56 protein-coding genes, 1 riboswitch and 2 other annotated features (2 of these 59 cut by a window edge) are annotated in these 57,671 nt (G+C 46.9%); of the genes, 2 read left to right on the top strand and 54 right to left on the bottom strand.

Annotated elements, in window-relative coordinates; genetic code table 11:
- The 13 genes from QWY22_RS07575 to zapA form a co-directional block, all read right to left on the bottom strand.
- A protein-coding gene (locus QWY22_RS07575; RefSeq protein ID WP_300983813.1) for an aspartate kinase crosses the window boundary here: on the bottom strand, positions 1 to 304 show its 5' end (the start). It extends 911 nt beyond the left edge of the window; the window shows 304 of its 1,215 coding nt (coding positions 1–304); the start codon lies at positions 302 to 304; its stop codon lies beyond the left edge, outside the window.
- 125 nt (positions 305 to 429) lie between these two features.
- Positions 430 to 605: riboswitch (Lysine riboswitch) on the bottom strand.
- A gap of 37 nt (positions 606 to 642) precedes the next feature.
- Positions 643 to 2,439: an excinuclease ABC subunit UvrC gene (gene uvrC, locus QWY22_RS07570; RefSeq protein WP_300983812.1), complete on the bottom strand. Its 1,797-nt coding sequence runs from the start codon at positions 2,437 to 2,439 to the stop codon at positions 643 to 645.
- A 46-nt stretch (positions 2,440 to 2,485) separates the two neighbouring features.
- The gene (gene trxA / locus QWY22_RS07565; RefSeq protein WP_036806063.1) at positions 2,486 to 2,800 is read right to left on the bottom strand and encodes a thioredoxin; all 315 of its coding nucleotides are present in this window, start codon (positions 2,798 to 2,800) and stop codon (positions 2,486 to 2,488) included.
- A gap of 385 nt (positions 2,801 to 3,185) precedes the next feature.
- The gene (locus QWY22_RS07560) at positions 3,186 to 4,151 is read right to left on the bottom strand and encodes an electron transfer flavoprotein subunit alpha/FixB family protein (RefSeq protein WP_300983811.1); all 966 of its coding nucleotides are present in this window, start codon (positions 4,149 to 4,151) and stop codon (positions 3,186 to 3,188) included.
- Positions 4,152 to 4,619: 468 nt separating this feature from the next.
- A complete protein-coding gene (locus QWY22_RS07555; RefSeq protein ID WP_300983810.1) occupies positions 4,620 to 5,393 on the bottom strand; it encodes an electron transfer flavoprotein subunit beta/FixA family protein in 774 nt (257 codons plus the stop codon).
- Between the two features lie 20 nt (positions 5,394 to 5,413).
- Positions 5,414 to 6,187 (bottom strand): enoyl-CoA hydratase, encoded by a 774-nt coding sequence (locus QWY22_RS07550; protein WP_300983809.1) that lies wholly within the window; start codon positions 6,185 to 6,187, stop codon positions 5,414 to 5,416.
- Positions 6,188 to 6,204: 17 nt separating this feature from the next.
- Positions 6,205 to 6,789, bottom strand: a complete 585-nt coding sequence (gene fadR / locus QWY22_RS07545) for a fatty acid metabolism transcriptional regulator FadR (RefSeq protein WP_036806272.1) — start codon at positions 6,787 to 6,789, stop codon at positions 6,205 to 6,207.
- 220 nt (positions 6,790 to 7,009) lie between these two features.
- On the bottom strand, positions 7,010 to 8,701 hold the full coding sequence (locus QWY22_RS07540) for an AMP-binding protein (protein ID WP_300983808.1): 1,692 nt from the start codon (positions 8,699 to 8,701) through the stop codon (positions 7,010 to 7,012).
- A gap of 288 nt (positions 8,702 to 8,989) precedes the next feature.
- Positions 8,990 to 9,400 carry a DUF350 domain-containing protein gene (locus QWY22_RS07535; RefSeq protein WP_036806044.1) on the bottom strand — a complete coding sequence of 137 codons (411 nt, stop codon included), beginning with the start codon at positions 9,398 to 9,400 and terminating at the stop codon, positions 8,990 to 8,992.
- Positions 9,401 to 9,423: 23 nt separating this feature from the next.
- A complete protein-coding gene (locus QWY22_RS07530; protein WP_300983807.1) occupies positions 9,424 to 11,784 on the bottom strand; it encodes an endonuclease MutS2 in 2,361 nt (786 codons plus the stop codon).
- Between the two features lie 12 nt (positions 11,785 to 11,796).
- Positions 11,797 to 13,500 (bottom strand): DNA polymerase/3'-5' exonuclease PolX, encoded by a 1,704-nt coding sequence (gene polX, locus QWY22_RS07525; RefSeq protein WP_300983806.1) that lies wholly within the window; start codon positions 13,498 to 13,500, stop codon positions 11,797 to 11,799.
- A gap of 62 nt (positions 13,501 to 13,562) precedes the next feature.
- A complete protein-coding gene (locus tag QWY22_RS07520) occupies positions 13,563 to 14,099 on the bottom strand; it encodes a CvpA family protein (protein ID WP_300983805.1) in 537 nt (178 codons plus the stop codon).
- 5 nt (positions 14,100 to 14,104) lie between these two features.
- On the bottom strand, positions 14,105 to 14,365 hold the full coding sequence (gene zapA / locus QWY22_RS07515) for a cell division protein ZapA (RefSeq protein WP_300983804.1): 261 nt from the start codon (positions 14,363 to 14,365) through the stop codon (positions 14,105 to 14,107).
- A gap of 83 nt (positions 14,366 to 14,448) precedes the next feature.
- On the opposite strand from zapA, the gene rnhC reads away from it, so the two are divergent.
- Positions 14,449 to 15,381 (top strand): ribonuclease HIII, encoded by a 933-nt coding sequence (gene rnhC, locus QWY22_RS07510; protein ID WP_300983803.1) that lies wholly within the window; start codon positions 14,449 to 14,451, stop codon positions 15,379 to 15,381.
- A 139-nt stretch (positions 15,382 to 15,520) separates the two neighbouring features.
- Here the strand turns inward: rnhC and QWY22_RS07505 are convergent, their stop codons facing one another.
- The 11 genes from QWY22_RS07505 to QWY22_RS07455 form a co-directional block, all read right to left on the bottom strand.
- Positions 15,521 to 16,582: a hypothetical protein gene (locus tag QWY22_RS07505; RefSeq protein WP_300983802.1), complete on the bottom strand. Its 1,062-nt coding sequence runs from the start codon at positions 16,580 to 16,582 to the stop codon at positions 15,521 to 15,523.
- Between the two features lie 11 nt (positions 16,583 to 16,593).
- Complete coding sequence (locus QWY22_RS07500; RefSeq protein ID WP_300983801.1) at positions 16,594 to 17,001, bottom strand: PilW family protein; 408 nt, start codon at positions 16,999 to 17,001, stop codon at positions 16,594 to 16,596.
- On the bottom strand, positions 17,001 to 17,414 hold the full coding sequence (locus QWY22_RS07495) for a prepilin-type N-terminal cleavage/methylation domain-containing protein (protein ID WP_300983800.1): 414 nt from the start codon (positions 17,412 to 17,414) through the stop codon (positions 17,001 to 17,003). Before QWY22_RS07495 ends, QWY22_RS07500 begins: the two co-directional genes overlap by 1 nt.
- A gap of 225 nt (positions 17,415 to 17,639) precedes the next feature.
- Positions 17,640 to 20,039: a phenylalanine--tRNA ligase subunit beta gene (gene pheT / locus QWY22_RS07490; RefSeq protein ID WP_300983799.1), complete on the bottom strand. Its 2,400-nt coding sequence runs from the start codon at positions 20,037 to 20,039 to the stop codon at positions 17,640 to 17,642.
- Positions 20,040 to 20,053: 14 nt separating this feature from the next.
- A complete protein-coding gene (gene pheS, locus QWY22_RS07485; RefSeq protein WP_036801671.1) occupies positions 20,054 to 21,091 on the bottom strand; it encodes a phenylalanine--tRNA ligase subunit alpha in 1,038 nt (345 codons plus the stop codon).
- 39 nt (positions 21,092 to 21,130) lie between these two features.
- Positions 21,131 to 21,361 (bottom strand) — a binding site (T-box leader).
- Between the two features lie 45 nt (positions 21,362 to 21,406).
- Positions 21,407 to 22,174 carry a TrmH family RNA methyltransferase gene (locus QWY22_RS07480; protein WP_036801673.1) on the bottom strand — a complete coding sequence of 256 codons (768 nt, stop codon included), beginning with the start codon at positions 22,172 to 22,174 and terminating at the stop codon, positions 21,407 to 21,409.
- Positions 22,175 to 22,495: 321 nt separating this feature from the next.
- Complete coding sequence (locus QWY22_RS07475) at positions 22,496 to 22,945, bottom strand: small multi-drug export protein (RefSeq protein WP_300983798.1); 450 nt, start codon at positions 22,943 to 22,945, stop codon at positions 22,496 to 22,498.
- Positions 22,942 to 23,442, bottom strand: coding sequence for a hypothetical protein (locus QWY22_RS07470; protein WP_300983797.1), 501 nt, complete (start codon positions 23,440 to 23,442; stop codon positions 22,942 to 22,944). The genes QWY22_RS07475 and QWY22_RS07470 overlap by 4 nt, the downstream gene beginning before the upstream one ends.
- Complete coding sequence (locus QWY22_RS07465; protein WP_300983796.1) at positions 23,432 to 23,647, bottom strand: helix-turn-helix transcriptional regulator; 216 nt, start codon at positions 23,645 to 23,647, stop codon at positions 23,432 to 23,434. The genes QWY22_RS07470 and QWY22_RS07465 overlap by 11 nt, the downstream gene beginning before the upstream one ends.
- 360 nt (positions 23,648 to 24,007) lie before the next feature.
- The gene (locus QWY22_RS07460; protein WP_300983795.1) at positions 24,008 to 25,096 is read right to left on the bottom strand and encodes a M42 family metallopeptidase; all 1,089 of its coding nucleotides are present in this window, start codon (positions 25,094 to 25,096) and stop codon (positions 24,008 to 24,010) included.
- Positions 25,097 to 25,167: 71 nt separating this feature from the next.
- Positions 25,168 to 25,653, bottom strand: coding sequence for a dUTP diphosphatase (locus QWY22_RS07455; protein WP_300983794.1), 486 nt, complete (start codon positions 25,651 to 25,653; stop codon positions 25,168 to 25,170).
- Positions 25,654 to 25,746: 93 nt separating this feature from the next.
- Here QWY22_RS07455 and QWY22_RS07450 point away from each other — a divergent pair, with 93 nt between their 5' ends.
- Positions 25,747 to 26,133 (top strand): sigma-w pathway protein ysdB, encoded by a 387-nt coding sequence (locus QWY22_RS07450; protein ID WP_300983793.1) that lies wholly within the window; start codon positions 25,747 to 25,749, stop codon positions 26,131 to 26,133.
- Between the two features lie 5 nt (positions 26,134 to 26,138).
- Here QWY22_RS07450 and QWY22_RS07445 read toward each other — a convergent pair whose 3' ends face one another.
- The 30 genes from QWY22_RS07445 to dnaE form a co-directional block, all read right to left on the bottom strand.
- The gene (locus QWY22_RS07445) at positions 26,139 to 26,417 is read right to left on the bottom strand and encodes a DUF1294 domain-containing protein (RefSeq protein ID WP_300983792.1); all 279 of its coding nucleotides are present in this window, start codon (positions 26,415 to 26,417) and stop codon (positions 26,139 to 26,141) included.
- 171 nt (positions 26,418 to 26,588) lie between these two features.
- Positions 26,589 to 26,948, bottom strand: a complete 360-nt coding sequence (rplT, locus tag QWY22_RS07440) for a 50S ribosomal protein L20 (protein ID WP_036804741.1) — start codon at positions 26,946 to 26,948, stop codon at positions 26,589 to 26,591.
- Between the two features lie 88 nt (positions 26,949 to 27,036).
- Positions 27,037 to 27,237: a 50S ribosomal protein L35 gene (gene rpmI, locus QWY22_RS07435; RefSeq protein ID WP_033541514.1), complete on the bottom strand. Its 201-nt coding sequence runs from the start codon at positions 27,235 to 27,237 to the stop codon at positions 27,037 to 27,039.
- 28 nt (positions 27,238 to 27,265) lie between these two features.
- Positions 27,266 to 27,772, bottom strand: coding sequence for a translation initiation factor IF-3 (gene infC / locus QWY22_RS07430; RefSeq protein WP_036804743.1), 507 nt, complete (start codon positions 27,770 to 27,772; stop codon positions 27,266 to 27,268).
- 87 nt (positions 27,773 to 27,859) lie between these two features.
- Positions 27,860 to 27,997, bottom strand: a sequence feature (ribosomal protein L20 leader region).
- Between the two features lie 58 nt (positions 27,998 to 28,055).
- On the bottom strand, positions 28,056 to 29,984 hold the full coding sequence (gene thrS / locus QWY22_RS07425) for a threonine--tRNA ligase (RefSeq protein WP_300983791.1): 1,929 nt from the start codon (positions 29,982 to 29,984) through the stop codon (positions 28,056 to 28,058).
- Between the two features lie 82 nt (positions 29,985 to 30,066).
- Positions 30,067 to 30,234 carry a hypothetical protein gene (locus tag QWY22_RS07420; protein WP_300983790.1) on the bottom strand — a complete coding sequence of 56 codons (168 nt, stop codon included), beginning with the start codon at positions 30,232 to 30,234 and terminating at the stop codon, positions 30,067 to 30,069.
- Between the two features lie 262 nt (positions 30,235 to 30,496).
- Positions 30,497 to 31,432 (bottom strand): primosomal protein DnaI, encoded by a 936-nt coding sequence (gene dnaI, locus QWY22_RS07415; RefSeq protein ID WP_300983788.1) that lies wholly within the window; start codon positions 31,430 to 31,432, stop codon positions 30,497 to 30,499.
- Positions 31,433 to 32,800 (bottom strand): replication initiation and membrane attachment family protein, encoded by a 1,368-nt coding sequence (locus QWY22_RS07410; protein ID WP_300983787.1) that lies wholly within the window; start codon positions 32,798 to 32,800, stop codon positions 31,433 to 31,435.
- Positions 32,801 to 32,811: 11 nt separating this feature from the next.
- Positions 32,812 to 33,288, bottom strand: a complete 477-nt coding sequence (gene nrdR / locus QWY22_RS07405) for a transcriptional regulator NrdR (RefSeq protein ID WP_036804754.1) — start codon at positions 33,286 to 33,288, stop codon at positions 32,812 to 32,814.
- A 115-nt stretch (positions 33,289 to 33,403) separates the two neighbouring features.
- Positions 33,404 to 33,787 (bottom strand): adenosylmethionine decarboxylase, encoded by a 384-nt coding sequence (gene speD / locus QWY22_RS07400; RefSeq protein ID WP_036804755.1) that lies wholly within the window; start codon positions 33,785 to 33,787, stop codon positions 33,404 to 33,406.
- Positions 33,788 to 34,100: 313 nt separating this feature from the next.
- Positions 34,101 to 35,114 carry a glyceraldehyde-3-phosphate dehydrogenase gene (locus QWY22_RS07395; RefSeq protein ID WP_036804758.1) on the bottom strand — a complete coding sequence of 338 codons (1,014 nt, stop codon included), beginning with the start codon at positions 35,112 to 35,114 and terminating at the stop codon, positions 34,101 to 34,103.
- Between the two features lie 103 nt (positions 35,115 to 35,217).
- Positions 35,218 to 35,820, bottom strand: a complete 603-nt coding sequence (coaE, locus tag QWY22_RS07390) for a dephospho-CoA kinase (RefSeq protein WP_300983786.1) — start codon at positions 35,818 to 35,820, stop codon at positions 35,218 to 35,220.
- 9 nt (positions 35,821 to 35,829) lie between these two features.
- Positions 35,830 to 36,699, bottom strand: a complete 870-nt coding sequence (gene mutM / locus QWY22_RS07385; RefSeq protein WP_300983785.1) for a bifunctional DNA-formamidopyrimidine glycosylase/DNA-(apurinic or apyrimidinic site) lyase — start codon at positions 36,697 to 36,699, stop codon at positions 35,830 to 35,832.
- Between the two features lie 15 nt (positions 36,700 to 36,714).
- Positions 36,715 to 39,336 (bottom strand): DNA polymerase I, encoded by a 2,622-nt coding sequence (polA, locus tag QWY22_RS07380; RefSeq protein ID WP_300984349.1) that lies wholly within the window; start codon positions 39,334 to 39,336, stop codon positions 36,715 to 36,717.
- A gap of 164 nt (positions 39,337 to 39,500) precedes the next feature.
- Positions 39,501 to 40,490 carry a protease modulator HflC gene (gene hflC / locus QWY22_RS07375; RefSeq protein ID WP_300983784.1) on the bottom strand — a complete coding sequence of 330 codons (990 nt, stop codon included), beginning with the start codon at positions 40,488 to 40,490 and terminating at the stop codon, positions 39,501 to 39,503.
- A complete protein-coding gene (hflK, locus tag QWY22_RS07370) occupies positions 40,490 to 41,476 on the bottom strand; it encodes an FtsH protease activity modulator HflK (protein ID WP_300983783.1) in 987 nt (328 codons plus the stop codon). The genes hflC and hflK overlap by 1 nt, the downstream gene beginning before the upstream one ends.
- A 614-nt stretch (positions 41,477 to 42,090) precedes the next feature.
- The gene (locus QWY22_RS07365; RefSeq protein ID WP_300983782.1) at positions 42,091 to 43,305 is read right to left on the bottom strand and encodes a carboxylate--amine ligase; all 1,215 of its coding nucleotides are present in this window, start codon (positions 43,303 to 43,305) and stop codon (positions 42,091 to 42,093) included.
- A gap of 14 nt (positions 43,306 to 43,319) precedes the next feature.
- Positions 43,320 to 44,717 carry a two-component system histidine kinase PnpS gene (gene pnpS, locus QWY22_RS07360; protein WP_300983781.1) on the bottom strand — a complete coding sequence of 466 codons (1,398 nt, stop codon included), beginning with the start codon at positions 44,715 to 44,717 and terminating at the stop codon, positions 43,320 to 43,322.
- A complete protein-coding gene (locus QWY22_RS07355) occupies positions 44,714 to 45,421 on the bottom strand; it encodes a response regulator transcription factor (protein WP_300983779.1) in 708 nt (235 codons plus the stop codon). The genes pnpS and QWY22_RS07355 overlap by 4 nt, the downstream gene beginning before the upstream one ends.
- 45 nt (positions 45,422 to 45,466) lie before the next feature.
- Complete coding sequence (locus QWY22_RS07350; RefSeq protein ID WP_300983777.1) at positions 45,467 to 45,943, bottom strand: MaoC/PaaZ C-terminal domain-containing protein; 477 nt, start codon at positions 45,941 to 45,943, stop codon at positions 45,467 to 45,469.
- Positions 45,944 to 46,076: 133 nt separating this feature from the next.
- Entirely contained in the window at positions 46,077 to 47,015 is a 939-nt protein-coding gene (mdh, locus tag QWY22_RS07345) for a malate dehydrogenase (RefSeq protein ID WP_300983776.1), read from the bottom strand.
- 64 nt (positions 47,016 to 47,079) lie between these two features.
- Positions 47,080 to 48,387 carry an NADP-dependent isocitrate dehydrogenase gene (icd, locus tag QWY22_RS07340; RefSeq protein ID WP_300983775.1) on the bottom strand — a complete coding sequence of 436 codons (1,308 nt, stop codon included), beginning with the start codon at positions 48,385 to 48,387 and terminating at the stop codon, positions 47,080 to 47,082.
- A 58-nt stretch (positions 48,388 to 48,445) separates the two neighbouring features.
- Positions 48,446 to 49,561, bottom strand: a complete 1,116-nt coding sequence (gene citZ, locus QWY22_RS07335) for a citrate synthase (RefSeq protein ID WP_300983774.1) — start codon at positions 49,559 to 49,561, stop codon at positions 48,446 to 48,448.
- A gap of 184 nt (positions 49,562 to 49,745) precedes the next feature.
- Positions 49,746 to 50,132 carry an FxsA family protein gene (locus QWY22_RS07330; protein ID WP_300983773.1) on the bottom strand — a complete coding sequence of 129 codons (387 nt, stop codon included), beginning with the start codon at positions 50,130 to 50,132 and terminating at the stop codon, positions 49,746 to 49,748.
- Positions 50,133 to 50,156: 24 nt separating this feature from the next.
- Positions 50,157 to 51,917 carry a pyruvate kinase gene (gene pyk / locus QWY22_RS07325; RefSeq protein WP_300983772.1) on the bottom strand — a complete coding sequence of 587 codons (1,761 nt, stop codon included), beginning with the start codon at positions 51,915 to 51,917 and terminating at the stop codon, positions 50,157 to 50,159.
- Positions 51,918 to 51,939: 22 nt separating this feature from the next.
- Complete coding sequence (gene pfkA / locus QWY22_RS07320; protein WP_300983771.1) at positions 51,940 to 52,899, bottom strand: 6-phosphofructokinase; 960 nt, start codon at positions 52,897 to 52,899, stop codon at positions 51,940 to 51,942.
- A gap of 139 nt (positions 52,900 to 53,038) precedes the next feature.
- Complete coding sequence (accA, locus tag QWY22_RS07315; RefSeq protein ID WP_300983769.1) at positions 53,039 to 54,010, bottom strand: acetyl-CoA carboxylase carboxyl transferase subunit alpha; 972 nt, start codon at positions 54,008 to 54,010, stop codon at positions 53,039 to 53,041.
- On the bottom strand, positions 54,003 to 54,875 hold the full coding sequence (accD, locus tag QWY22_RS07310; RefSeq protein ID WP_300983767.1) for an acetyl-CoA carboxylase, carboxyltransferase subunit beta: 873 nt from the start codon (positions 54,873 to 54,875) through the stop codon (positions 54,003 to 54,005). Before accD ends, accA begins: the two co-directional genes overlap by 8 nt.
- Entirely contained in the window at positions 54,859 to 55,512 is a 654-nt protein-coding gene (locus tag QWY22_RS07305; protein WP_300983766.1) for a FadR/GntR family transcriptional regulator, read from the bottom strand. The genes accD and QWY22_RS07305 overlap by 17 nt, the downstream gene beginning before the upstream one ends.
- 231 nt (positions 55,513 to 55,743) lie before the next feature.
- Positions 55,744 to 57,671 carry the 3' portion of a DNA polymerase III subunit alpha gene (gene dnaE / locus QWY22_RS07300; protein ID WP_300984348.1) on the bottom strand. The gene runs 1,129 nt beyond the window's last position, so the window shows 1,928 of its 3,057 coding nt (coding positions 1,130–3,057); its start codon lies off the right edge, out of view; the stop codon is at positions 55,744 to 55,746.

Here is a 57,671-nt window from a genome sequence, read left to right as displayed (position 1 = left end):
TGCCTGCTTGCCAGCCGGTAAACGACAGCGCTTCATGGCCCAACGATTTAAACGCCATCGCCAACAGTGAAATGGTCACTTGTTCGCCAGTAGCGAGCAGCATGTCCATTTCCCGTTTTGACGGCTCCGCTGATATCTCTCCTGCCAATGCTAGCAGTGTATCAGTCGTTTTGCCCATTGCGGACACAACAATCACGACCCGATGGCCTTTTTCTTTTTCCCGGATTGCCCGTTTGGCGACACCGATGATTTTTTCCGGTGTTGCCACAGAAGTCCCGCCAAATTTCATTACGACTGTTTTCATGTCCATTCACTCCCACATTTTTAAGATGTGGCTCTCAGCATGCCAAGTTTGGCAATAAAAAAAGGCAGCTCGCTGCGCCTGCAGCAAACTACCTCTTTTATCATGTACGAATACGAAAAACGTCCATGTGAGATAGCCCTCCAGAGATTGACTCTGACAGCCCGGCACTTCTTAAATGCCGAACCAGCACACGGGTTTGCAACCACTCCGCACACTTCGGCGACCGCCCCTTTTTCCAAACCTCACAGATTTTGCAAATCTCCGAATGGATACTATTGACGTTCGCGCCTCTATCATCACTTTTCCAAGTGATTCAATTATGTTTTTACGATAGCATGTTATTGCTCGCTTGGCAATGCCTGCTGGGCAAAATGCTGCTGGATGGATGTCGCAAGGCTTAGCGGCATGCCCGCTTCCTTCAACTCATCTACTGTCGCTTCTTTGATTTTCTTGACGGAACCGAAATGCTTCAGCAGCTGCTGTTTGCGTTTTGGCCCGACGCCTTCCAAGTTATCGAGGGCCGACTGGATCGAATTCTTCCCGCGCAGCTGGCGGTGGAACGTGATGACGAACCGGTGAACTTCGTCCTGGATGCGCTGCAATAGATAAAACGCTTCACTCGTACGCTTCAGCGGCACCACTTCAATCGGATCTCCGTAAAGCAGCTGGGACGTCTGGTGCTTGGCGTCTTTTGCCAGGCCGGCGATCGGAATCGACAAGCCCAGTTCGTCTTCCAAGATTTCACGTGCGGACTCCATTTGCCCTTTCCCGCCGTCAATGACAATCAAATCCGGCAAAGGCAGGCCGTCTTTCAACACACGCGAATAGCGGCGCCGAATCACTTCCCGCATAGCGGCATAATCATCCGGTTTTGACGCATTGCGGGTTTTGTATTTGCGGTAGTCTTTTTTCGATGGCTTGCCGTCGATAAATGTGATCATCGCGGATACGGCGTCGGCTCCCTGAATATGCGAGTTATCGAATGCTTCAATGCGGAGTGGAGTGGCGATATTCATCGCTTCGCCAAGCTCCAAGCAAGCTCCGACCGTCCGCTCTTCTTGGCGCTCCAACAGCCCGAACTTTTCCTTGATGGCAATGTCGGCATTTTTCTTCGCCAGTTCCACCAAGTCTTTTTTCTTGCCGCGCTGCGGCACCAGCACCCGGATATCAAGCCATTCGCGCACCAGGTCCGCATCGACGCCTTCCGGCACCAGCACTTCGTTCGGTTTCATATGGTGCGACTGCTCGTAGAATTGCCCGAGGTACGTCATGAATTCGTCCTGCGGGTCGCGGTACAGCGGAAACAGCGAAACGTCCCGTTCGATCAGTTTGCCTTGGCGCACGAAAAACACCTGCACGCACATCCAGCCTTTGTCGACTGCATAGGCAAATACATCGCGGTTGGTAAAATCGTTCATCGCCATTTTCTGTTTTTCCATAACCGTTTCAATATGCGAGATTTGGTCGCGGTATTCCTTCGCCCGCTCAAACTCCAGGTTTTCGGAAGCCTCAGACATTTTTTCGACGAGCTGCTCTTTCACTTCCCGGAATCCGCCGTTCAGGAATTTCGTAATGCCGTCGATCATTTCCTGGTATGTTTCCTTTTCCACCGGTTTGATGCACGGCGCCAGGCACTGCCCCATATGGTAATAAAGGCAGGCGCGGTCCGGCATCGTGTGGCATTTCCGGAGCGGATACAGCCGGTCGAGCAATTTCTTCGTTTCACTTGCCGCGTAGGCATTTGGATAAGGTCCGAAGTATTTGCCTTTATCGCGCTTAACTTGGCGCGTAATGATCAACTTCGGATGGCGCTCACCCGTAATTTTCAAGTACGGATAGGTTTTGTCGTCTTTCAGCATGATATTGTATTTCGGATCATGCTTTTTGATCAAATTCAATTCCAAAATCAATGCTTCTTTTTCGGAATTGGTGACGATATATTCAAAATCCACGATTTCCCCTACCAACCGCTGCGTTTTGGCGTCATGGCTTCCCGTAAAATACGACCGCACGCGGTTTTTCAGCACCTTTGCCTTGCCGACATAGATAATCGTATTTTGGCGGTCTTTCATTAGATAACAGCCGGGCTGGTCGGGAAGGATTGCTAATTTATGTTGAATCAGTTCGTTTGCCATAGTCTCACCCTATTAAAAAACCGGGCCACCAGGACCCGGTTTAGAATTATGCGTGTTGATTAACCAATTCTGCCAAAGCTTCTTTTGGTCTGAATCCAACCACTTTGTCAACTGTTTCTCCGTCTTTCATCAATAGAAGAGTCGGAATTGACATGATGCCGTATTTGCCGGCAGTTTCTTGGTTTTCGTCGACGTCTACTTTTACGATTTTTACTTTATCGCTCATTTCAGCGTCTAATTCTTCCAATACTGGAGCAATCATTTTACAAGGTCCGCACCATGTAGCCCAAAAATCTACTAATACTAAACCTTCTGAGATTTCTTGTGAAAAGTTCTGATCTGTTCCGTGTACAATTGCCATGAATAATTCCTCCTTAGTAGTGTAACCAAACTATGCTCTGATTATAGCATGCCGAAATTCGCCTAGCTATTTATTTGCCTAATGCTTCTTTACCCGGAAAATACGGGGAATAAACGGAAAACTAAGCCGTTTCATTCGCTTCAGCCAGACGCTTTCCGCGGGCACGGCTTCAGCCGCTTCCTTCGCTTCGCTCAGTCCAGTTTCTTCAGCTCGTGCTATCCCGCAGGAGTCGCTGCCTTTCGCTCATTTCACTATTTACTGCATTAAAGTTCGGCTTCTATATAACAAGAGCGAAGGCACTATATAATCTTTAAAAGAAATAGAGGTTATCTAAAAAGTCGGTAAAATGACTTTCTAGACAACCCCTTTCTTTTAAATTTCTATATTACATAACCTTTTTAAATTCTTCAGTCAACATTGGAATAACTTCAAACAAGTCGCCCACGATGCCGTAATCTGCGACTTTGAAAATATTCGCTTCTGGATCTTTGTTGATTGCCACGATGACTTTCGAGTTGGACATGCCAGCCAAATGCTGGATGGCTCCTGAAATGCCGGCTGCAATGTAAAGGTCCGGTGTTACCACTTTTCCTGTTTGGCCGATTTGCAGCGAGTAGTCCACGTAATCCGCGTCACAAGCTCCACGCGAAGCGCCTACAGCGCCGCCAAGCAAGTTCGCCAATTCCTGAAGCGGTGCAAAACCGTCTGCACTCTTCACGCCGCGGCCTCCTGCAATAATCACTTTCGCTTCGGAAAGGTCAACCCCTTCAGCGGATTTGCGGACAACGTTTTTGATGATTGTGCGCAAGTTTGTGATGTCAACAGACAATGAGCTAACGTCGCCTGAACGTTCTTCTCTTGCAAGCGGTGCGATGTTGTTCGGACGTACCGTGAAGAACAACACACCATCTTTGTTTTTCACTTTTTCAAACGCTTTACCAGAGAAGATCGGACGAACAAATACAGCATCATCGCCTTCGCCTTCAATAGCAGTTACGTCAGAAATCAAACCGGATTGCAACTTCGTTGCAATTTTCGGCGACAAGTCTTTGCCGACCGCTGTGTGGCCGAAAACAAGTGCTTCCGGGCTTTCCTGTTCGACAACTGCCATAAGTGCCTGGCCATAGCCATCAGATGTATAGTGCTTCAAATGCGGGTGTTCGACTGTTACTACACGGTCCGCACCGTAGTTTACCAATTCTGCTCCAAATTCGCTGACAGCGTCCCCTAGCAGGACAGCTACCACTTCTCCGCCATCAGAAACTTGTTTTGCAGCAGCAATTGCTTCGAATGAGACATTGCGCAACGCGCCTTCGCGCGTTTCCGCCAATACTAATACTTTTTTCGACATAGTCCGTTTACCCCCTAAGTAGATGTGAAAATGTATGGAACGAAATCGTTGCGGTTAAAGATGAAGCAAGCTAATTATCAGGTCGCTTCCGCTTTTCTTTATTGTCCAGCTCCGGTGCCCAGCTCCTCGAGACGCTTCAGACAGGTCTGTGATGGCAAAGAGCGCCATCCCTGCCCAGTCTTCCAGCGCTTGTCGGGGCTGAACGGGACCTCTGCTTTTCTTATTGTCCAGCTGCGGCGACCAGATTCTCGGGTCATAAGCCACTTTGGCTGTGCGGCTGAAAACACGCCGCTTCGCCAAATCGTCTTATGCCTGTCGAATCTAAACGGTCGCCTCCGCTTTTCTTATTGTCCAGCTTCAATGGCCAGGCCCTCGGGGTCATAAGTCGTTCCGGCTGTGTGGCAAAAAGCGCCACTTCGCTGAATCGCCTTATGCCTGTCGGACCTTAACGGCCATTTCCGCTTTTCTTTATATAACTTTCGCTTCGTTGCGAAGCAGGCTGACCAATTCAGATACTTGGTTTGTCAAATCGCCTTCAAGGACGCGGCCTGCAGCTTTTTTCGGCGGCAAGTAAACTTCAATTGTTTCTGTTTTCGCTTCTACATCGTCTTCTTCGATATCCAGGTCATCCAGTTCCAGTTCTTCAAGCGGCTTTTTCTTTGCTTTCATGATTCCTGGAAGTGATGGATAACGCGGTTCGTTCAAGCCTTGCTGTGCAGTTACCAACAATGGCAATGACGTTTCAAGTTCTTCTGCATCCCCTTCGATGTCGCGGACGATCGTTACAGTAGAACCATCGATTTTCAAATCAGTGATCGTTGTTACGTAGTTGATGCCGAGCAAATCAGCTACGCGAGGCCCGACTTGTCCAGATCCGCCGTCAATAGCGACGTTCCCTGTCAAAATCAGATCCGGCTCTTTGTCTTTCAAGTATTCAGCCAGTATGTACGCAGAAGTAAACTGGTCCATTTCTTCTAAATCATCTTCAATATTGATCAAAACTGCTTTGTCAGCACCCATAGCCAATGCTGTGCGCAGCTGTTTTTCAGCTTCTTCTCCGCCCATTGTGACAACTGTTACTTCCCCGCCGTGCTCATCGCGGACAGTGATGGCTTCTTCAATCGCGTATTCATCGTATGGATTAATGATGAATTCCGCGCCGTCTTCCTGGATTTTGCCACCAGAAACGACGATTTTTTCTTCTGTGTCAAACGTACGTTTTACCAATACATAAATGTTCATGAACGTAAACCTCCCAAGTATTATTTCCCTTTAAATTGTGCTTCGCGTTTTTCCAGGAAAGCCTGGATGCCTTCTTTTGCGTCTTCCGATACGAAGACGGTGCCGAATGATTCCGCCTCGGCGTCTACCCCTTCAAAATAAGAAGCAGGCTTCGCGTATTGCAGCATCTGGATTGCCGCTTTTACCGATACCGGGCTTTTCTTCGCAATTTTCTTTGCAATTGAAAGCGTTTCCGAAAGTAAGTCCTCTTCGGCATAAGCCCGGTTCGCAAGCCCCAGTTGAGCCGCTTCCGTGCCTGAAATCGGATCGCTCGTCAACAGCATTTCAGCTGCTTTCGCCACTCCGACGTATCTCGGCAGACGCTGTGTGCCTGCAAAACCAGGAATCAGCCCAAGCTGAAGTTCCGGCAATCCCAGTTTAGCATTTTCTGAAACGAATCGCATGTGGCAGCTCATCGCCAATTCAAGCCCTCCGCCAAGCGCTGCACCGTGAATTGCTGCAATCACCGGTTTGTGGAAAGTTTCAACACGTTCGAAAACCTGTTGGCCACTCGCTGATAATTTCGAAAATTCTTCGCCTGAAGAAACTTCTGTAAACTCTTTGATGTCTGCTCCAGCAGAAAAGAAACGGCCTTCTCCGTGCAATAAGACCACACGGACTTCATCGTCATTTTCCACTTCGTTCAACAGCTGGTCCACTTCAAGAATGAGTGAACGCGATAAAGCATTTGCCGGCGGGCGGTTGATTGTAGCTATCGCCACACCGTCTTCTTTTTTCCAACTGATAAATTCCATCCAATGAGCCCCTTTCTTTAAGCGCGCATCCCCTTCATCAACAAGCGATGAACTTTCGGCGCCAAATCGACTAAATCATATTTATGATCGTTCATTACCCAAGTGGTAATCGTCTCATCCATTGTACCAAAAACCATTTGCCTTGCGAGTCTGATGTCCATATCTTTGTCAAATTCGCCATCTTCCATCCCTTTGACTAAAATCTTGTCCATCTGCAATAAATATTCCCGCAACACACCATTTATTTTCATGCGGATCTCATGGTTGGACTGCCTGAGTTCGAGCTGGGTGACGATGGCGAGATGCAGATCGCCTGAAAGAAGTCCGAAGTGGCTTTCGATCATCAACCGGAGCTTTTCGGAAGCCGATACTTCTTGTGTAAGAATGTGTTCCAGCTTCTCGACGAACATGCCCATTTTTTCCTGAAAAACAGAAATGAGGATATCCTCTTTGTTTTTGAAATATAAATAAATCGTTCCGTCCGCAACTCCGGCCTGTTTCGCAATCTTCGAGACCTGCGCTTGATGATAGCCATTTTCAGCAATAACAATCACTGCTGCATCAACGATTTGCTTGTATTTCGGTTTATCCTTCTTTACCAATTCATCACCACCCAAAAAAAATATGAAAATATGAATGGCGGTTCATTCATATTTTCATATTATAGTTAATTTACTATTGTGTCAAGCTTTTGTCTGCTTTAACAGCCAGTAACTCTCCCACTTCTTCAAGCGAAAGATCTGCTGGCCGTAAAAGTTCGAATGGATGGACTCGCAATCAGCAGGGACGGAGAAAATCCCCACTGATTGCAATTTCTCTTTGTCACGATGGCACGGCTTCGTCCTGCTTGGCAATTTCTTCATCAACCAGTGAACGCCGCAGAATTTTTCCGACTGCTGTTTTTGGCAGCTCTTTGCGGAACTCGTAAATGCGCGGTACTTTGAACGAAGCTAGATGCTCTCGGCAATACGTGTTGAATTCTTCTTCTGATACATTATACCCTTCTTTTTGCACAATGTATGCTTTCACCGTTTCTCCGCGGTAGGCATCCGGCACTCCGGCAACTACGCATTCCTGAACGGCTTCGTGTTCATACAGCACTTCTTCAATTTCGCGTGGATAGATGTTAAAACCGCCGGCGATGATCATGTCTTTTTTGCGGTCGACGATAAAGAAGAACCCTTCCTCATTCATGTACCCAAGGTCGCCAGTCAAGAGCCAGCCGTCTACAATGGTTGCAGCTGTATCTTCAGGGCGGTTCCAGTAGCCTTTCATCACTTGCGGCCCTTTGATCGCTATTTCACCAATTTGGCCGTTCGGCACCGGATCAGTGGTTCCAGGAAGGAAAATTTTGCAGTCGGTATCCGGGTACGGCATTCCAATCGAACCTTTAACCCGTTCTCCCCACAGCAAATTGGAATGCGTAACCGGTGAAGTTTCCGTCAGCCCGTAGCCTTCCACCAGTTTTCCGCCAGTCAGCTTTTCAAACTTCTCTTGAACTTCCGCAGGGAGAGGTGCAGAACCGCTGAGGCAGGCTTCAATCGATGACAAATCGTATTTTCCGATATCCGGATGGTTCATCAAGCCAATGTAAAGCGTTGGCGCCCCAGGGAACAGCGTCGGTTTTTGCTTGTTGATCGTCTTCAATGCCGTTTCCGGTTCGAATTTCGGCAATAGCACCATGCGGTTGCCTTGCATGACGGAAAGAATCAAGACGGTCGTCAATCCGTATACATGGAACAGCGGAATGATGCCCATAATCGTTTCTTCGCCATTTGTTCCTTTATACAGCCAGCTGTCGCACATCGTCGCATTGGAAATCAAGTTTTTATGCGTTAGCATAACCCCTTTTGGTGAACCGGTAGTGCCCCCGGTATATTGTAGAAGCGCTAAATCCTCTTCAAAATCAAACGGCGTTTTCGCGACTTCGGTTGAAGCGGTTTTCATGATTTCCGTAAACAAATGGTTGATGCCCCGGTGTTCGACTTTCACCGTCATGCCGTACTGTTTTTTCTGCACCATCGGATAGACCAGGTTTTTAGGGAACGGCAGGTAGTCTTTGATGCCGGTAATGATGACGTTTTCCAACTTTGTTTCCTTGACCACTTTCGAAATGCGCGGGAACAGAATATCGAGCGATACAATGGCCTTGGCGCCTGAATCGTTCATCTGATAAGCGATTTCCCTTTCGGTATAAAGCGGGTTGGTCATGACTACGACGCCGCCGGCATACAAGACTCCGTAAAAGCTGATCACAGCTTGCGGACAATTGGGCAGCATAATGGAAACGCGGTCCCCTTTTTTGATGCCAAGCGTCTGCAAGTAATTGGCGAAGCGTTTTGAGGAATCGTACAGTTCGTGGTAAGTTACGTCTTTTCCTAAAAAGTGAATGGCCACTTTTTCCGGAAACTTTTCATATGCATGTGTTAAGTATTCCTGGACTGGCATGCTTGGATACGAAAGAGTGTGAGGCACTTCCGGCGGATAATGGGCGAGCCACGGCTTTTCAGTCATTCTTTTTTCCCCCTTTTAAACTCTGCAATAGTGCGAATATTCCTATTTTTATTATAGCGTTTCTTGATAGCGCTTTCAATAGTGAATGATGGCTCATTTCTGATATTCGTAAATTTATCTTTTCAGCTTCTTCATCCGTTCACTTTTAGTCCAATAAAAAAACGGCGCAGCAATGGGCTGGCCGTTTTGTTTCTAAATCAGGAACAGAAAAACAATTCCCACAATGATGAATAACACGCAAAAAACAAATAATATTTTAATCAGGTTTTCCATTGCCCACAACTCCTATTAAATACTTGCGCCAACGACGTAAGACAGTCCGACTGAAATGGTCAATGAAATAAAACCGACGGAGCGGTTGTCATTTTCAATTTCCTGGTCCACATTGAATTTAGGCGTCAGAAATTCAAACAGCAGGTACGCAAAAATCAGCAGCGAAAATCCATACAGCCCCCAGCCGATCATTTGCGCCAGCGAGTTATGCTCTTCAATGGAAAAACGGAAGATGTTTGTAACTCCGAAAATTTTGCCTCCGGTTGCCATCGCTACTGCCAAATTCCCTTTTTTAATTTCTTCCCAGTTTTTATACTTGGTGACGATTTCAAAAATCACCATGGAAACGATTAAACACAATACAACCACACTGAAGTATCCAGCTGTTTCTACCAGCGGATGCGTCCAAAAACCTGTTTCTGACATGCCTCATTCTCCCCTATACTGAATCACTTTAATTCAGCGACTGTTACGCCAGAGCCGCCTTCTCCCGCTTCGCCGAAGCGGTAACTTTTCACTCGCGGATGTTTTTTCAAGTATTGCTGGACGCCTTGGCGAAGAGCTCCCGTCCCTTTTCCATGAATGATTGAAACTTGATGGTAATTAGATAGTAACGCATCATCGATGTATTTTTCAACACGGACTATTGCGTCTTCATACCGTTCACCGCGAAGATCCAATTCCAGTTTGACATGGCTATCCCGGTTTTTCAGCGTAGCCATCGTTCTTGTTTCTTTCTGTTTTTCGGGCTTAGTGTATTGAAGATCCGTTTCAGGCAATTTCATTTTCAAGATGCCGATTTGTACAATCCATTCGTTGGCGGATACTTTTTCCACCAGCGTCCCTTTTTGGCCGAATGAAATGACTTTCACTTCGTCGTTTGGCTTCAGTTCCCGTGTTTGATTGGCTTTTGCCGCTTTTTTCAATACGCGGTTCTCAGGCATTGCCGCTTCCAGGCGTTTTTTGGCGTCAATCAACTGATGTTCTTTGATGCTCGACGCCTGGTCCATTTGCATTTTGCGCAGTTCGGACATGACGCCTTCCGCTTCTCTTGTCGCCTGTTCAACAATTTTGCGCGCTTTTTCTTTCGCTTTTTCTTCCAGCTTCTCTTTCTGGTTTTCGTATTGCTTTAATTGCTCTTCCAAATCATTTTTCAGATGCTCCGCTTGTTCCAAAAGCTCCTTGGATTGCTCGGCGTCCCGCTCCGATTCTCTCCGGCTCTTTTCAAGAGACGCAATCATTGAATCGACTTCTCTGCGGTCCGTACTGGTAAAGCTCTGGGCATGTTTGATGATGTGTTCAGGCAAGCCGAGGCGCTTCGAAATCTCAAACGCATTGCTTCGCCCTGGCACACCGATCAGCAAGCGGTAAGTCGGGCTCAAGGTTTCCACGTCAAATTCAACACTGGCGTTCTCGACACCCGGCCGGTTGTAGGCATAAGCTTTCAGTTCCGGATAATGCGTCGTCGCGATGACGCGTGCGCCGCGGCCGTGCACTTCATCAAGAAGCGAGATAGCTAGGGCTGCACCTTCCTGCGGATCCGTACCGGCACCCAGCTCATCAAAGATCACCAGTGATTGTTCATCGAATTTCGTTAAGATATCGACAATATTGACCATATGTGAAGAAAACGTACTTAAGCTTTGTTCGATTGACTGCTCGTCTCCGATGTCCGCAAAGACCTGGTCGAAAACGGCAAGTTCCGAACCGTCAAGCGCCGGGATTGGAATCCCAGCCTGCGCCATCAGCGTAAAGAGGCCGACGGTTTTCAAGGTGACGGTTTTCCCGCCCGTGTTCGGCCCGGTAATGACAATTGCCGTTACATCCCGGCCGAATTCGATGTCGTTTGCCACCACTTCGTCGATTGGAATCAACGGATGGCGGGCTTTCCTTAAATTGATGTGGCCTTCTGTGTTCATTTCCGGTTTGGAGCATTTCTTTGCCGAACCGTATTTGGCTTTTGCGAGAATCAAATCGATTTCGCCAAGCACTTCGACCAGCTCAAAAAGCTCATGCGCCACTTCCTGCACCTGGGCCGAAAGCATTTGGAGAATGCGGTCGATTTCTTCTTTTTCTTTCATTTTCAAACGGCGTACTTCGTTATTGGCTTGGACGACTGCGTCCGGCTCAATAAACAAGGTCTGTCCGGATGACGACTGGTCATGGACGATGCCGCCGTAATGGCTGCGGTACTCCTGTTTAACCGGAATCACGTAGCGGTCGTTGCGGATCGTGACAATCGAATCCGACAGCATTTTTGATGCGTTTTTGCCGCGGATCAGGCTTTCCAGGCGTTCGCGCACCCGGCTTTCCTGGGCGCGCAGCTGCTGGCGGATCGTGCGCAGCGTGGAACTGGCACTATCCAGTACCCCGCCGTTGTCATCGATGCACATATTGATGTCATGTTCCAGCGCAGTTAGAATCGGCATCGATTCTTTTTTCTCCAGGAAGTGGGGGATCTTTATATCCCCTTCTTCGCGGATGCCTTCAAAGAACTGTCGAAGGATGCGGCTTGCCCGGATTGTCGATGAAACTTCCATCAATTCCATCGGGCTCAAACTTCCGCCGATTTGTGCGCGTTTTGCATGCATACGGATGTCGAAAATGCCACCCATCGGCACATTCCCTTTTACGCGGAGCACCTGCGCTCCTTCGTCCATTTCTTCCAGAAGGCGGTTGACTTCATTGATATCGGTCGATGGCAAAAGCTCATCGATTTTGGCTTTTCCAAGCGAAGACGTGCAGTATTTTGCCACTTCATCGCGGATTTTATAAAATTCGAGCGTTCTCAATGCGCGTTCAGCGATCAAGCGAGACCCCTCCTATTTTTTCAGGTATTCTTTCAGTTTTTCAAACGGCCATGTGTTGACGACGTTGTCCTTTTTCAGCCAGGCTTTTTGGGCATGGCGGACACCGATGGCCATAACGTCGAGCTGTTCAATGGCATGTGCGTCCGTATTGATGGCTACCGGCACGCCTTTTTCCTGCGCCATTTCCAGGTGTTCCACTGCCAAGTCCAAACGATACGGACTGGCATTGAGTTCGACAATTTTGCCATATTCTTTTGCCCAGTCGAGCAACTGCTCCATATCTGGATCGTACCCGCCCCGCTGTCCAACAATGCGGCCCGTCGGGTGGGCAATCATGTCGACATGCGGATTTTTCATCGCCGTCAACAGGCGAGCCATAATCTGTTCCTGTGGCTGCTGAAAACTCGAATGAATGCTTGCGATGACAAAATCAAGCTGTTCGAGCACGCTATCGTCAAAATCGAGCGTACCGTCCGGCAGGATGTCCATTTCAGTTCCTGAAAGTACTTCGATGTCATCGTATTTTTTATTCAGCTCGCGGATTTCCGCGTTCTGTTTCAATAAGCGCTCCGGGGTTAAGCCGTTGGCGACTTTCAAGTACTCGGAATGGTCGGTGATGACCATATAATTATAATTATGAGCACGGCATGCATCAATCATTTCGGTCAATGAGTGGGCTCCATCCGACCAAGTCGTGTGCATGTGCATATCGCCTTGGATGTCGACCAACTCGACCAGCTGCGGAATGTCATCCAACAAATCCAGTTCCCGGCCGTCTTCCCGCACCGTCGGTGGAATGAACGGCAAGCCAAAATGAGCATAAAAGTCGGTTTCGGACGCAAATGTCGCCACCGTTCCGTCTTCCTGCTCTACGCCGTATTCACTGATTTTCTTATTCTGCGATTTCGCAAGCTGCCGCATTTTCACGTTATGGTCTTTCGATCCCGTAAAGTGATGCAATGCCGTAACGAATTCTTCCGGCGCCACAAGGCGGAAATCGATGTCGATCGGATCCTGGAATTCCACTGTCACAGAAACCTTTGTATCCCCCGAAGCGATGGTTTCCTGAATCGGCAAGGCGGCAAGCAATTGCTCTTTAACGGCTGCCGGTTGTGCGGTGGCAACAATAAAATCAAGGTCCTTGCTTGTTTCTTTCGTGCGGCGGTAGCTGCCCGCCACCGAGTATTCACTGACTTCTTTGATCTCTGACAAAACTCCATTGATAAACTCCACTGCTTCTTCTGTTTTCCAGATTGGGTGGCGCCCCGGTTTGGAATCGAATTCCATCAATTCTTTCAAAATCTTGTCTTCGGATTTCGGCCCGAAGCCTGGCAGTTTCTGGATCTGGTGGTCAAGGCACGCCTGTTTCAACGATTCAGCGGAATCAATGCCCAGTTCTTTATAGAGCTTGGCGATTTTCTTGCCGCCCATACCCTGCAACTTCATCAACGGCACAAGCCCTTTTGGCACTTCTTCCTGAAGCTCTTCCAGCACAGACGATTTGCCGTTCTCCATCAAGTCGATGATGACGTCGCCCGTCCCTTTGCCGATGCCTTTCAGTTTTGTCACATCGTCGATTTCGTCAAGGCTGCGCTGATCAAGTTCAAGCGCCTGTGCCGCTTTTCGGAATGCCGATACTTTGAACGGGTTTTCCCCTTTAAGTTCCATATACAATGCAATTTTTTCAAGTGTTCTGATGATAATTTTTTTATTCATCCCAGAGCCCTCCAATAATTTTGACTTAAAAAAACTTCCCTCGGCAAGAGAGAAGTTTTTGGTTACGTATAAATATACCACCATTCTTTTACTTTCTCAGAGAAATAAGGCGTTCGTTCGAGCATCGACTGCGCAATGCCTGAGTTCTCGAGCTGGCTTTGGACCGCATCCATGGGAAGCAGCGCAAACACGTAAATGAAAATGAACAGGAGTATGTATACTTCGACAAATCCTAAAACCGCCCCTAATATTCTGCTGACAAATCCAAGGACCGGCAGATATTTGAGAAAATCGAACATCGTTGCAATCAGCTGCAAACCGAACTTCACCACGAAGAAAATCAGCGCAAAAGCGAAAAGCTGGTAAAAGGTCTGATCCAGATCAAGCTGTTCGATGGCGATAGTAAACCGTGATTCATCATTGACAACCGGATATGGCACCCACAGCACAAAATAATCAGCCAGGGGTTTGTAGTAAAGATAAGCAACGACGAGTGCGACAATAAACCCTACCATGTGGATCAGCTGCAGCACCAAACCCCTTTTGGCGCCGACAATGATGCCGCCAATCAGCAAAATCAATAAAATAATATCAAGCATGTCCGTCAACCCTTCAACTTTCTCAATTCATTTTCTAATTGTTCTACCCGCTCTTTCAGTTTAAGATTATCATGTACCGTATTGACTGCTGTCAGTACAGCGAGCTTTGAACTGTCGAGAGATGGGGCCACCGCATGGATTTCACGCATCTTCTTGTCCACAATCGTTGCGACGGACTCCATATGTGCAGAAGTCTCAGCGCCGACGATTTTATAAGTATAGCCATATATCTTTACCGAAGTGCGGATTTTGTGATCCTCTGCCAATGTACCATCCCTCCTTAGAAATTCTATATATAATCATAACATGAACCGAACCAGAATGTGAATTATTAGAAAGGAGACTCACCATGTCAAATACCGTGCTCCAACTTCCAGAGGAAAGTCTCCTCCAAGTGATCAATCATTACGAAAACAAGCAAATTGCAGCGAAAGCGCCGTACATCCGTTTTACCGCGAAATTGGCCGATACTGTCGTCACCGTCTACAAATCCGGCAAGGTAATGTTCCAGGGCGCCGGCGCCGAACGTGAAGCGGCACGCTGGGGTTCCGCCTCCCCTTCCGCTGCTAAAACCGCCTCCACAAACGGCGATACGCTGCCGCCGGATTTCGTGAAAAAATCCGTTCTTGGCTCGGATGAAACCGGAACCGGTGATTTTTTCGGGCCGATTACAGTCGCTGCCTGCTACGTGCCTGCCGAAGGAGTGGCGCTCGCCCATGAACTCGGAGTAAAAGACTCGAAGCAATTGACCGACGACTACATGCGAAAGATCGCGCCGGATTTAAAAGAAGCATTTACTTATAGCGTACTGACTTTGAAAAACGACAAATACAACACTATCCAAAGCAAAGGCTGGTCCCAAGGAAAAATCAAAGCGCTGCTGCACAATCAGGCCTTGAAGCATGTCCTCCGCAAGATCGCGCCGGAAAAACCCGACGCCATCCTGATCGACCAGTTTGCCGAACGCGGCATCTACTACAAGCATATTAAAGACGAAGAAGAAATCATCCGTGAAAACGTCCTGTTTTCCACGAAAGCGGAAGGGCTTCATGTGTCTGTTGCCTGCGCATCGATCATAGCCCGCGTCGCTTTCCTGGAAGAAATGGACGCACTCAGCCGAAAAGCCGGTGTTACTTTGCCGAAGGGTGCCGGTAAAATTGTTGACGAAGCGGCAGCGAAGATCTTGTTGAAGCACGGTGAAGAGTTTTTGCAGTCGGTGACAAAAGTGCATTTTGCGAATACGAAGAAAGCGAAGGATTTAGCAAAAAAACACTGGAGGTAATAGAATCCGCTTTCCTTTGAACATAACATGAATTATTTCAAATAAAAAACACATCTAACTATTGATTGGAAATCACAAAAGTTAGATGTGCTTTCCTAAACATTAGCTAGTTAAATTTTTATAATCAAATTTCCGACTTTTAAAGATACTCAGGATTTAATTCTTCATTTGTTTCCCAATAGTATCTAGTAGTGCCTGGTACTACATTTTTTGGATCTTCCCAACCTTGGGGTAGACTACAACCACTACTTGGAAGATCATAATTTTTATAACTGCTTGTCAGGTTTTTACCGATGCCCTCGTAAGTATTACCTACAACATAAATGCTAGCATTAGTATGTAGAGGCAAAACACCTCCTTTAAAATAAGCATCCCCATATACTACAATCGCACTTTTATTTTGCAACTCGATGCTTCCTAAAACTGTAAGGTTTCCTTTAACATAAATACAAACGTGGTTTTTCGAATATATTTTTCCACCAATGTAAAAGTCTTTCTCTACTTTAATAGTATCTTTACTTCCCGGTCCAACTGTCAGAGCTAGATCGGATTCATTTTTCGTATTTATAACAAAAGATTCGAAGTGATGTTGTTCTTTTCTCGTAGTAAAAGGTCCAGTAACTTCGACATGTTGATAATAATTCCCTATGTCCGGCATTTTATTTTGATCAGTTATAGGAACACCAGGTGGTTTTACCGGTTTTACTGGTATGCCTGTAGTGTCAGCAACCACTGGAGGCTGGAGTGAAATTGTTCCTTTTACGGTTTTTTCTATCTTATTTGCACTCCCTTTACTGTTGACGCTGACGATGATCTTTTCATTACTAGTGGTTGAATTGCAACCACTTACACTTAAAGTGTTAACAACGTATTTGATAGCAGAATCAGAGCCGGATGCTGCAGAGACACTTCTAATTTTTTCACACAACTCATATCTGCTTCTTTTTATAGAATTATCATTCGATTCTCCGCTATTTTTAGTGAAAGAATAATTTTTAACTTTATTAACTAGATCAGCGTGGTAGTGTAACAATCCCATCTCAGCTTGATGTCTTGCCTGTACTTGCTGTTCTTTCATATTAAACTGCTTGGAAGCATTTAAATTCATGGCAAACAATCCCATACCAAGAACAGTAAATAGCAGAACCAACATTAATACCATCAACATTGCGTACCCATTTTCGTTTAATTTATATCTCACAAGTTAACTCCTTACCTCAATTTACTGAGCGTAGTTTTAATAATAAAAGGTTTTGAATTCGGGGCTGACAATTCTAGTTGTAAATTTGAATTTATCGTAGGATCAATGGTGCCTGAAGCGGGTTCTATTATTTTATAATTATATCCTCGGGAAATAACTTGACTTCCCATTTTCAATTTTTGTTGTTCGCCGACTCCCTCTATTTTTAAATTGATTTTCGGGCCATGAAGTTTTAAATACTCATTCCTAACTACTTCTACTATGTAGTTTGCCTCTTGTTGCATTTGTTGTTTTGCAGCTGTCCGATGAGAAGCATTTGATCCGGTTAATAAAACCGAGAAAATTAAAACAATAATAATTCCTGTAATAGCCAGTACTGCTAATAATTCTACTAATGTTATCCCTTTTTGATTTTTCATCATTTCACCTTTATATACATTTCCGTTTTAAATTCAGGCTCATTTATTCCTGCACCAGATATTGATTTCACTGTAATAATTGCCTTTTTCAAATTTTCCTTAACGGATGCAGGAGCTTCTACTTCTTCTATTGTTACTACATATGGGGTGTAAGTTATATCATCAGTGATTTTTTTACCTTGAAGTGTATTAATGCTTTTCTTCATTTCTTCAATTTTACTAATTGTCCTAACTTCGGCTACCACTTGCTCCGCCACTTGAACAGCTGTCAAGGTCTCATGATTGTGAGCAGTAAATTTAGCGGATTGCGTAAAAAACGACATAAATGCAACAAGTATTATTCCTAACAAAACTATGGCAGCTAATAATTCTACTAAAGTCATTCCTTTTTCATTTTGAGATTTATTTCTCATTTGTATATAATTCCTCTTTTCATGCAGTTTAAATTTAAAACGTGCTATTTTATCTAGAGAGAATAACATTTAATAATAGTTTACCATAGTTAAATAATTTTAAGTGGTTCTTATTTCATTTGTATTTGTAATTTAAAACCCATTTAGTATGTTTTTAGAATTAAAAAGAGAAAGCGGAATCATAAAGACTCCGCTTTCCCTTTTTAATTCTTTTTACCTGATCCCTTAGCTGCGCAGCTCTGCGCCTACTTCTGTCAATGCACTCAAAACTTTCTCATGTGCATTCGTCACTTCTTCATCCGTTAACGTTTTTTCAGGATCGAAGTACGTCAATGAGAACGCCACTGATTTTTTGCCTTCTTCCATCTTATCGCCTTCGTACAAGTCAAAGACGCGAACGTCTTTCAACAGTTTGCCGCCTGCGTTGCGGATAACCGCTTCGATCGTTCCGGCTTCAACGATTTTCGAAAGAACCAGAGCAACGTCACGTGAAATGGATGGATAGCGCGGCACCGGTGTGTATACAAGCGACTCCGGCTGAACGTCCAGCAATGCAGATAGATTCAATTCCATCACAACCGTCGTTTTCAAGTCGCGTGCTTTCTGTTCGTTCGGGTGAAGCTGTCCGATGACACCGACACGATTGCCGTTTAGCATGATGAAAGCGGTGCGTCCCGGATGCAGATCGTCCATTTGGCCGCGTTCAAATGCCAGTTCAAGCCCTAAACGATTCGCCAAGCCTTCGACAATACCTTTCAGCACAAAAAAGTCGACTTCTTTCTTCTCTCCTTGCCAGCTATGATCGAGCCATAAACCGGTCATGGCGATTGCCAAATGTTCTTCTTCATTCAATAATTCATCGTCCGCTTTCAAGAACACGGCGCCGGTTTCATACAAGGCAACAGAATCCATTCTTCTAGCCGTGTTGTACGATACCGATTCCAATAAATGCGGCAGCAAGCTTTGGCGCAGCGTACTGCGTTCTTCGCTCATCGGCATCAACAGTTTTGTCGTTTCCGTTTCCGTCAAAGCAAATTGCGTCGCTGATTTCTCAGACGTCAGTGAATACGTTGTCGCCTGAAGAAGGCCCGCGCCTTCCAGCACTTTGCGGACAATGCGGCGCTTTTCCTGGTACGGCGTCAAGCCGCCCGGAGCTGCTTCTGTTACCGGAAGCGTTGCCGGAATTTCATCGTAGCCGTAGAGGCGAGCAATTTCTTCCACCACATCTTCTTCTATTTGAATGTCCTGGCGGCGTGTCGGCACGGAAATCACCAGTTGGCCATTGATAGCATCGGTGTTGAATTTCAAGCGACCGAGGATTTCCATCATGTCTTCAAATGGAATTTTCATGCCGAGACGTGTATTGATAAAGTCCGGAGACACTTTAACGATTTTTTCTTCACGGTCCAGCTGATCGAACACAAGCGATCCTGCTAGCACTTCGCCGCCTGCAAGTTCCGCGATCAAGCTTGCGGCACGTTCTGCAGCCGGGATGACGCGGTTCGGGTCAACGCCTTTTTCATAGCGTGAACTTGCATCGCTGCGGAGGCCATGTTCTTTCGACGTCTGGCGAATCGAACCTGATGCGAAATAAGCGGATTCGATGACAATTGTCGTTGTCGAATCGCTGACTTCCGAGTTGGCTCCGCCCATTACGCCTGCAAGCGCTACGGGTTCTTCACCGTTTGTGATCACCAAGTTATGGGCAGACAAGGTGCGTTCTGTGTCATCCAGTGTCGTAATTTTTTCGCCTTCTTTTGCCTGGCGGACCGTGATATTCCCTGTTTTTAATGAATCATAGTCAAACGCATGAAGCGGCTGGCCGTATTCCATCAAGACATAGTTCGTTACGTCGACCACGTTATTGTGCGGACGGACACCGGCAGCCATCAAACGCTGCTGCAGCCACATCGGCGATTCCTTCACTTCGATGTTGCGGATCACTTTCGCGACATATAGCGGGTTCGCTTCCGGTGCATCAACATTTAGCGTCAACATGGATTCCGCAGAATCAGCTGCTTCTGTGTAGCTTGATTCCGGCAATTTGACGTCTTCCGAAAGAATGGCTCCTACTTCATAAGCCACACCAAGCATGCTCATGGCATCGGCACGGTTCGGCGTCAGCCCCAATTCAAGCACGGTATCATCCAAATCGAAGTTTGCAATAACGTCGCTTCCGACTTCCGCATCTTCCGGCAATACATAAATGCCTTCTGCATACACTTTAGGCACGAGTTTGCCTTCAATGCCCAGTTCCTGAAGCGAGCAAATCATGCCGTTTGATTCTTCGCCGCGCAGTTTGGCCTTTTTAATTTTCATGCCGCCGGGCAGGCTAGCACCTGGACGAGCCACGATGACTTTTTGGCCTGCTGCAATGTTCGGCGCACCGCAGATGATCTGTGTTGTTTCTTCGCCGACGTTTACTTGGCAAATTGATAGTTTATCCGCTTCCGGATGTTTGACGCATGATTCTACGTAGCCAACTACGACATTTGTCATGCCGTGGGAACGGTCGATCACCGCATCCACTTCGATGCCGGAGCGCGTGATTTTTTCACCCAAATCTGCAGGTGCCAAGCCTTGTGTATCTATATAATCTTTCAACCATTTAATGGATACTAACATGTTTTATTTCCTCCTTAAACTTCAGTGCGTTGGAATTGGGATAAAAAGCGGACGTCGTTCGTATAGAAGTGGCGGATGTCTTCAACACCGTATTTCAACATAGCGATGCGCTCCGGCCCCATGCCGAAAGCGAATCCAGTCAGGCGTTTTGAATCGTAGCCTGCCATTTCCAGTACGTTCGGATGCACCATGCCGGCACCCAAAATTTCCAGCCAGCCGGTTTTCTTGCAGACGTTGCAGCCCGACCCGCCGCATTTGAAGCAGGAGATGTCCATTTCAACAGACGGCTCCGTGAACGGGAAGAAACTTGGGCGCAGACGGATTTCGCGGTCGTCGCCGAACATTTTCTTCGCGAACACTTGAAGCGTCCCCTTAAGGTCGCTCATGCGGATGTCTTCGCCGATGACCAATCCTTCGATTTGCGTGAACTGGTGTGAATGCGTCGCGTCATCGCTGTCGCGGCGGTACACTTTCCCGGGGCAAATGATTTTGATTGGTTCGCCTTTTTTAATTTCCATCGTGCGTGCCTGAACAGGCGACGTATGCGTACGCAGCAAGATTTCGTCTGTTATATAGAAGGTATCCTGCATATCGCGTGCCGGATGGCCTTTTGGCAAATTTAAAGCTTCGAAGTTGTAGTAGTCTTTTTCCACTTCCGGGCCTTCAGCGATTTCGTAGCCCATTGAAACGAAAAGATCTTCGATTTCTTCAACGACGCGCGTCAACGGATGCGAGTTTCCTGTTTTTACAGGGCGGCCCGGCAAGGTGATGTCGATTGTTTCGCTTTGCAGTTTCTCGTTGATCGCCTGTTCTTCCAGGATTGCCATGCGCTCTTCAAGAGACGCCGTCACTTCCTCGCGGATGACGTTGACAAGCGCCCCCATTTTCGGACGTTCTTCAGCCGGGAGTTTCCCCATGCCTTTCAATAAATCCGTAATCGGCCCTTTTTTCCCTAAATACGCCACACGGACATCGTTCAATTCTTTCACGTTTGTTGACGCTGAAATTTTCTCCAGCGCTTCTGTTTTCAATTCCTGCAATTGTGCTTCCATCTTTTCTCCTCCTTTAAACAGTAAAAAGCCCCGTCCCAGAAAAGGGACGAGGCTTTATTCGCGGTACCACCCTAGTTAATGCACACAAGGCGCAATCACTCATTTACGTAACGGCTCTTCACCGGCCTGTCTTTACAGCATTGTTGCTGGTCCCGTCAGGCAGCTCGCGGGGTGAACTTCTGAGGCGTTTTGCATATCCGCACTCCCAGTCAAGGTGCAGACTCCCTTTATGCATGCGCGCGACGTACTCTTCCCAGTCACAGCTTTTCATTATTTACTCTTTCATTATACGAAATCCTGTAAGTTTAATCAAACTTAGTTTTTCGGCACCAAGCTGTACAGCAAGATGCCCGTTGCAACAGCCACGTTCAAGGATTCAGCAGCGCCATAAAGCGGCACCACCAGGTTCTGATCCGTCTGCTGCAATAGGACCGGATCCACGCCGCTGCCTTCATTGCCGACAAGCAAAGCGAACTGCTCCTGACTTTCAGCTTCATGTACCGGTGTTGCGTTGAGGAGTGCCGTTCCAAACACCGCGACGCTGCGCTCTTTTAATGCCGGCAGCCATTCCGCCAAATCCCCTTTGACAACCGGGATCTGGAAATTCGATCCTTGCGTCGACCGGACCGTTTTCGGATTGTACGGATCAGCACAGCCTTTGCCAAGTACAACGGCGTCCATGCCGCTTGCCAAAGCCGTGCGGATCATCGTGCCGATATTGCCGGGATCCTGCACTGCATCAATCAGCAATAATTTCGTCCATGTCTGCTGCTCTTCTTCCGAGAATTCCGGCTGTGCACAATGCGCGAAAATTCCTTGCGAGTGCTCCGTTTCCGAAATCTCTTTTGCTACCTGGGCCGTCACTGAGTATTGCGGTACATCCGATACGTCCCATTCTTCCGGAATGTCGACGCCTTCCCGGACAATCAAGGATTTGATCAAGCTTTTCTTTTTCACTGCCTCTTCCGTCAAATGGAAGCCTTCCACCAGAAATTCTGCAAATTTATCGCGCTCTTTCCGTGTAGTGACAAGCTTTTTCCAATGCTTGACGAGTGAGTTTTGAGTGGATTCGATTCTTTTCAAGTTTCGTTCACGCCTTTATTTCAGAATAGATTAAGTATAGCATAGAAAAGCGCAGGTGCCTCGCAAGGCCCGACAAGCGCTGGAGGGCTTGGCATGAATGGCGCCCTTTGCCATTCGGGCCAAGACCGAAGCGACCTCGAGGGCCTAGGTACCGGAGCTGGACACCATGGAAATGCGCAGGCGCCCATGTAGATTCGACGGACATAAGACGAATCGGCGAAGCGGCGCTATTTACCGCACAGCCGGGTTGGCTTATGCCCCTGAGAATCTGGGCGCCGGAGTCTGGACATCGAAAAGCGCAGGTGCCTTGCAGCTTAAGCCTTAAAGTTCTCTCGTGAAAAAGTCAAAGCCAAGTGCTGTCAGAATGCCGAATGTCAATGTCCAAGCCGCGATGCTGATTGTCAGCCAAATGGTCGTGTTCTTTTTTGTCGCTCCAAGTGTCATGCCGATGAAAGCGGCAATGTGCGTTCCGATCAAAATTGGACCAAGCATCGCGAGCCCAGGCAGGCCGTATTTATTCCAGATTTTTTTCGCCCGCTCGCTTTTTTTATTCTGCGTCTTCCCTTTCGCTTCCTGCCGCTTAAGGTACCAGACTTTGAACCGGTCAAAGCCGACGATCAACGCGAGAACCGTCAGCATATTGCCGACAAACGCCAATACCATAACCCATAGGGGCGACAGTCCCCAGACGATGCCGAGCGGAATAACCAGTGCGATTTCAAACCACGGTATCGCGGCTCCTAGAAAAACAAGAAAATATTCGTAGATCATTCTGTTTCCTCCTTCAAATGGCTTCTGACTTCACGGTAATAAATCCAGTATTGGCCAAGCGCAACCAGTAAGATTCCCCAAATGATGAATAGTTTCGGAAGCGGCAAGATGATGGCAAAAGCTGCTAATAAAGGCAGGCTCCACGTGATGAAGGTATACACTTTTTGAGCCGCTTTTCTTGTGATGTACGTCATTCCTTCATCCTGCTCCAGATATTCAGGCGGCCGGATGGAAAACGCGGAAACTTTTTGGTGCGGATTGTTTTTATTGTGCTTACGAAGCTGAGAAGCGAATACTGCAAGCAGGATGAAATAAAGCAGAAGTGCAATCATTGCAAAGAGGCTTTGTGTTCCTCCTATGCTTATCATAATGCTGTTCTCTGTTTCTGTATTGACCACTTCAGTCATCGGTGAGCTTAACCCATAAGCAAATGCGCCGAGCAAAATAATAAACCCCATCTGCCATAGCGGATACTGCAATCGAAAATCATTTTTCATCTTCTTCATCCCCTTCCAACCAGAATAATTCATCCACATTTGTTTGAAGCGCCTTCGCCAGTTTCAACGCCAGCGTAATCGACGGCGAAAACTCCCCTTTTTCAATAAATGCAATCGTTTGCCGCGTGACATCCACTTGCTTGCCCAGATCACTTTGCGTAAATCCGTACCGCGCCCGCAGCTCCTTCACCCGATTCTTCAGCATCCGCTTCCTCCTTTATTTGTTTTCGTGTTCGGTTTATATAACATAATGTACATTATACTTAACATTAAGTAAAGTATTATTTACATTTTTTTAATTTAATCGGGCCTCTGAATGCGGCCCAAGCATATTAAAAGCCCTCCGCGGGCGGAGGGCTAAAGGTTTTGAAAACCGAGATGAAAGGCGGAAATGGAGGCTTTTCGCGAGCGAAAAGCGAAAAGGCAAGCATCACTCGACTTCTATGATCACTTTTTGAAAGTCTATGATCACTGAAGAGAGTTTTATGATCACTCATGGCGTTTCTATGATCAGTCGCCTCCAAAAAATAAAAAAACCCCCGCAAAAGCGGAGGTTTCCAATCACTCACTCAAACGTAATACGAGCGACTGTGTCTTTATCCAATTTTTTGATCACTTCGATGATCAGTTTCACTGCATTTTCGTAGTCATCGCGGTGCAGGATGCCTGCGTGCGAGTGGATGTAACGGGTAGCGACGCCGATTGCAAGAGACGGAACGCCGTTTGCCGTCAAGTGAATCGAACCTGCGTCCGTTCCGCCGCCAGCAATGGTTTCGAACTGGTACGGGATGCCGGCTTCTTCTGCCGTATCAACCACAAGTTCGCGCAATCCACGGTGAGATACCATTGACGCATCGTACAATAGGATTTGCGGGCCAGCACCCATTTTGCTTGTGGACTCCTGGGAAGTGATTCCCGGAGTATCGCCGGCAATGCCGACATCAACGGCGAAGCCGATATCCGGCTGAATGTAAGCTGCTGCTGTTTTCGCCCCACGAAGGCCGACTTCTTCCTGGACAGCTCCCACTCCGAAGACGGTATTTGGATGATCGACGCCTTTCAAGCCTTTTAAAACATCAATCGCAATGGCACAGCCAATGCGGTTGTCCCAGGCTTTTGCCAAAAGCATTTTTTCGTTGTTCATGACGTGGAATTCGAAATACGGAGTGACCATATCCCCTGGAGCCACGCCCCATTCTTTCACTTCTTCGCGTGAAGAGGCACCGATATCAATGAACATGTCTTTGATTTCCACCGGTTTTTTGCGTGCTTCCGGCGAAAGGATATGCGGCGGCTTCGAACCGATGACGCCGATGACTTCTTTGCCGCTGCGTGTGGTAATTGTTACTCGCTGCGCAAGCATCACTTGTGACCACCAGCCGCCGACTGTCTGGAATTTCAAGAAGCCTTTGTCATCGATTTGTGAAATCATAAAGCCGACTTCATCCAAGTGGCCGGCTACCATGATTTTCGGGCCGTCCGCCGCGCCTTCTTTGCGTGCAATCAAGCTTCCCAGTCCGTCCATTTCAACAGAATCAGCAAATGGTGCTATGTATTTTTTCATGACTTCGCGTGATTGGCGCTCGTTTCCGGCAATTCCGTTCGCATCGGTCAATTCTTTGAGCATACCTAATGTTTCGTCCATGTTCGTCATTAATTCGACCCCCTAAATAGTTGTACTCGTTTATTATAAAACAAAGGCTTCGCATTATCAAAAAATTTCAACTAGTATCCTTCGTGCTGGCGGTCATAATTTTTTTGGTTCTTGGCGATGTATGCTTCCAGCACTTCGCCGTAAGTAAATCCGAGCGATGTGGCTATGGCGCCATACCAGCTCCAGATGTCTTGATAATTCCCCATCGAATAATCTTCCGAAAATTTGTGGATGGCTGCCTGGGTCCCGAGAAACAGTTCCGTCAGGTCTTCTGCTGAAACGGGTTCCGGCCAGTTTTCCAGACTGGTTAAGTCTTTTTCAATGCCAAGCGACAAAAGAAAATGGATCGAGTCCACATACTCTTCGAGAATCACTTCTTTTTCAGACGGCCCTTTTGTGCTCCAGAACTTAAAGCAGCGGGTTTCATTGGCCAGTTCCGCGAGCTCCACCAACAATGCCAGGCACTTTTTGCGGAACACATCTTCCTTGATTCCCTGGTTTTCCTGGATAAAGCGGTCCAATTCTTCCTGCATCACAAATAACTTTTGCAAATTCATAAAAATTCTCCTTTTATAAATAAAATCTTGAAACCAAAATACTTTTCATCCGTATATTATACATTAGAACAACTCGAGACAGGGGGACTTCATGTGGCTTTTTTAATCCGCATCATTGTTATTGCTATCATAATTTATGTATTTTACCGGTTGCTCCGCTATATTTTGGACCCGATGCGAAAACTGGATGCGGCTGTTGAAAACGGCTCTTATTATTTTTACGATGACGTGAATAATGTCCGGAAGAATTTTTTCATTGCCATGCGCGGTGTGGTGTTTGAAGGGGAAAAGTATTTGGGGACGACAGAGGATGCATTTGAAGTGGTGTCCATTTTTGTCTGGACTGAAAACCCGGATAAGCTGCAGGGATTCAGCAAAGAAGATTTCTATTTCCTCCAAAAAGAAATATCCATGAATTACCCGGATGCCCAGATTAACTGGAAAAATCCGATTGAGCAATTAATGAAAAACGAAGGGTGATGGACTCACCCTCCGTTGATTGATTGATAAATCCACACGAGCAAAGCGGCGTCAATGACTGCCAGCATTAAAAAGCCGACCCGGAAATTGGTGTGGCGCGTTTTGTGGCGGAACACCATCATGCCGAGATACGCGCCGATGCCGCCGCCGAAAATAGCTGCGGTCCACAAATTCTTTTCCGGAATTCTTCGGCCGTGCTGCCTTGCCTGCTTTTTGTCTATGTACATCATAAGAAACGCCAGAATGGATGCGGCTCCAAAATAACCTAAGATGATTGCAAACATATAAATACCTCCATAAAAAAAGACTGGCGAGTTTTCGCCAGTCTTTTTTATTTGTCCAGCTGCAATGGCCAGACCCTCGGGGTCATAAGCCAACCCGGCTGTTCGGCAAATAGCGCCGCTTCGCCGGTTCGTCTTATGCCTGTCGGGCCTGGACGGCCATTTCCGCTTTTCTTATTTGTTCATTGCGTTTTTAGCTTGATCAGCCAATGCTGTGAAAGCAGCTGCATCAGATACAGCGATTTCAGCTAGCATTTTGCGGTTGATGTCGATGCCCGCAACTTTAAGGCCGTGCATTAGGCGGCTGTATGAAATATCATTCAAGCGCGCTGCTGCGTTGATACGAGTGATCCACAGTCTGCGGAAGTCACGTTTTTTGTTGCGACGGTCACGGTAAGCATAGTTACCAGACTTCATTACTTGTTGGTTAGCTACTTTATATTGAATGTGCTTCGCACCGTAATAACCTTTTGCTAATTTGATTACCTTTTTACGACGCTGGCGCGTCACTGTTCCACCTTTTACGCGTGGCATAATACATTACCTCCTGCTTGAATATGAAAAATTCGATTTTTGTTTTGTGTAGCCCAGCACCCAGATTCAACAGGGGCTTGCGCTTTTCTTACTTCATGTTGTAAATAAGTGATTTGATGCGTTTCAAATCGCCTGCAGAAACAAGTTTCCCTTTGCGAAGGTGACGCTTTTGCTTAGTCGATTTGTTTGCAAATAAGTGGCTTGTGTGTGAACGGTTGCGTTTTACTTTACCAGTTCCAGTTTTCTTGAAACGTTTCATCGCACCGCGGTGGCTTTTCATTTTCGGCATTTCGAGTTCCTCCTAAACAATTGTACTATTATTCTTTTTCGTGTGTCGGCGCTAGCATCAAGAACATGCTGCGGCCATCCATTTTAGGGCGCTGTTCAACCGTAGACACTTCTTTACACGCTTCAGCGAAGCGCTCAAGAACGCGTTGTCCGATTTCTTTGTGCGTTATGGCACGGCCTTTAAAACGGATTGATGCTTTAACTTTGTCGCCTTTTTCAAGGAACTTGATCGCATTGCGAAGTTTCGTATCAAAATCATGCGCGTCGATCGTCGGGCTCAAACGAACCTCTTTAACAACGATGACTTTTTGATTTTTACGGATTTCACGATCTTTCTTTTGCTGTTCAAACTTGAATTTACCATGGTCCATGATGCGTGCGACCGGCGGCTTAGCTTGAGGAGCCACAAGTACAAGATCCAAGTTGACACGAGCAGCAATTTCAAGTGCTTCGTTACGTGTCTTAATGCCGAGTTGTTCACCGTTCTGATCAATAACCCGTAATTCACGTGCACGAATACCTTCGTTTACATTGATGTCTTTGCTAATATTAATCCACCTCCGGATAGTGTCGCGAATAGCTTAAATGCATGAACCGACGGACGTTGTCGGCTTACAGGTTCCGATCCAAAACAAAAGCGGGTGGACCACAGAGGTCCACCCGCAAATATGACACACGCACGCATGCGTGTAGTAGTCAATCGTGTATACCTGCCAACAATACGTCAATCAGGTGAGAAGCGGGTGCTCCTGCTTTGCACATATAAGTATTCTATAACCTTATTCATAATACCATGCACCTATATGCATGTCAACACTTTTAGCGAAGTTCGCTCTGGATCAGTTTCAGGAAGTCATCAAACGGCATGCTTTCCGATTTCTGTTCGCCGTACTTGCGGACATTGACCGAACCGTTTTCAAGCTCTTGGTCTCCAATCACGAGCATATAAGGAACTTTCTGCATCTGGGCTTCGCGGATCTTATACCCCAGTTTCTCGTCGCGCTCGTCGATATCAACGCGCAAGCGAAGATTTTGCATTTTCTCCTGGATTTCCTTCGCATAGGCGCTGTGGGCATCAAGCGAAACCGGAATCACTTCAACTTGCACCGGTGCAAGCCATGTCGGGAAGGCGCCTTTGTATTCTTCGATCAGGAATGCCACAAAACGCTCCATTGTTGAAACGACGCCGCGGTGGATAACAACCGGACGGTGCTGTTTGCCGTCTTCTCCGATATACGAAAGGTCAAAACGCTCCGGCAATAGGAAATCAAGCTGGACAGTCGACAAAGTCTCTTCTTTGCCAAGCGCTGTTTTCACTTGGACATCCACTTTCGGGCCGTAGAATGCCGCTTCGCCTTCCACTTCTGTGTACGGCAGCCCCAAATCATCCATTGCTTCTTTCAACATGGCCTGAGCACGGTTCCACATCGCGTCATCATCGAAATATTTCTCTGTGTCTTCCGGATCGCGGTAAGACAAGCGGAATGAATAATCTTTGATGTCGAAGTCTTTATACACTTCGATAACCAAGTTGACCACGCGCTTGAATTCTTCTTTGATCTGGTCCGGACGCACAAAGATGTGTGCATCGTTTAACGTCATGCCGCGTACACGCTGGAGGCCGGAAAGTGCACCGGACATTTCATAGCGGTGCATAAGCCCAAGTTCCGCGATGCGGATCGGCAAGTTGCGGTATGAATGGATGCCTTGCTTGTAAATCATCATATGGTGCGGGCAGTTCATTGGGCGAAGCACCAATTCTTCGTTGTCCATTTGCATAACCGGGAACATATCGTCCTGGTAATGATCCCAGTGTCCGCTTGTTTTGTATAAGTCAACGCTGCCCATTACCGGCGTATAGACGTGGTCATAGCCCAGGCGTTCTTCTTTATCGACAATATAGCGCTCGATGATGCGGCGGATGGTCGCGCCTTTTGGCAGCCACATTGGCAAGCCTTGGCCGACTTTTTGGGAGTTCATGAACAAATTCAGTTCTTTCCCGATTTTGCGGTGATCGCGTTCTTTCGCTTCTTCCAGGAATGCCAAATGCGCTTTCAAGTCTTCTTTCTTAAAGAAAGCTGTTCCGTAGATGCGCTGCAGCATTTTATTGTCGCTGTCGCCTCTCCAGTATGCACCCGCTACGCTTAACAATTTGAATTCTTTTAGTTTCCCTGTTGACGGCACATGGATACCGCGGCAAAGGTCGAAAAATTCGCCTTGCTCATAAATCGACACTTGCTCGTCTTCTGGAATCGCTTCAAGCAGTTCCAATTTATAAGGATCTTCAATAGAAGCAAAGCGTTCTTGTGCTTCTGCACGGGAAACATCTACGCGCACGATTTCCAAGTTCTCGTTGATGATTTTTTTCATTTCCTTTTCAATGGCCGGCAAGTCTTCGGAAGTGATCGCTGACTCCGAATCAATATCGTAGTAAAAGCCGTTCTCGATGACCGGACCAACACCCAATTTAGCATCCGGATACAGGCGCTTCACCGCTTGCGCCAAAAGATGCGCTGTGGAATGGCGAAGAATTTCAATCGCTTCATCGGATTCCGGTGTGATGATGGCAATGCTGCCATCTTCTTGGATCGGCGATTTCAAATCGACTAATTGCTCGCCAACTTTACCTGCCAAAGCTTTCTTGCGAAGCCCCGGTGAGATGGATTGAGCGATTGCTTCTGTAGTTGTCCCTTTTTCGAACTCTTTTACTGCGCCGTCTGGAAATGTTAATTGGATCATGTCTGACATTTTACTCTCTCCTTTTTTTATGTAGTGTTGGGTTTTTCACGATTCAGCAGCAGCGCTAAACGACCGCTTCCGCTTTTCTTGTCTAGCTGCAGTGCCCAGCCCCTCGAGTCGCTTCAGCCTGTCCGGCAATGGCAAAGAGCGCCATTACCAGCCATGCTTCCAGCGCTTGTCGGGGCTTACCGGGCACTTCCGCTTTTCCATACAAAAAAGCCCCATCCCAAAAGGGACGAAGCTCTGTTCGTGGTTCCACCCTTCTTCTATTCCGGACAGAAAAAACTGTCCAAAACGAAGCTCTGCATCGGCTAACGGGCCGGTTCCGTCAACTGCTACTCGAATGTTCACAGTCGCTGCTCAAAGGCGGTAAACGTTTTGCCGGTACTAAGAAGCTTGCAGCCTGGGCTTCTCTCTCTGAAAGTCGTGCAAATCCGTTATTGTCCTCATCGATGCATTTTAAATCTGATTGATTGTTTTTACTATACTGCGAAAAAATCAAAAACGCAACACCTGCATGGTTAATTGCGACGGTTTTTGCCATCCAGCTTGACGGGTTCGGTAAGTGCTTTGATGCGTTCCATGACGCGCGCCGCTTTAAGATCTTCTTTTTCGCCGCGCTGCGAATACGTCAGATGGTGCTGAAGTTCCGGGTAGCTGAAGTTAGATGTCATGAAAGTCGGCAGCCGTTCCGCCATCCGGTAATGCAGGATGGTTCCGAGCACTTCATCGCGCGTCCAGCTGGACATCGCTTCCGCTCCGATGTCGTCAAGCATCAGCACATCTGCACGCTTGACGTAGTCGACTTTTTCCTGCAAGGTCTGGTCGCCGATCGCCTGTTTCATTTCGCGCATGAATTCCGGCACAAATACCAGAACGGATTTGACGTTCATTTCCGCCAGCTCATTGGCAACCGCACTCAGTAAATACGATTTGCCGACGCCGAATTTCCCGTAGAAATACAAGCCTTTTTCAGGCAAGTTGTCGGGTCCGGTGGCATTATCCAAAAACTCCGTAACAGCACGGAACGCTTCCATGCGGCTCGCGTCCGGTTCAAAGTCTGCAAGCGACGCCTGCATCACTTCTTTCGGCATGTACATGCTGTGGATCAGCGAAGAGGCACGGCGCTTGTTGTCGTACTGGTTTTTCAAACGGCAAGGTGTGTACGCGATGCCAATATTGCCGCGCTCCAGCACCAAGTTCGGCTCAAAGCCTTTCAAGGTATTGATGCAGTCCCCAAGACCTGGACATTTATTACAGTCATGCGATTGGTAAATATACTCATACAGCTTGCCAAGGCCTTTGTCGACCACGCTCTTATCCACTTCGGCTGCATTTTCTTCCAAGAATTTCTGGACGCCTGGATGCTCCAGCACTTCTCTTCGCATCTCATTATAGCGTTCTGAAAAAGCAGGGGCGTTTACCACCCGTTTCATCGTTTCACGAATCGGTTCCATTTAATCACCCTTAACTCTCTTCATCGCAAGTTTTGCGAGAAGTTTTTGTTTTTCCACTTCTAGATTATCGTTTTTCGGGGCGCTTGTTTCTGCCGGCGCTTCATCTTTCTGATAAAACCATTCGGGCAGTTTTTCTTCGCGCACCGGTTTGCCGCGGTTCGATCGTGCCGGCGCTTTGGAAGAGGAAGCGGGAGAACCTTCCGACTTCCATTTCACGTATTGCTCGTGTTCGGTCCGCGCCAGCTCCATGGCATCTTTTGCCGTGGTGATGTTTTTGCGCAGCCAATGGGACGCGATTTTCTCTACATAAGCTTTTGTCAGTTTCATATCCGTGCGCAAGAGAACATACTGCAGCAGCACATTGACAACCGCCGGCTCCATGCCGTATTGCACAACGAGCTGATTGGCTAGCTGGACATCTGCCGGCAGCGGTTCTTTGCCGTTTGCAATATCGCGCAGCACTTCGACCGGAGAAGCCGACTCCAAATACAAAATTAGTTCATCCTGTCTTGTTTTCGGCGCTTCTGCCGGTTTCGCTTCGGTTTTATGCACCGGCACCAACTGCGGTGCTGATGTGGCTACGGTCAACTTATAATAGTCCGCCGCCGCTTTTTTAATTCCGTCGACAGTCAGGTTGTAATCGTCGTCGATCGCAAGCAGTACAACTTTCTGCATTTCCAGCGGCCCCCAACTGTACAGAAACGCCAACTTGGAAATCATAGCGCGGATGGATGCCGTCAAAACGCGATTCGGCACCAATTGTTCCGACAGCCCTTGGCGCAGCAGCCCAAAATCAAACGTAGAATCGGTTTCATAGCTGCCGCTTGTCCGTTCCTGCAAATCTTTCGTTTCTGCCGGGTAGCCCGCTTTTGCATGGACCGGCTGATAAATATCGGTAAATGTGCGGGAAACTTCTTCGTAGCCTTCCCCTATTTCTGTATGGATAACAAAGCGGTCTCTGACTCTCCGGTAAGCTGATTCCCCGATTTTGCTGAAGAGGAACATCGACAGCAAAGGATCTGCAAAAAAGCTTTTCGGATCCAGCGGAGGGCACAATTCGTAAATGAACGAGCGGTTCTCTTCATCTTTGCGGTAGGTGCGCAAAAGCCCGATCGCTTCCAGTTGAATGCGCGCTTCAAATACTTTGGCAATCGAAATGCCGAGAATGTTCATTAAGGTGTAATGCGTCGCTTCTTCCCGGTCCACTTCACCTTCCGCCCAGAGCGTCAAGTAAAAGGCAGCCGCTTCCGCGCCGATCAGCGGCTGGTACAGCAGCGTCAATAACTGGCGGTCATAATTTGAAAACGGGTATGGCATCCGAATTTTAAAAGAATCCGCAGCTTGAAGTTCTTTATATAGTGCAGACATAATTCACCGCCTTACTCGGGTTTCTTGTCTTCCGGACTCTTTTTCAACAGATCCTTTAATTCATCTATAAATACGGTAATGTCCTTAAACTGGCGATAAACCGATGCGAAGCGGACATACGCCACTTCATCGATTCCCGCCAGCCGGTCCATCACCAACTCGCCGACTTCCTCAGACTTTACTTCTGCGTTGCCTGCCCGCCGGAGGTTCTTCTCAATATCGAAAACTACTTCTTCTAGCACTTCCAGTGAGACTGGCCGTTTTTCACAAGCACGGATCAAGCCCCTCAAGACTTTTTCACGGCTGAACTCTTCACGCGAGCCATCTTTCTTGACGACAATCAAAGGCATTTCTTCCACTTTTTCAAATGTGGTATAGCGGTAGCCGCAGGATTCACATTCCCGGCGCCTTCTTATGGATTTATTATCATCAACTGGCCGCGAATCAACAACGCGTGTGCCATTGTGCTGACATGCTGGACATTTCATTTCGACATCTCCCTAAACTTTCTATCTGTTCTCTCTAGTATAACAAAATTTCTTTTAGAAAATAGAAAAAGCAGAGGAATTAATCCCCTGCTTGTTGTTTTTCAGTTTAAATGAATTATGCATTTACTGAAACTTTGGTTTTTCCAACACTGACTGGACCCATTCCGCGTGGCACTTCTACAAATTCACGTGTACCGGAATTAAGTGCTTCTGCGATATAATTCGCTGCAATGGTCGGATCTAAGTCTCCACAAGTATAAACATCAATACTTGCGTAGCCGTGTTCCGGGAAGCTGTGGATCGTTAAGTGCGATTCAGAAATGATGACTACCCCGCTGACTCCTTGAGGTGCAAATTTGTGAAAAGCGACTTCTCTGACTTCTGCTCCGGACTTCAGTGCTGCATCAACAAAAGTTTGTTCGATAAAATCCATATCGTTTAATTTGTCAAAATCACACTGCCAAAGTTCTGCAATTACGTGACGTCCCATTGTTTCCATGGTTCGTTTTCCCCCTTTGATATCATTTTGTGTTTGATGCGCAAAATATTCAAAGTTGACTACCACGGGGGAAAGTTAGTCCAAAGAGGTCCTAACCCTTTAAGCAGTCATGTGAATAAAGATTGCTCCATCCGTTGCCGTAAACCTGTTGGTAACGAAGAAGTTCGCAGCCTTTTTTGGCTACGAATGTTAGTATATGATGTATTGAAATGAAATGCAATAAAAATAACTTAATTTAAAAATATTTTTTTAAGGAATTTATTGCATAAAAAACCGCCACTCTCAGATGAGAAGCGGCGGTTTTTAATAATTATCAGGCGAAAACCAGTGATTTTGCTACTTTTTTCGTCAAATCGACGACACGTGCAGAGTAGCCCCATTCATTGTCATACCAAGCCAGCACTTTGACTTTGCGGTTCCCGATCACCATTGTGGAAAGGCCGTCGATTGTCGCAGATTCATAAGTGGTATTGAAGTCAACCGATACTAAAGGCTCCATCGTAAATCGTAAAATGCCTTTCAAATCCGTTTCAGAAGCGCGGATAAATGCTTCGTTGACGTCTTCCACCGTAACATCCTGTTCAAGGTCGACAACCAAATCAACCAACGAGACGTTCGGCGTCGGCACACGAAGGGCCATGCCGTGCATCTTCCCTTCAAGTTCCGGAAGAACTAAAGACAGCGCTTTCGCGGCACCCGTAGAAGTTGGAATGATAGACTGGCTGCATGCACGCGCCCGGCGTAGATCTTTGTGCGGATTGTCCAGGTTTTTCTGGTCGTTCGTGAAGGAGTGGACAGTGGTCATTAAACCGTTTTCAATTCCAAACGCATCGTTCAGTACTTTAGCGACCGGCGCCAAACAGTTGGTTGTACAGCTGGCGTTGGAAATCACGTCGTGCTTTTCAACTTCCAGTTTATCGTCATTGACGCCCATCACAACCGTGATATCAACATTTTTTCCAGGAGCCGATAAAATGACTTTTTTCGCTCCTGCTGTTAAATGCAGGCCTGCTTGTTCCCGTGAATTGAATTTCCCTGTTGCTTCAATGACAATGTCAATGCCCATCTTTTCCCATGGCAGTTTTAAAGGATCCCGTTCATTGACGAGTTGAACTCGTTTGCCGTTTACAATAATTGCGTCTCCTTCAGCAGAGACCTCGGCATCGAAAGTTCCATGATTTGTGTCATACTTAATCAAATGCGCTAAAGTTTCAGCTGGGTAGCTGGCATTAATGGCAGCAATGGTGATGTCGTCCATTAAAATCGCTTGTCTAAAAACCATGCGGCCAATACGGCCAAATCCGTTAATCGCAATAGAAACTGTCATTTACGAGTCCTCCAATTAAATAAGTTATACTTATATTTTTAATTCGTTATATAGTATAACACATTTTACGGATTCTGGAACCTTAAAGTGGCACGTTTCTGTATTATTCTGATTGTAATCGTTTCCACTGGTCCAGAATGCGGTTTAACTGCCATTTGGTTTCGTCAACTGATCCGTTATTGTATATAACAGCATCTGCCCCTTCTTCTTTGACAGACATCGGCAATTGGGATGCAATACGGGCTCGCGCCTCTTTTTCGCTTAAGCCGTTGCGCTCCATCAGCCGCTTCAGTTGGAGTTCTTCCGTTACGCTGACGACCAGTATTTTGTCGACCAAGTGCTGCAGCCGGCTTTCAAAAAGAAGCGGAATGTCCATAATCACTGTCGCAAAGCCCTGGTCCAAAAATTCGCCCCGCTGCCGAAGCATCTCCATCCGGATGGCCGGATGGATGACATCGTTCAGCTTTTTTCGGCTGGCCGGGTCGTTGAAGATCAGTTCCCCCACTTTTTTGCGGTCCATGGTGCCATCCGGAAGAATGACTTCTTCCCCGAATAGCTCCCTGATTTTCTCCAATGTTTCACTGCCCGGCTCCACCACAAGACGTGCCACTTTGTCGGCATCCACAATGGGGTAGCCCATTTCCGCGAGCATAGCGGAAACCGTACTTTTCCCGCTGGCAATGCTTCCCGTTAACCCAATAATCATCTTAAACCCTCACTTTTGGCATGTCGGACAGTAGACCGAAGTTCTGCCGCCAATCTTCAGCGACTTGGTGGCACTGCCGCACACCATGCATTGTTTTTTTCCATACATGCCAAACCGATTTTGCATGCTTCCCGATTCCCCGTTGATGTTCCGGTAATCCGAAATGGTGCTGCCGCCGGCTTCGATGCTTTCCAGCAAAATCGCCACAATCGATTCGAACAGCTGAATTTTCCGTGCACGGCTGATTCTGCCTGCAGCCCGGTTCGGATGGATTTTCATCCTGTAAAGGGCTTCTGTGGCATAAATATTGCCGCATCCGGAAATCACTTGGCCATCCATGATCACTTCTTTGATGGCTTTGTTTTTGTATTTCGGGCTATCGGCCATCTGCAGGAAATGATCGAGCGCCCCTTCTTCAAAAGGTTCCGGCGCCATCAAAAGAAGCGGCGGATAATCCGCCTCTTCCTTTAACACACGCATTTCTCCGAATCGCCGGATGTCCGAATAGGCGAGCAGGTTGCCGTCGCTCAAAGTCAATACCACATGGACATGCCGGCGGAACTTGTCTTCATTGATCGACAGCAGGCTGTCGACATAAAACCAGGCGCCTGACATCCCCAAATGATTGACGAGCAGAAACTCTTCTTCTGTTTTCAAGGTAAAATAAATGTATTTGCTGCGCCGTTCCACGCTGATAATTTGTGCTCCGATCAAGTTGCCGATAAAGGAATCGGCTTCCATCTTTTTAATAATGGCTTCTTTTCCATTCGTTTTCGATAAGCGAATCGTGTCTGACACATAGACATCGCGGATCTTTTTCCCAATGGAGACCGGGCGTATCAGGCGGACAACGCCTTCCACTTCCGGAAGTTCAGGCATTCAAAGGCCCTCCCATCATTTTGTATCGTACCAGGTATCGCCAAATGCAAAGTCCACTTTCAGCGGTACGTTCAACTGGACCGCATTTTCCATAATCTGCGGCACGAGTATTTTCAGTTTCTCCAATTCTTCTGGAGGCGCTTCAAAAATCAATTCATCATGCACTTGCAGCAGCATGCGGGTTTGCATATTTTCCCCTTCCAGCGCATCCGCCATATCAATCATCGCTTTTTTAATGATATCGGCTGCACTTCCCTGGATCGGCGTATTCATCGCTGTCCGTTCCGCAAAGCTGCGCAGGTTGAAGTTTGAGCTGTTGATGTCCGGCAAATAGCGGCGGCGTTTCATCAAGGTCGTCACAAATCCGTTCTGCTTCGCCGTCCGGATGCTGCCGTCCATGTAATTTTTGACGCCCGGGAAACTCTGCAAGTAATTATCAATAAATTCGGCTGCCGCTTTTCGGGTGATGTTCAAGCTTTGCGATAGACCGTAGTCGCTGATGCCGTAGACAATTCCGAAGTTGACCGCTTTTGCGGCGCGGCGCATATCCGATGTGACTTCTTCTAAAGGCACATTAAACACGTCACTTGCCGTCTTCGTGTGAATATCCAAATCGTGTTTAAAGGCATCAATCAGGCTTTCATCTTTCGACATATCAGCCAGTACACGCAATTCAATCTGCGAGTAGTCGGCGGCAACCATGAGCCAGTCCGGTTCTGAAGGCACGAACGCTTTGCGGATTTTGCGCCCTTCTTCCACCCGAACCGGGATGTTCTGCAAGTTGGGATTGATGGAGCTGAGGCGCCCAGTGGTCGTCAAAGCCTGCTGGAAACGCGTATGGACTTTGCCGTCTTCATGGATTTCCTTTAACAAGCCTTCAATATAAGTGGAAAGGATTTTGCCCAGCTGGCGGTACAGTAAGATTTGCGAGATGACTTCATGCTGGCCTTCCAGTTTTTCCAGTACATCCGCCGCTGTAGAATAGCCGGTCTTCGTCTTTTTCAAGACAGGCAATCCCAGGTTTTCGAACAGCACAACGCCCAATTGCTTCGGTGAATTGATATTGAATTTTTCGCCGGCAAGCGAGTGGATATTCTTTTCGATTTCGGCCAATTTCTCGCCCAGTTCTTTGCCCATTGCCACCAGCTGCTCTTTGTCCACTTGTACGCCAAACGATTCCATCGTCCCGAGAACCGTTGCGAGCGGCAATTCCAGGTTGTAGTACAGCTCGAATTGCTCGTTTTCCTCCAGTTTCTTGAGGACTGTCGGTCGGACTGCCCAAATGGTACGGCCTTTTCTGGCAATGTGTTCATGCAGAATATTGTCATCCGGAACTGATTTTTTCGCGCCTTTGCCGTAGATCTGTTCGTTTTGCGATACATCCGTATAGCCGTATTCCTGCACGATATTGGCCAGGTCGGTATAAGTAAGCGATGGATTGACGATATAAGCGCCAAGCATCAAATCAAAATCGACGCCTGCCACTTCCAGTCCGCAGCGATAGAACGCCGCTGTCGCCGCTTTGGAATCCGACATGTACTTTTTCTTTGTCTCGTCCATCAGCCATGATTTAAAGGCTTCAGAACCTTTCACGACATCCATTGGAATAACGTAAGTCTTGGAAGCAGTGGCAAGCGAAACGCCAAGCAAATCGCATGTGTGGTATTGTTCATCGTACATTTCAAGATGAATGGCCATTTCGTCTTCAAAAATCGCCGGGTCGATTTCCTGCAGCACTTCAAATACCAGCTCTTCTTTCTCCGTTTCCTCTGCCGTATAATCCATCTTTTCCAGCAGCGATTTAAACGCCAGCTCATTCCAAACTTGAATCAATTCATCCTGGTCCGGACCTGAATAAGTCAGTTCATCAATTTTAATTTCAATCGGCGCATTGCGCTCAATCGTTGCCAGCTTTTTGCTGATCAGTGCCAACTCTTCATTTTCCACGAGTTTTTCTTTCAGTTTGCCTTTTTGCTGGTCAATCGCTTCATAAACGCCTTCAACCGAGCCATGGGCCGTCAGTAATTTAAGGGCGGTCTTTTCTCCGACGCCCGGAACTCCCGGGATGTTATCGGAAGCATCACCCATCAGCCCTTTCAAATCGATGATCTGCTCAGGCGACAACCCGTATTTTTCCTGGATATGATCAACTGTATATTTTTCAATATCGGTGATTCCTTTTCGCGTAATATAAACGGTCGTCGAAGGAGAAGCAAGCTGCGTTAAATCTTTATCTCCAGAAATGACAATGACTTCATCCCCTGCTTGTTCCGCTTCCAGGCTCAAAGTACCGATAATATCGTCTGCTTCGTAATTCGGCAGTTCATAACGTTTGATGCGGTAGGCATCGATCAATTTGCGCAAATACGGAAATTGCTCCGATAGTTCCGGCGGCGTCTTCTGGCGTCCGCCTTTGTATTCGCTGAATGTTTCGTGACGGAAGGTTGTTTTCCCAGCATCGAAAGCGACCACCATATGTGTCGGCTTTTCTTCCTCCAGAATCCGCTGCAGCATCATTGTAAAGCCGTAGACAGCGTTTGTATGGACTCCGTGTTCATTTGTTAATAGCGGCAAGGCAAAAAATGCCCGGTACGCCAAACTGTTCCCATCCAATAAAAGTATTTTCTTCGCCACAATATTACCCCTTTCAGTAGGAAGCGGACAGCCAGCCTTGTTTTCTAAAAAAATCTGGGCTTCTGCCATTCCTTACAAATCATTGTGCTTACCAAATAAATAAAAATAAGCCTTCATTCCTTTTATTTTACCACGTGGGCAAAAAGAAAAGAAATGAAGGCCTAGACTTATTCCATATTCCCTGACAAAATTTGGGCGTATGGCGAATCAGACGGCAAGATGATGACGGTATCTTCCCCGATTGTTTTTGTATAAGATGAAAGCGAGCGGTAAAGCCCGTAAAACTCCGGATCTTTCGAAAACGATTGGTTGTAGATTTTGGCTGCTTCCGATTCCCCTTCAGCCTGGATCAATGCTGCTTCTTTCCGGGCAGTCGCAATCACTTCCTGCGCTTCCCGGTCTGCTTGAGCTTCGATTTCACGCTTTTTCGCATCGCCTTGCGACAAATAGTCCTGGGCCGTTGAATCCCGCTCCGAAATCATCCGCGTATAAACGGACTGCTCATTCTCTTCCGGCAAATCGGTGCGCTTCATCCGGACGTCGACTACTTTAATCCCGTATTGGTCTTTTTCAAGCAGTTCATTGACCCGTGCAGTCACATTGTCATTCAAATTGCCGCGCGATGAATTTCCATCGTTGATGATTTCGTCGTAATTCAGCTGCCCAAGTTCAGTACGGACCACTGAATAAATGAATTCCTCCATCCGCGATTCCGCATTGACGATCGAAACAGCGTTGGTGATCAAGTCAATCGGATCAACCACTTGCCAAACAGCGTAGTTGTCGATGATGATGCGCTTTTTGTCTTTCGTATTGATCTCCGCTTCCGATACATCGTACGTCATCTGGTATTTCGGCAAAGTTGTGACGCTTTGCAGAAACGGAATTTTCATCCGGATGCCCGGCTTGTCTTGAATCGTTACCACTTCGCCAAATTGGCGGACTACCCGGTATTCATTTTCTTTCACCACGTAAATATTGGTCAAGATGACGATTAAGGCAAATAAGGCGACCGACAGCCCAACAATCAATTTCCAATATTTCTTGAATTGGATGGGCTCTTTCGGCGGCCTTTCTTTTTTCGGTTTTGCCGGCTTGATCGGTTTTTCCCACGGATTCGGTTTTTTAGGATTTTGGAAAGGGTTGTTTGGTTCCATCAGTTCCCTCCTCCTTCTTTCGTTTCTTTTGTTTCTTCCGTCTCTTCCGCAGCCGGCGGCACAACGGTCTGCATCTCGTTAAGCGGCAAATACTTCATCGTTCCGCCGTCGTCGTTCATTATGTAGAGTTTCGCATTCGGCAAAACGGTTTCCAAAGTTTCCATCACGAGGCGTTGCTGCGTGACTTCAGGATTTGTTTTGTACTCTGTGTAAAGTTTATCAAAGATGGCTACATCCCCGCGTGCTTGTTCGATACGCGATACCTTCTGGCCTTCTGCCCGGGAATTGATCGCTGCTTTTTCCCCCAATGCTTCGTTGCGTTTTTGGTTTTCGTATTTTTTCGCTTCGTTGATCTTGGTGTTCATCGTTTCACGGGCATCCGTAACGTTGGTGAACGCCGCCCGGACTTCTTCGTTCGGCAATTCCACATCCTGCAGTTTCACTGCCAGCACCGTTATGCCGATATCGTATTTTTCTACTAGTGACGCCAGCAAATCTCTTGTTTCCGCCTCAATTTCCGCTTTTCCGGAAGTAAGTGCGTCATCAATCAGTGAGCTGCCGATGATGGAACGGATGGATGCGGAAGTGGCATCATGCAGAATTTCCTGAGGTGCTTCGGAGTTGAACAAATACTTTTTAGGATCGGTGATTTTCCATTGCACGACCAAATCGGTCAACACGATGTTTTCATCGCCCGTAATCATTTTTGTTTCTTTGTCATAAGCGACAATTTCACCTTCTGCGTTTTGGTTATAGCCAAACTGCAGGCTGTATGTTTCTTTAGAAAATATCTCTGCTCGTTGGATCGGCCAAGGCATTTTGAAATGCAGGCCCGATTCGACAACCGTTTCTTTCGCTTCACCGAATGTGATGATGACTGCTTGTTCGGATTCGTCTACGGTATACCAACTGGTAAAGACGGCAACGAGCAAAAGAATGCCGGCAATCGACAAGCCGATAATGGATAACACTTTTTTTGTGGTCATCTTTTCCCCTCCTTTTTCCTTATATTTTATATACGTAATAATATTGGAATAGTTTCACAAAAAAAGAAAAAGAGCCCCGGGGAGGGCTCTTTTTCCCTTCATGCGGTTGAAGGGGGGTTCTATTAAACCTTAACATCCGAATATGAAGCTAGTGTTAATATTCTGTAAATGTTGAGATCTTTAATAAATAAAACTGCATAAACCCCAACCGGTTCGGCCACTTCGCTTTCCGTGGGCTCGGCTTCAGCCGCTTCACTCACTACGTTCGCTCCAGCGTCTTCAGCTCTCATCGCTCAGTCGCGTTGCTCCTTCACTGCTCCCACAGGAGTCTCGTGGCCGAACCGATTGGGGGTATCATTTCCCTCCTGATGTCACTTTTCAAGTGAGTGTGAGAAGTATCATCCGGTTTTTGCTTTACACTAAGTTCCATAGTGAAACCGGTGAAAGGCAAAGGTGTGTTCCTGTCGCTGAGCTAACTTCGTCGCAAAGACTCGCCCTCACTACCTTCGACCAGAGCCTTTCTTACAGCACGAGCCTGCAGGAAAGCAAAGCTGTTTAATAGAATATCTGTTCGAGAGTTATATTTTTCCCATTAAGTAGTAAAACAACCAGTGTCACCACTGGTTGTTTTTGTATTTCTTATAATAATTCACTTGGCGGGCGAACAGGTATAATTTCCGTTTAAGGTGCGTATCTTTTTTATAGAACAACGGATTGACGTATTTGCCTTTTTTCAGTAATTGATTGATGTCGCGCTGCACGGCTTTATTGGCTACAAATTTGCGAAGGACAATTTTCGGCACAACCGTGAACAAAAATTCTTCATTCAAATACGTGACAGGCTTTTCAATTCCGTAGATCAAGTCGTCGACAAAATAGGTAGCCATATTATGGCCCAAGGCGGTGACGTAATAGCTTGAACGGCCTTGGCGGATATTCACTTCAAAGACCTTGAATTTGCCGTCCCGCTCGTCGTACTTCAAATCGAAATTGGCAAAGCCGGTGTAGCCTACCGCTTCCAGGAAGTTCTGGAGCTTGACCATCATATCTTTGTTGTAGCGCGTGATCAAAGCGGTATAGTTCCCGATGGCAGTGACCGTATGCTCCTGCAGTACCACTTGGGCGTATGTCACGAGCTGCGTTTTGCCTTTGGAATTGGCGTAGATGACAGAATCCCACATATATGTATCATCGCCTGGGATGTAATCCTGGATGATTAATTCATCCTGGTAGCCGCTGGCAATAATCGTCCGGATGACTTCCTGCAATTCCCGCGGATTTTCCACTTTGTAGACTTTCTGCTGGCCTTCGAATTTATTGAGGTTGTACTCAATGCCGTTGCTCGGCTTGATGATGACCGGATACATCATTTGCTCTTCAAACGGCTGTCTGGAACGGCAGTCGTAAAAGAACGTTGTCGGAGTATCAATGCCGTGTTCGTGGCATAATTTATAGAAATTCGATTTTACCTGCAGCTGATTCATCAAGTCTTCTGAAATATAATTAAAGACAAAATGCTCGCGCAATACCGATGCATTTTCGATGATCAAGCGCACGTACAAATCATTTGTACCGACTAGCAGCAATGTTTTTCCGGGCGTTCTGTACTTGCCGGCTATGTCCGTCAAGATTCCTGCAAATTGCGCTGAATCGGACAAGCCGGAGCGCAGCTCGATGGTTTCTGTAATGGTGCTCATTGCCGTAAACGACAAAGGTTCTTTCCCTACTAAAACGGGTTTGATGCCATATGCTTCGTGAAACGAAATGGCCATATTGTAAGCATTCATATCAGTACCTACAATGATCGGCAGAAAAGGTAAATTATCCATATGTTCCTCCTAGATTAATTCGCTAAAGGCAAATAGATGGTAAAGGTTGTTCCAATGCCTACTTCGCTTGCAACTTCCACTTTGCCGTGATGTGCCTCTATTAAATGTTTGACTATTGATAATCCTAACCCGGTTCCGCCGGAATTTCGACTGCGGGCACGGTCGACCCGGTAAAACCGTTCAAATAGCCTATCAATTTCTGATGCTTCAATACCTATACCCTGATCTTCCACTTCGATAATCCCTTCATCGCCTTTTTTATACAGGCGGACGGTAATTGCTGTTTTAGAAGGCGAATACGTGATGGCATTGATCAATAAATTCATCATGACTTGCACGAGGCGGTTTGGGTCGCCTTGAACAATAACGGGTTCAAGATTCAGTTTCAACTCGATGTTTTTATCTTCAAGCTTTCTTTCGACCAATTCGCCTGCCCGTTCAATCAGCTTTCTCAAATCGGTCGGCATGGCATCCACTTGAAAGCCGGCTTGTTCCACTTTAGAAAGCTCCAGCAAATCTTTAACGAGCATTTCCAGACGGAGGCTTTCTTTTTCAATGATTTCCAGAAAAGAAAGCGTCGTTTCCGGATCTTTATAGGCCCCGTCCAGCAGTGTTTCCGTAAAGCCTTTAATCGATGTAACCGGCGTTCTTAGTTCATGCGATACGTTGGCGACAAAGTCTTTCCGGATTTGTTCCAGCCGCTTAAGTTCGGTAATGTCGTGAGAGACAATGACAATTCCGAGCCATTGTTCATGTTCGCCCAGTACCGGGGCACCGTACACATCGATGTGCTTCGTACTGATGCCTTGTTTGAACTCAAGCTGATTGCGCGCTGAAGTTTCTGTCATAAAGACCTGTTCGATAAACCGCTCCAGAACATGCGGAATCCGCATTTCTTTGTAAAACTTTCCATCAATATCCTCATTCGACAACTGGAATTCAGTCAGGAACGAGCGATTGACCAAAGTAATCCCGCCTTGCCGGTCAATCATGATCAGGGCGCTCCCCATGTTTTCAATCAGCGTTTTTAATCGTTCCTGCTCCATTTCCCGGACCGAGGTGATTTCCTGCAAGTTTCTCGCCAAAATATTAATGGTCGAACTCAACTCCACCGTACTGGCATTGCTGTATTCAAATGCCCGCGCCCGGTAGTTTCCTTTTGCCAATTCCAGGGCGGTTTCTGTTACGTTTTCAATCGGCAACGCTTGCACTTGGATGATGCGGTAGCCAATAATTGCAGAAAAAAGCATCGCCACCACAAAAATTAAAAACAGGAACAGCCAGACCTGCATTTTATCGTGCGTTTCCGCATAGACAGGAAAAAGCTGGCCAATGACGACAAAAAGGCCAGCTAACAGCACACCGATCCAAATCAGAATCGTCATCAGCAATCGATGCTTAAATGACTTCATCCTGCTTTCGGCTCCTCGAATTTGTAACCCAATCCTCTTATCGTTTTGATATAGAGCGGTTTCCGGCTGTTTTCCTCTATTTTTTCCCGCAAGTGGCTGATATGTACATCAACTATCCGGGTGTCTCCTGCAAAATCGTATTTCCAGACGGCGCTGAGCAATTGATCACGAGTCAGAACCCGGTTTTTATTTTCCATCAAATATACTAGAAGTTCGAACTCTTTAGGTGTGAATTCGATTTGTTCCTCACCGAGATAGACTTCAAATTGTTCTGGAAATACTTTTAAGCTGCCAAAGGTCAGCGGTGCAGAAGAATCCGTTTGTGCAATAGACGTCTGCTCTGTCCGGCGCAGAACCGCCTTTACACGGGCGACCACTTCTCGCGGACTGAACGGTTTGGTCATGTAGTCATCTGCACCGAGTTCAAGGCCCAGCACTTTATCAAACTCATCATCTTTTGCGGTCAGCATAATAATCGGCGTTTGGACTTTTTGCTGGCGCAGCGACTTGCAAACTTCTACGCCGTCCATGGACGGCAGCATCAAATCAAGCAAAATCAAAGATGGCTTTTCTGTTAAGGCGATTTCGTATCCTTCTTTTCCATCGTTCGCTATGACCGTTTCATATCCGGCTTGCACCAAGTTATACGACAACAACGTCGCAATGGAATGTTCATCTTCGATAATCAGTATTTTTTTCAGCATTTGACATCCTCCACATTCAGTTTGAAACCCCCATTCCAAACCGCTTTAGATATTATCTGTAGCTTGAGTGGACAGCTGATTGATGATTTGCGGCGGATGAACCAAAACGGTTCCTTCCACCACAGAACTGCCTTCTTCATTTGTTGCCTCGATGCGGATAATCACTTCGTTATGTTTGACATCCACTTCAATCACTTCCAGCAAGAACTCGATTGTTGCATAATGATAGACCGGCTCGCGGAATTTCAGCTTTTGTTCCGTAATATAAGATCCAGGGCCAGGTAAATATTTGGAGATCGCAGAAGTGATAATGCCCGTCAGCATAATATTCGGCACTACGGGTTTTTCGTAAACTGTTTGCGAAGCGAAGTCATGCTGTATATACAGCGGATTGCCGTCATTCGTCAAACCAAGATAAAGCAGAAGATCCTTGTCTTCAATTTTCTCTGTCAGATTCAACTTTTCTCCGACCTTCATGTCTTCGACTTTACGGCCTAATTCACGCTTCTTTCCAAGCAACAATAACTTTCCCTCCTAAATCTTGATACTCCTATAGTATCAAGTAATCTCATAAAAGTGCAAGCGCCCGGAGACCCACTGCCTCGCTTCAGCTGCAACCAAAAAACGAGCAGGAAAAATTCCTGCTCGCCTAATATTATGCTAAAACTTTCATGACGGCTTTTACAGACTCAGCTGAGTTGTTCAATAAGGTTTTTTCTTCGTCGTTCAAATCAATCTCGATAATTTTTTCGATGCCGCCAGCGCCGAGAATCGTCGGAACACCTAAATAGATGCCGTCTAATCCGTATTCCCCTTCCAAATAAGCGATGGACGGCAAAATCCGCCGCTGATCTTTAATGATGGCTTCTGCCATTTCAACCAATGATGCAGCCGGCGCATAATAGGCAGATCCATTCCCTAAAAGATTAACGATTTCCGCTCCGCCTTTTCGCGTCCGTTCCACGATTTCACCGAGCCGTTCTTTAGAAATCAAAGTCTCCAGCGGAATGCCGCCCGCATAAGAATAACGAACCAAAGGAACCATATCATCGCCATGCCCGCCTAGCACAAATCCGGTGACATCCTTCACCGACACCTTCAGTTCTTCAGCCACAAAACTGCGGAATCGGGCGGAATCAAGAACTCCGGACTGGCCAATGACGCGCTCTTTCGGGAATCCGGATTCTTTGAACACAGTATAGGTCATCGCATCCACCGGGTTCGTTAAAACGAGGATAGTCGTATCGGGTGAATATTTTACAACTTCAGCTGTAACAGATTTCATGACTTTTTGATTGGTCTGGACCAGATCATCACGGCTCATCCCCGGTTTTCTTGCGATTCCGGCTGTAATAATGACCAAATCCGAGTCTTTCGTGTCTTCGTAGTTGGCTGTTCCGATCACCCGTGCGTCGAAGCCTTCAACAGGGCCGGTTTCGGCCATGTCCAGCGCTTTTCCTTTCGCCGGGTTCTCCATTTGCGGGATGTCTACGAGCACGACATCGCCCAACTCTTTTTGGGCAAGCAGAAACGCAGCCGTCGCACCTGTGAAGCCTGAACCGATTACAGAAATCTTTTTACGTGTGAATGTCATAAAAAACTCCCCTTTAATATCGATTTGGATATGAAAAAAAGAGGGGTTTCCCCCTCTCCTTATCTTACAAGTTTTTAATTAATTCGTCAGCGAACTCAGAGCATTTCACTTCTGTAGCGCCGTCCATTAGACGTGCAAAGTCGTAAGTTACAACTTTAGAAGCAATTGTTTTCTCCATAGAATTCGTGATCATTTTAGCAGCTTCGCTCCATCCAAGGTGTTCAAGCATCAATACGCCTGAAAGAATAACTGATGAAGGGTTTACTTTGTCAAGGCCAGCGTATTTAGGAGCTGTACCGTGAGTAGCTTCGAAAATTGCATGTCCAGTATCGTAGTTGATGTTCGCACCCGGTGCGATGCCAATTCCGCCTACTTGAGCAGCCAAAGCGTCAGAGATGTAATCTCCGTTCAAGTTCATTGTTGCAACAACGTCGAACTCGCTTGGGCGTGTAAGGATTTGCTGAAGGAAGATATCAGCGATTGAATCTTTAACAAGGATTTTTCCTGAAGCAAGAGCTTCTTCCTGTGCTTTGTTTGCAGCATCAGTTCCTTGCTCGTCTTTGATTGCATCGTATTGGTTCCAAGTGAAGACTTTATCGCCGAATTCTTGTTCAGCCACTTCGTAGCCCCAGTTTTTGAAAGCTCCTTCAGTGAATTTCATGATGTTGCCTTTGTGTACAAGAGTTACAGACTCGCGTTTTTCAGTCAATGCATAGTTGATTGCAGCACGAACCAAACGTTTTGTTCCTTCTTCAGAAATCGGCTTGATTCCTAGGCCTGAAGATTCAGGGAAGCGGATGTTTTTAACGCCCATTTCATCTGTTAGGAAAGCAAGTAATTTTTTCACTTCGTCAGAACCGTTTGCATACTCGATCCCTGCATAGATATCTTCAGTGTTTTCACGGAAGATGACCATGTCCGTGTCTTCTGGACGTTTAACCGGTGAAGGTACGCCTTCGAAGTAGCGAACAGGACGCAGGCAAGTGTATAGATCAAGTTCTTGGCGCAAAGCTACGTTCAATGAACGGATACCGCCGCCGATTGGTGTCGTAAGAGGCCCTTTGATTGCGATCAAGTATTCGTTGATTACGTCCAAAGTTTCCTGCGGCAACCATTCGCCAGTTTGGTCGAATGCTTTTTGTCCAGCAAGGACTTCTTTCCAAACGATCGCTTTTTCACCGTTATAAGCTTTGTTGACTGCTTCTTCAAGAACGCGTGATGCTGCATTCCAGATATCCGGGCCAGTACCGTCACCGATAATGAATGGAATTACTGCTTGGTTAGGGACGTTCAATACGCCGTTTTGGACTGAGATTTTTTCACCGTTAGTCATTTGTAATAGCCTCCTGTAGTCAAAGTCATAGGGCTGCACAATGTGCGAGCCCCATGTATTTTTTGTTTTCAACTTAACTGCTTTGCCGCTTTTCTAATTATCTTTCAGAAACTGGAACATAAGTCTGCATTCCAGGTCCGATGTATTCGGCACGCGGACGGATCAAGCGGTTATTTGAGTACTGCTCAAGAATGTGAGCCAACCAGCCTGAAGTACGGGATACAGCAAAGATTGGCGTGAACAGGTCATGTTCGATATTCAAAGAATGGTAAACAGAAGCCGAGTAGAAATCCACGTTCGGCGGAAGATCTTTTTGCCCAGTTACGATTTCTTCAATGCGAATTGACATTTCATACCATTTTTCTTCGTTGCGGATTTTCGTTAACTTCTGGGACATATCGCGCAAGTGTTTCGCACGCGGATCACCTTGGCGGTAAACGCGGTGTCCGAAGCCCATGATTTTTTCTTTGTTCGCCAATTTTTCATTGATGACTTCATCAACTTTATCAACAGAACCGATTTCAGTAAGCATCTTCATTACTTGCTCGTTTGCTCCACCGTGCAATGGCCCTTTTAATGCACCGATTGCTGCAGTGATTCCTGAATAGACATCAGACAATGTAGCAACTGCAACGCGTGCAGTAAATGTCGATGCGTTCAATTCGTGGTCAGCATGAAGAACAAGCGCTTTGTTGAAAGCTTCTACTTCGATGTCTTCAGGCATTGATCCTGAAAGCATGTAAAGGAAGTTCGCTGCATAGCTCAAATCGCTCTTCGGCGCCACTGGTTCTTGCCCTTTACGGATGCGGGCGAAAGCAGTAACAATTGTTGAGATTTTTGCCTGGATGCGAATTGCTTTGCGGTAATTCGCTTCAGGGTTCATTTCTTCTGCTTCTTCGTCAAATAGTCCAAGCATTGAAACGGCTGTGCGAAGAGCCGCCATCGGATGAACTTTTGTGATTGGGTATGTTTTAAAGTGATCCAGCACTTCTTGAGGGATGGCCATGTCATCCGCCAATTGCTGTTTCAATTCTGCTAATTCATCTTCTTTAGGCAAACGCTGATGCCAAAGCAGGTAAATTACTTCTTCGAAACTAGCATTGTCTGCTAAATCGTCGATGTTGTAGCCAACGTATGTAAGAGTGTCATCAATAATAGAACTGATGGCGGATTGAGTTGCTACTACGCCTTCTAAACCTTTTGCCGATGTCATATAAATCGCTCCTTCTTATTCTAATTCATCATTCCAAAAAAAAAGCCCGAATGATGGGTTTTCAATCATTTGTAAATCTGAATCAAATTCCTTACTTTGTCATTATAATCAACTTTGAAGAATTTGTGAATGAAAACGCTTAGTTTTATTAAATTTTCCTGAAAAACGATGAATTCACTCGGGATTACCGGACAATAACCCGAGTGTTCTTCATGTTTTTTTGAATCAGTTTGAAAACAAGCGGTTTGTACAGTTTCTGCGTCGGTTTAAAAAGCATCGAAAGACCGACGGCATCTGAAATAAACCCAGGCGTCAAAAGCAGGACGCCGCCCACTAAGACAAAAGCAGCGTTCAGCAAATGATCTCCCGGGGGCTCGAAGCGGCTGAAGCTATCCTGTATATCACGGATTGCTTTGACTCCCCGCTTTTTCGCCAGATAAGCTCCGATAAGCCCGGTCACAAGAATGATGGCAAGCGTCGGAAAAAAGCCGATTTTTCCTCCAGCCCAGATGAGCAAGGCCAATTCAAGCGTCGGAACTAGGATCAAGGCTACAAAAAACCATTTCATCATTCAGCTGAGCCTCCTGCGTTGTATTTACAAGACACTGGCGTGACCGTGGTAAATAATGCCTGATTCCGCGTCAATCGTAATATCGTAGTCATTCTCGATCATTTCTGTCGCATTTGAAACACCGACAACAACCGGAATTCCCAGGCTTAAGCCGACAACCGCCGCATGGCTCGTCAAGCCGCCTTCTTCTGTTACGATGCCCGCACATTTTTCAATCGCTGGCATCATTTCACGGTCTGTGCCGATGGTGACGATAATTTTCCCTTCAGTGTCTACAGCTAAAGCCTGCTCGGCATTTCTGACGACCACAGTTTTACCCATGGCAACCGTTTTGCCGATGCCTTGCCCTTTAGCGATGCTGTCGCCGATCAAATGAACTTTCATCAAGTTCGTTGTGCCTGCCTGGCCAACCGGAACCCCCGCTGTGATGACGACCAAATCGCCGTGTTTCACGAAATGGTGCTTCAAGCTTTCATCCACTGCATTTTCAAGCAATTCATCCGTCGAATGGACTTTTGAACCGACGATCGGCTGTACCCCCCATACAAGCGTCAGCTTGCGGGAAGCAATATCTGCTGATGTAACTGCGATAATCATGACGCCCGGACGGTATTTCGAGATCATTCTGGCTGTATGTCCACTTTCCGTCGGTGCGATGATGGCTTTTACTTTCAAGTTCAAAGCCGTATAAGCAACTGCTTGGCCAATCGCTTCTGTCATGTTTGATTCTTTTTCTTTTCTGCGTGTGGAAACGATTTGCTTATAGTTCAACGCACCTTCAGTCGTCATTGCAATGCGGTGCATTGTTTCAACCGACTCGACTGGATAAAGCCCGGCTGCCGTTTCTCCGGACAGCATGATTGCATCCGTGCCGTCAAAAATGGCGTTCGCTACGTCACTTGCTTCTGCGCGCGTTGGGCGGGGATTGCGCTGCATGGAATCGAGCATTTGAGTCGCAGTGATCACCGGTTTTCCGGCACTGTTGCATTTCTCAATCAACGATTTTTGGACCAACGGCACAACTTCGGCCGGAATTTCAACCCCAAGGTCGCCGCGGGCTACCATCAAGCCGTCCGAAATCATTAGAATGTCGTCGATATTGTCGACGCCTTCCTGGTTCTCGATTTTCGGAATGATCTGGATGTGCGCACCGTTATTGTTTTCCAGCAGTTCACGGATTTCCATAACATCAGACGACCTTCTGACAAAAGAAGCAGCGATGAAATCAACGCCTTGTTCGATGCCAAACAGGATGTCCTGGGCGTCTTTTTCCGTGATGCCCGGCAATTGGACCGAAACGCCCGGTACGTTAACGCCTTTTTTGCTCTTTAATGTCCCGGCATTTTCCACATAAGTATGGATCAAGCCGTTTTCTTTGTCGATGCCGGTTACACGAAGTTCAATCAAGCCGTCATCAAGCAAAATGATCGATCCTTCGTTTACATCTTCAATCAGTTGGCCATAAGTAATAGAGAACAATTCATTTGTTCCCAGCACTTCAGTCATGGAAATGGCAATGGATTGTCCAGTAACTAGTTCAACTCCGTTGTTCTCCATGTTATGTGTGCGGATTTCAGGTCCTTTGGTATCAAGCAGAATCCCAATAATTTTCCCTGTTTTTTTCGATGCTTCACGGATGCGTTGAATGCGCAATGCATGTTCTTCGTGGCTGCCGTGCGAAAAATTCAAGCGGGCTACGTTCATCCCAGCTTCAATTAATGATTCCAGTAATTCCGGGGTTTCACTTGCCGGACCAATTGTACAAACGATTTTTGTTTTTCTCAATATACTCACTCCATTTGGCGTATTAAATTGATAACTCTTTTGATAAGGTATACAAACTCATGTCAGCGTCGTGCTTTTCAGTAAACGCTTTGGTCATATCATAGTCTACCACTTGATGATTTTTCATGCCAATCGCACGGCCGCCTGCACCTTTAAGCAGCACTTCTACAGCACGTGCACCGAAAAGGCTCCCGAGAACCCGGTCCCGTGCGGTCGGGGATCCGCCGCGTTGAATATGGCCCAAAACAGAAACCCGCGTTTCAATGTTTGCGCGTTCTTCTATTAAAGAAGCCAATTCATTGCCGTTCATTACGCCCTCAGCCACAATGATGATGCTGTGCTTTTTGCCCCGTTTTCTGCCTTTTTCCAAGCGGTCTATCATATCGTCCAAGTCAAACTTGTCTTCCGGAATCAAAATGGTTTCTGCTCCGCCTGCAAGCCCGGCCCATAAAGCCAAGTCTCCAGCATCCCGGCCCATTACTTCTATAATAAACGTGCGCTCATGGCTGGTCGCCGTGTCACGGATTTTATCAATCGCTTCAATCACCGTGTTCAATGCTGTATCAAAGCCGATGGTGTAATCTGTTCCCGGGATGTCGTTGTCGATCGTTCCCGGTACACCGACACATGGAAACCCTTTTTTGGTCAAAGCCATCGCTCCACGATATGAACCGTCGCCGCCGATGACAACCAGGCCGTCCAGGCCGTTCTTTTTCAATTGCTCGATCGCTTTTTCCTGTCCTGCATCGGTTCTGAATTCTTCACACCGTGCAGAAAAAAGTTTGGTGCCGCCGCGTTGGATAATATCCCCTACATCGCCGGCTTCCATGTTTTTGATGCGGCCGTCAATCAATCCTTGATAGCCGGAAAAGACGCCAGCCACTTCCACTCCGTGGAAAATCCCTTTCCGGACGACCGCCCGGATTGCAGCGTTCATTCCCGGTGAATCTCCGCCGCTAGTCAATACGCCAATTCGTTTCAAACTAATCGCCTCCACAATTCCATTTACTCTTTTCACCTTACCATGTGGCTTCCCGCCTGTCAGTCTTGAAAACGTAATTCTTCTATTAAGATTTCATTTTAGCAAAAACACGCAAAAAGAAACCGCCGGGGCGGTTTCTTTATTCACTGAAAATGCCGATTGATTTGAATTTTTCGTAGCGCTGATCGATTAATTCCTGGCCAGACAATCCAGTTAATGCACCCAATGACTCTTTGATCGCTTCATCGATAAAACCGGCCTGTTTTGCGTAGTCGTGGTGTGCGCCGCCGCGGACTTCTGAAATCATCCGTTCGATGATTTTCATCTCCAGCAAATCAGGTGCCGTAATTTTCATCGCTTCTGCAGCCGTTTGTGCGAGTGCTGAATCTTTCCAAAGAATTGAAGCAGCACCTTCTGGCGAAATGACTGAGAACGTTGAGTTTTCTAGCATCAAAATGTGGTTGCCGACGCCAAGCGCCAATGCGCCGCCGCTTCCGCCTTCGCCAATGACGATGGAAATGACCGGCACTTCAAGTCCTGCCATCTCTACCAGATTACGCGCAATCGCTTCGCTTTGGCCGCGCTCTTCTGCAGCTTTCCCGGGATACGCGCCTTTTGTATCAATCAGGCAGATAATCGGACGCTTGAACTTCTCAGCCTGCTTCATCAAACGAAGGGCTTTCCGGTAGCCTTCGGGATGCGGCATCCCGAAATTGCGGCGGATATTTTCTTTTGTCGCCTTGCCGCGCTGATGGCCAATCACCGTTACCGGTTGGCCATGAAACGAAGCGATGCCGCCGACGATGGCTTCATCGTCCCCGTAGAGCCGGTCGCCATGCAATTCAATAAAATCTTCGAACAGGAACGGAATATAGTCGAGCGTCGTTGGGCGTTCAGGATGGCGAGCCACTTGCACCCGGTCCCATGGCTTCATATTTTCATAAATGTCGTTCTCGAGCTTGGATAGACGTTCTTCCAGGCTTTGAATTTCTGAACTTAAATCCACGTCTGCAGTTTTGGTATAGTCTTTCAGCTCTTCGATTTTTTGACGCAGCTGAATCAGCGGTTCTTCAAACCCCATCGTTTTTGGAGCAGTTTTCGTTTTAGGCATTCTGGTGTGCCCCCTTTGTGTGCAAACGCACGAGTGTCGACAATGTAGCCTGCATGTCATTCCGATGCACCACAGCGTCCAATTGGCCATGTTCCAATAAAAACTCGGCTGTCTGGAAATCTTCAGGCAGTTTCTCCCGGACTGTCTGTTCAATAACGCGGCGTCCGGCAAATCCGATCAACGCTTTCGGCTCTGCAATATTGATGTCTCCAACAGAAGCGAAACTAGCAGAAACGCCTCCGGTTGTTGGATGTGTTAAAACGGAAATGAACAATAGCCCTTCGTTGCTGTGGCGTTTCAGCGCTACACTTGTTTTGGCCATTTGCATTAATGATAGCACGCCTTCTTGCATGCGTGCACCGCCGCTGGCTGTAAAGATGATGAACGGCAAGCGCTGTTCTGTGGCAGCTTCGATGGCCCGCGTAATTTTTTCACCGACAACCGATCCCATGGAACCCATACGGAAATGCGAATCCATAATTGCCACAATCACTTCTTGGCCTTTCAATTTTCCGGCGCCCGTCAATACCGCTTCATTCAAACCGGTTTTTTCGCTGTCGGAATTAATTTTTTCTGTGTATCCAGGGAATCCTAAAGGATTTTCCGTCTTCAAGTGGTCATCCATCGAGGTGAAAGATCCTTCATCCAGCAAGCTTTCCACACGTTCGTGAGCCGTCATCTTGAAATGATGGTCGCATTTCGGGCAAACTTTATGAAGTTTAGCCAATTCTTTCGTCAATGTAATATGCTTGCATGAAGGGCATTTTGTCATTAAGCCTTCTGGAACGTCTTTTGCTTTTTTAGTAGGGATCGTCGTTTCTTTTTTGTCTTTGTTTCGTTTGAATATTTCACGAATCATCGCCATTTTGCATTCTCCTCTTTTGTATCCATCCACTCCATGATTTAAAGGACTGGACGGCTAACTCTGTATCTCGCTGCTCAAGCGCCGATAAAATCGGCTTCAGGAATTCTCTTTCCGGACCGGAAACAGCTTCTGCATAAGGATTACCGCTATATTGCTGCAATAAAAACCATATTTTCAAAGATAGACGATTGCCGGAGAGCACCATGACTTCCCGTACAAAATCTTCTCGAAGTATACTTTCTTCACTTTCCAGCTTTTTTCGGAAGCTGTCCCACACTCGTATGCCGTCAAGCGCCTCGTTTTGGCAAACCAGCCGTATGGCAGCCACCTCAAGCATAAGTCTTGTTTGCCAGACATCTTCCTGGGATTGATTGTCCTGCAGGATAAACGTAGATAAAACTTCTACCAATTTGTGGTTGCGGTGATCTGCTAAAAACGTACCTTCTCCTCGGCGCGTCTCGATCAATCCAAGCAGCTCTAAACTGCGAAGCGCTTCGCGGAGAGTGGATCTCCCTACCTGCAAGGTTTCAGCCAATTCTCTTTCTGATGGAATGCGGTCACCCGGACGGATTTTTTCCCGCCGGATCATATCACGAATATCGCTGACTATATCTAAATATCGCTTTGGTTGATTCATGATCGCTCCTCAGTTTCCATTAATTTGAAAGTGGTCTGGCCACTCGTAAGTTAAAGGATACAAAACTTTTCGGCTCTCGTAAAGAAAAAAATGCGATTCTCTGAAGAAAAACAAAGAATGGGATAAATAGAGGGAATTCGCGCTATAAAGACAAACTATTCCCACAATAAAAAGACTGCAAACAAGCTCGTTTGAGTCCGAGTTTGCTGCAGTCTTTTCTTTTATATCCAGTCAGTCTTCTATTGATTTGCATATGATCGATATCTTATGATTGCGATTTTCAAGCGTTCCCTGTACTTCCAGAATGGCATGCGGTTCGAGCAATGCATTGTATTTGGCATACTCTTTTGGAAACAAGGTGACTGAAGCAGGGCCGGTTTCATCCTGCAAGTTGACGAACGCCATGGCGTCCCCTTTTTTCGTCCGGATCCGTTTGACTTCTTCCACCATGCCCAGCACGGCCACTGGCTGCCGGTCCTGAATATTTTTCAGGCTGCGCATCTCGGCATACTTTTTGCCGCGCTGTTCTTTTTCGCGCGAAATGGGATGAGTGGACAAATAAAAGCCGAGAACTTCTTTTTCAAAATCCAATTTCAAATTCTCCGGAATCGGCGAAGCTTTTGCATATTTTGGTTTCATGAAACTGGAGCCCATTTCATCGAACAACCCCGGCTCCTCGTTCGGCTTGACCAGTTCTGCGTGTTTAATGGAGCTGTCGAGTGAAGCAAGCAGCACCGCACGGTCCAGTCCGAAGTCGTCGAGTGCGCCTGCTTTGATAAGCGGCTCAAACGCTTTGCGGGTAAAATGGATTGCGGAAATGCGTTCGGCTATATCAAACATGCTGGAAAAATGCCCTTCTTTCCGGGCTTCCAGCAGCACTTTGACGGCGCTGCCCGGAACACCTTTCACTGAATTCAACCCTACTCGGATGCGCCCTTCTTCCACTGAATACGAATGGAAACTGCGCTGCACCGAAGGCGGCAGCAAGCCGATATTCTTATCTTTAATTTCCTGCAGCAATTGCTGGGTCTTTTCCGCATTCCCCGCACTGTTCGCAAGGATGGATGCGTAAAAGTAAACTGCGTAATGCGTTTTCATATAGGCTAGCTGATAAGAAATCATGCTATAGGCAACTGCGTGGCTTTTCGGAAAGCCGTAATCGGCGAACCGGACAATCAAGTTGTACACTTCAGTTGCCGCTTCTTCGGTAAAGCCTTTGGCAATGGCCCCACCCGTAAAATGCAGCCGCTCCTCGTCCAGTATTTCCCGTTTTTTCTTGCTGACTGCCCGGCGCAGCAAATCGGCTTCTCCAAGCGAAAATCCTGCCATGCGGGCAGCAATCTGCATAATCTGCTCCTGATACACAATGACGCCGTAAGTTTCGCTTAAAATCGGTTCCAGGATTGGATGCACATAATCGACACGCTCCTGCTTGTGTTTCCGTCTCGCATAAAGCGGTATAGATTCCATCGGGCCTGGGCGGAACAAGGCATTGACTGCCACGATATCCCCAAACGCCGTCGGCCGGATTTGCTGGAGCGCCCGGCGCATGCCGTCCGATTCCAGTTGAAAGATCCCTGTCGTGTCCGTTGCAGCAAGCAAGGCATAGGTTTTATCATCGTCCAAGGGCAGGCTGCGGTAATCGATCCTTTTTTTCGTATCCAAATAAACAAGTTTCCGGATTTGTTCGAGTATCGTCAAATTCCGGAGACCCAGAAAATCCATTTTCAACAGCCCGACAGCTTCGAGTTCCCCCATTGGCCATTGGGTAATGAAAATCCCTTCGCTGCCTTTTTCAATCGGCACATGCTCGACCAGCGGCGTCGGGCTTAAAATGACGCCTGCTGCGTGGGTCGAGGCATGGCGCGGCAAGCCTTCCAGTTTCACGGCGGTCTTAAACCACGATTTGCGTTCTTCTTTTCGGACAATCCAGTCATTTAGAGCCGGCGACTCTTTTAACGCTGACCTTAAAGTGGTGCCGATCCGGCTCGGAATCATTTTGGAAATGGCTTCAAGCTCTTCCGCTTCAAAACCGAACACGCGGGCTGTATCGCGGGCAACCGCTTTTGCCGATAAAGTCCCGAATGTGATGATTTGGGCAGTTCGCACGTCGCCGTATTTTTCTGCTACGTATTCCACCACTTCATGGCGGCGGTGAT

Source organism: Planococcus liqunii (assembly GCF_030413595.1).
Lineage (GTDB): Bacteria > Bacillota > Bacilli > Bacillales_A > Planococcaceae > Planococcus > Planococcus liqunii.
The sequence above is the reverse complement of the archived record's forward strand: the minus strand, read 5'-3'. Positions and strand labels throughout refer to the sequence as shown.

Bases quoted from the DNA above. Each gene is read 5' to 3' on its own strand.
- QWY22_RS07460 (WP_300983795.1), bottom strand. From the start codon at position 25,096: ATGACGAACATGGACGAAACATTAGGTATGCTCAAAGAATTGACCGAT.
- QWY22_RS07470 (WP_300983797.1), bottom strand. From the start codon at position 23,442: ATGAAAAATGATTTTCGATTGCAGTATCCGCTATGGCAGATGGGGTTT.
- QWY22_RS07455 (WP_300983794.1), bottom strand. From the start codon at position 25,653: ATGAATTTGCAAAAGTTATTTGTGATGCAGGAAGAATTGGACCGCTTT.
- pheT (WP_300983799.1), bottom strand. From the start codon at position 20,039: ATGTTAGTATCCATTAAATGGTTGAAAGATTATATAGATACACAAGGC.
- QWY22_RS07520 (WP_300983805.1), bottom strand. From the start codon at position 14,099: ATGCTTGATATTATTTTATTGATTTTGCTGATTGGCGGCATCATTGTC.
- QWY22_RS07365 (WP_300983782.1), bottom strand. From the start codon at position 43,305: ATGGATAATTTACCTTTTCTGCCGATCATTGTAGGTACTGATATGAAT.
- accA (WP_300983769.1), bottom strand. From the start codon at position 54,010: ATGCCTAAAACGAAAACTGCTCCAAAAACGATGGGGTTTGAAGAACCG.
- rnhC (WP_300983803.1), top strand. From the start codon at position 14,449: ATGTCAAATACCGTGCTCCAACTTCCAGAGGAAAGTCTCCTCCAAGTG.
- hflK (WP_300983783.1), bottom strand. From the start codon at position 41,476: ATGACCACAAAAAAAGTGTTATCCATTATCGGCTTGTCGATTGCCGGC.
- rplT (WP_036804741.1), bottom strand. From the start codon at position 26,948: ATGCCACGCGTAAAAGGTGGAACAGTGACGCGCCAGCGTCGTAAAAAG.
- QWY22_RS07555 (WP_300983810.1), bottom strand. From the start codon at position 5,393: ATGAACATTTATGTATTGGTAAAACGTACGTTTGACACAGAAGAAAAA.
- QWY22_RS07550 (WP_300983809.1), bottom strand. From the start codon at position 6,187: ATGGAATTTATCAGTTGGAAAAAAGAAGACGGTGTGGCGATAGCTACA.
- trxA (WP_036806063.1), bottom strand. From the start codon at position 2,800: ATGGCAATTGTACACGGAACAGATCAGAACTTTTCACAAGAAATCTCA.
- speD (WP_036804755.1), bottom strand. From the start codon at position 33,787: ATGGAAACAATGGGACGTCACGTAATTGCAGAACTTTGGCAGTGTGAT.
- QWY22_RS07535 (WP_036806044.1), bottom strand. From the start codon at position 9,400: ATGTCAGAAACAGGTTTTTGGACGCATCCGCTGGTAGAAACAGCTGGA.
- QWY22_RS07540 (WP_300983808.1), bottom strand. From the start codon at position 8,701: ATGACTGAAAAGCCGTGGCTCGCCCATTATCCGCCGGAAGTGCCTCAC.
- mdh (WP_300983776.1), bottom strand. From the start codon at position 47,015: ATGACATTCACACGTAAAAAGATTTCTGTAATCGGTTCAGGCTTCACA.
- QWY22_RS07500 (WP_300983801.1), bottom strand. From the start codon at position 17,001: ATGAAAAATCAAAAAGGGATAACATTAGTAGAATTATTAGCAGTACTG.
- QWY22_RS07395 (WP_036804758.1), bottom strand. From the start codon at position 35,114: ATGACAGTTTCTATTGCGATTAACGGATTTGGCCGTATTGGCCGCATG.
- nrdR (WP_036804754.1), bottom strand. From the start codon at position 33,288: ATGAAATGTCCAGCATGTCAGCACAATGGCACACGCGTTGTTGATTCG.
- QWY22_RS07475 (WP_300983798.1), bottom strand. From the start codon at position 22,945: ATGATCTACGAATATTTTCTTGTTTTTCTAGGAGCCGCGATACCGTGG.
- QWY22_RS07330 (WP_300983773.1), bottom strand. From the start codon at position 50,132: ATGATGAAATGGTTTTTTGTAGCCTTGATCCTAGTTCCGACGCTTGAA.
- pheS (WP_036801671.1), bottom strand. From the start codon at position 21,091: ATGGAAGCACAATTGCAGGAATTGAAAACAGAAGCGCTGGAGAAAATT.
- QWY22_RS07445 (WP_300983792.1), bottom strand. From the start codon at position 26,417: ATGTTTGCAATCATCTTAGGTTATTTTGGAGCCGCATCCATTCTGGCG.
- coaE (WP_300983786.1), bottom strand. From the start codon at position 35,820: ATGATTATTGGGTTAACGGGAAGCATTGCCAGCGGGAAAAGTACGGTT.
- mutM (WP_300983785.1), bottom strand. From the start codon at position 36,699: ATGCCTGAACTTCCGGAAGTGGAAGGCGTTGTCCGCCTGATACGCCCG.
- hflC (WP_300983784.1), bottom strand. From the start codon at position 40,490: ATGGAACCAAACAACCCTTTCCAAAATCCTAAAAAACCGAATCCGTGG.
- thrS (WP_300983791.1), bottom strand. From the start codon at position 29,984: ATGTCAGACATGATCCAATTAACATTTCCAGACGGCGCAGTAAAAGAG.
- rpmI (WP_033541514.1), bottom strand. From the start codon at position 27,237: ATGCCGAAAATGAAAAGCCACCGCGGTGCGATGAAACGTTTCAAGAAA.
- QWY22_RS07560 (WP_300983811.1), bottom strand. From the start codon at position 4,151: ATGTCGAAAAAAGTATTAGTATTGGCGGAAACGCGCGAAGGCGCGTTG.
- QWY22_RS07410 (WP_300983787.1), bottom strand. From the start codon at position 32,800: ATGTCTGCACTATATAAAGAACTTCAAGCTGCGGATTCTTTTAAAATT.
- dnaI (WP_300983788.1), bottom strand. From the start codon at position 31,432: ATGGAACCGATTCGTGAAACGATGAAACGGGTGGTAAACGCCCCTGCT.
- uvrC (WP_300983812.1), bottom strand. From the start codon at position 2,439: ATGGCAAACGAACTGATTCAACATAAATTAGCAATCCTTCCCGACCAG.
- QWY22_RS07305 (WP_300983766.1), bottom strand. From the start codon at position 55,512: ATGAATCAACCAAAGCGATATTTAGATATAGTCAGCGATATTCGTGAT.
- QWY22_RS07495 (WP_300983800.1), bottom strand. From the start codon at position 17,414: ATGAGAAATAAATCTCAAAATGAAAAAGGAATGACTTTAGTAGAATTA.
- QWY22_RS07465 (WP_300983796.1), bottom strand. From the start codon at position 23,647: ATGCTGAAGAATCGGGTGAAGGAGCTGCGGGCGCGGTACGGATTTACG.
- accD (WP_300983767.1), bottom strand. From the start codon at position 54,875: ATGGCGATGATTCGTGAAATATTCAAACGAAACAAAGACAAAAAAGAA.
- polX (WP_300983806.1), bottom strand. From the start codon at position 13,500: ATGAATAAAAAAATTATCATCAGAACACTTGAAAAAATTGCATTGTAT.
- citZ (WP_300983774.1), bottom strand. From the start codon at position 49,561: ATGACATCGGCAAAAGGTTTAGAAGGCGTAGTAGCAACTCAATCCGCC.
- pnpS (WP_300983781.1), bottom strand. From the start codon at position 44,717: ATGAAGTCATTTAAGCATCGATTGCTGATGACGATTCTGATTTGGATC.
- QWY22_RS07355 (WP_300983779.1), bottom strand. From the start codon at position 45,421: ATGCTGAAAAAAATACTGATTATCGAAGATGAACATTCCATTGCGACG.